This window comes from Moraxella bovoculi (genome assembly GCF_000988745.2).
In the GTDB taxonomy this organism is placed as follows: domain Bacteria; phylum Pseudomonadota; class Gammaproteobacteria; order Pseudomonadales; family Moraxellaceae; genus Moraxella; species Moraxella bovoculi.
In genome coordinates, this window is record NZ_CP011381.2 from 1,960,832 (window position 1) to 2,018,502 (window position 57,671).

Annotated in this window: 62 protein-coding genes (2 of these 62 running past the window's edge); 24 read left to right on the plus strand and 38 right to left on the minus strand. The window is 46.4% G+C overall.

The features are described 5' to 3' along the window. From ettA to AAX10_RS09115, 12 genes are all read right to left on the minus strand, one after another. A protein-coding gene (ettA, locus tag AAX10_RS09060) for an energy-dependent translational throttle protein EttA (protein ID WP_046700422.1) crosses the window boundary here: on the minus strand, positions 1-828 show its 5' portion. It extends 834 nt beyond the left edge of the window; the window shows 828 of its 1,662 coding nt (coding positions 1-828); the start codon lies at positions 826-828; its stop codon lies off the left edge, out of view. Between the two features lie 228 nt (positions 829-1,056). Then, positions 1,057-1,329, minus strand: coding sequence for a hypothetical protein (locus AAX10_RS09065; protein WP_046700423.1), 273 nt, complete (start codon positions 1,327-1,329; stop codon positions 1,057-1,059). A gap of 192 nt (positions 1,330-1,521) precedes the next feature. Continuing rightward, the gene (locus AAX10_RS09070; RefSeq protein ID WP_046700424.1) at positions 1,522-1,782 is read right to left on the minus strand and encodes a hypothetical protein; all 261 of its coding nucleotides are present in this window, start codon (positions 1,780-1,782) and stop codon (positions 1,522-1,524) included. Between the two features lie 208 nt (positions 1,783-1,990). Beyond that, complete coding sequence (locus tag AAX10_RS09075; RefSeq protein ID WP_046700425.1) at positions 1,991-3,169, minus strand: acetyl-CoA C-acetyltransferase; 1,179 nt, start codon at positions 3,167-3,169, stop codon at positions 1,991-1,993. 54 nt (positions 3,170-3,223) lie between these two features. Next, positions 3,224-3,853: a 3-oxoacid CoA-transferase subunit B gene (locus AAX10_RS09080; protein WP_036367118.1), complete on the minus strand. Its 630-nt coding sequence runs from the start codon at positions 3,851-3,853 to the stop codon at positions 3,224-3,226. Positions 3,854-3,866: 13 nt separating this feature from the next. Beyond that, the gene (locus AAX10_RS09085; protein ID WP_046700426.1) at positions 3,867-4,568 is read right to left on the minus strand and encodes a CoA transferase subunit A; all 702 of its coding nucleotides are present in this window, start codon (positions 4,566-4,568) and stop codon (positions 3,867-3,869) included. A gap of 25 nt (positions 4,569-4,593) precedes the next feature. Continuing rightward, positions 4,594-5,934 (minus strand): short-chain fatty acid transporter, encoded by a 1,341-nt coding sequence (locus tag AAX10_RS09090; RefSeq protein ID WP_046700427.1) that lies wholly within the window; start codon positions 5,932-5,934, stop codon positions 4,594-4,596. Between the two features lie 38 nt (positions 5,935-5,972). Then, positions 5,973-6,767 carry a 3-hydroxybutyrate dehydrogenase gene (locus AAX10_RS09095; protein ID WP_036367109.1) on the minus strand — a complete coding sequence of 265 codons (795 nt, stop codon included), beginning with the start codon at positions 6,765-6,767 and terminating at the stop codon, positions 5,973-5,975. 135 nt (positions 6,768-6,902) lie between these two features. Next, positions 6,903-8,288, minus strand: a complete 1,386-nt coding sequence (locus AAX10_RS09100; protein ID WP_046700428.1) for a GntP family permease — start codon at positions 8,286-8,288, stop codon at positions 6,903-6,905. A 184-nt stretch (positions 8,289-8,472) separates the two neighbouring features. Continuing rightward, positions 8,473-9,795, minus strand: a complete 1,323-nt coding sequence (locus tag AAX10_RS09105) for a TRAP transporter large permease (RefSeq protein WP_046700429.1) — start codon at positions 9,793-9,795, stop codon at positions 8,473-8,475. A 20-nt stretch (positions 9,796-9,815) separates the two neighbouring features. Next, positions 9,816-10,346 carry a TRAP transporter small permease gene (locus tag AAX10_RS09110; protein ID WP_036367097.1) on the minus strand — a complete coding sequence of 177 codons (531 nt, stop codon included), beginning with the start codon at positions 10,344-10,346 and terminating at the stop codon, positions 9,816-9,818. Positions 10,347-10,445: 99 nt separating this feature from the next. Beyond that, positions 10,446-11,498, minus strand: coding sequence for a TRAP transporter substrate-binding protein (locus AAX10_RS09115; protein WP_205527004.1), 1,053 nt, complete (start codon positions 11,496-11,498; stop codon positions 10,446-10,448). A 217-nt stretch (positions 11,499-11,715) separates the two neighbouring features. Here AAX10_RS09115 and AAX10_RS09120 point away from each other — a divergent pair, with 217 nt between their 5' ends. Beyond that, complete coding sequence (locus AAX10_RS09120) at positions 11,716-13,395, plus strand: arylsulfatase (RefSeq protein ID WP_080947153.1); 1,680 nt, start codon at positions 11,716-11,718, stop codon at positions 13,393-13,395. A 15-nt stretch (positions 13,396-13,410) separates the two neighbouring features. Continuing rightward, complete coding sequence (locus AAX10_RS09125; RefSeq protein WP_046700430.1) at positions 13,411-14,616, plus strand: anaerobic sulfatase maturase; 1,206 nt, start codon at positions 13,411-13,413, stop codon at positions 14,614-14,616. 8 nt (positions 14,617-14,624) lie between these two features. Here the strand turns inward: AAX10_RS09125 and maiA are convergent, their stop codons facing one another. Genes maiA through AAX10_RS09140 form a run of 3 tightly spaced genes read right to left on the minus strand, consistent with a single transcriptional unit; the run spans position 14,625 to position 16,903 of the window. Next, positions 14,625-15,260: a maleylacetoacetate isomerase gene (gene maiA, locus AAX10_RS09130; protein ID WP_046700431.1), complete on the minus strand. Its 636-nt coding sequence runs from the start codon at positions 15,258-15,260 to the stop codon at positions 14,625-14,627. A gap of 57 nt (positions 15,261-15,317) precedes the next feature. Then, complete coding sequence (locus AAX10_RS09135; protein ID WP_046700432.1) at positions 15,318-16,316, minus strand: fumarylacetoacetate hydrolase family protein; 999 nt, start codon at positions 16,314-16,316, stop codon at positions 15,318-15,320. A gap of 41 nt (positions 16,317-16,357) precedes the next feature. Further along, positions 16,358-16,903 carry a VOC family protein gene (locus AAX10_RS09140; protein WP_036367086.1) on the minus strand — a complete coding sequence of 182 codons (546 nt, stop codon included), beginning with the start codon at positions 16,901-16,903 and terminating at the stop codon, positions 16,358-16,360. A 153-nt stretch (positions 16,904-17,056) separates the two neighbouring features. Here AAX10_RS09140 and AAX10_RS09145 point away from each other — a divergent pair, with 153 nt between their 5' ends. Further along, a complete protein-coding gene (locus AAX10_RS09145) occupies positions 17,057-17,965 on the plus strand; it encodes a LysR family transcriptional regulator (protein ID WP_046700712.1) in 909 nt (302 codons plus the stop codon). Positions 17,966-17,996: 31 nt separating this feature from the next. Here AAX10_RS09145 and AAX10_RS09150 read toward each other — a convergent pair whose 3' ends face one another. Then, positions 17,997-19,547 carry a phospholipase D family protein gene (locus AAX10_RS09150; protein WP_226997770.1) on the minus strand — a complete coding sequence of 517 codons (1,551 nt, stop codon included), beginning with the start codon at positions 19,545-19,547 and terminating at the stop codon, positions 17,997-17,999. Between the two features lie 223 nt (positions 19,548-19,770). Here AAX10_RS09150 and phhA point away from each other — a divergent pair, with 223 nt between their 5' ends. Together phhA and AAX10_RS09160 are read left to right on the plus strand one after the other, a co-directional pair. Further along, positions 19,771-20,568, plus strand: coding sequence for a phenylalanine 4-monooxygenase (gene phhA / locus AAX10_RS09155; protein ID WP_046699047.1), 798 nt, complete (start codon positions 19,771-19,773; stop codon positions 20,566-20,568). Between the two features lie 42 nt (positions 20,569-20,610). Continuing rightward, positions 20,611-20,961: a 4a-hydroxytetrahydrobiopterin dehydratase gene (locus AAX10_RS09160; protein ID WP_036367080.1), complete on the plus strand. Its 351-nt coding sequence runs from the start codon at positions 20,611-20,613 to the stop codon at positions 20,959-20,961. A gap of 94 nt (positions 20,962-21,055) precedes the next feature. Here the strand turns inward: AAX10_RS09160 and AAX10_RS09165 are convergent, their stop codons facing one another. From AAX10_RS09165 to hppD, 3 genes are all read right to left on the minus strand, one after another. Further along, positions 21,056-22,447, minus strand: coding sequence for a Na+/H+ antiporter NhaC family protein (locus tag AAX10_RS09165; RefSeq protein ID WP_046698735.1), 1,392 nt, complete (start codon positions 22,445-22,447; stop codon positions 21,056-21,058). Positions 22,448-22,629: 182 nt separating this feature from the next. After that, positions 22,630-23,814 carry an MFS transporter gene (locus tag AAX10_RS09170; protein WP_080947154.1) on the minus strand — a complete coding sequence of 395 codons (1,185 nt, stop codon included), beginning with the start codon at positions 23,812-23,814 and terminating at the stop codon, positions 22,630-22,632. Positions 23,815-24,107: 293 nt separating this feature from the next. Then, positions 24,108-25,193 (minus strand): 4-hydroxyphenylpyruvate dioxygenase, encoded by a 1,086-nt coding sequence (hppD, locus tag AAX10_RS09175; protein ID WP_046700433.1) that lies wholly within the window; start codon positions 25,191-25,193, stop codon positions 24,108-24,110. Positions 25,194-25,351: 158 nt separating this feature from the next. Here hppD and AAX10_RS09180 point away from each other — a divergent pair, with 158 nt between their 5' ends. Beyond that, positions 25,352-26,266, plus strand: coding sequence for a LysR family transcriptional regulator (locus AAX10_RS09180; RefSeq protein WP_046700434.1), 915 nt, complete (start codon positions 25,352-25,354; stop codon positions 26,264-26,266). Here AAX10_RS09180 and AAX10_RS10135 read toward each other — a convergent pair. After that, entirely contained in the window at positions 26,258-26,398 is a 141-nt protein-coding gene (locus AAX10_RS10135; RefSeq protein ID WP_158580364.1) for a hypothetical protein, read from the minus strand. The genes AAX10_RS09180 and AAX10_RS10135 overlap by 9 nt on opposite strands. 66 nt (positions 26,399-26,464) lie before the next feature. Here AAX10_RS10135 and AAX10_RS09185 point away from each other — a divergent pair, with 66 nt between their 5' ends. From AAX10_RS09185 to parC, 6 genes are all read left to right on the plus strand, one after another. After that, positions 26,465-26,737 carry a GNAT family N-acetyltransferase gene (locus AAX10_RS09185; RefSeq protein ID WP_046698738.1) on the plus strand — a complete coding sequence of 91 codons (273 nt, stop codon included), beginning with the start codon at positions 26,465-26,467 and terminating at the stop codon, positions 26,735-26,737. Positions 26,738-26,887: 150 nt separating this feature from the next. Further along, entirely contained in the window at positions 26,888-28,690 is a 1,803-nt protein-coding gene (locus tag AAX10_RS09190; protein WP_046700435.1) for a DUF294 nucleotidyltransferase-like domain-containing protein, read from the plus strand. A 2-nt stretch (positions 28,691-28,692) separates the two neighbouring features. Continuing rightward, positions 28,693-29,331 carry a 3'-5' exonuclease gene (locus AAX10_RS09195; protein WP_080947155.1) on the plus strand — a complete coding sequence of 213 codons (639 nt, stop codon included), beginning with the start codon at positions 28,693-28,695 and terminating at the stop codon, positions 29,329-29,331. Between the two features lie 172 nt (positions 29,332-29,503). Further along, positions 29,504-29,794: a 4a-hydroxytetrahydrobiopterin dehydratase gene (locus AAX10_RS09200; protein ID WP_036367060.1), complete on the plus strand. Its 291-nt coding sequence runs from the start codon at positions 29,504-29,506 to the stop codon at positions 29,792-29,794. 58 nt (positions 29,795-29,852) lie between these two features. Continuing rightward, the gene (tenA, locus tag AAX10_RS09205; protein WP_036367058.1) at positions 29,853-30,533 is read left to right on the plus strand and encodes a thiaminase II; all 681 of its coding nucleotides are present in this window, start codon (positions 29,853-29,855) and stop codon (positions 30,531-30,533) included. A 93-nt stretch (positions 30,534-30,626) separates the two neighbouring features. After that, positions 30,627-32,870 carry a DNA topoisomerase IV subunit A gene (gene parC, locus AAX10_RS09210; RefSeq protein WP_046700437.1) on the plus strand — a complete coding sequence of 748 codons (2,244 nt, stop codon included), beginning with the start codon at positions 30,627-30,629 and terminating at the stop codon, positions 32,868-32,870. A gap of 212 nt (positions 32,871-33,082) precedes the next feature. On the opposite strand, the gene AAX10_RS09215 is transcribed toward parC, so the two are convergent. The 10 genes from AAX10_RS09215 to AAX10_RS09260 form a co-directional block, all read right to left on the minus strand. Then, complete coding sequence (locus AAX10_RS09215; RefSeq protein ID WP_036367326.1) at positions 33,083-34,396, minus strand: ABC transporter family protein; 1,314 nt, start codon at positions 34,394-34,396, stop codon at positions 33,083-33,085. 107 nt (positions 34,397-34,503) lie between these two features. Further along, positions 34,504-35,355, minus strand: a complete 852-nt coding sequence (locus AAX10_RS09220) for an aKG-HExxH-type peptide beta-hydroxylase (RefSeq protein ID WP_052585428.1) — start codon at positions 35,353-35,355, stop codon at positions 34,504-34,506. A 762-nt stretch (positions 35,356-36,117) separates the two neighbouring features. After that, complete coding sequence (purC, locus tag AAX10_RS09225; RefSeq protein WP_036367051.1) at positions 36,118-36,834, minus strand: phosphoribosylaminoimidazolesuccinocarboxamide synthase; 717 nt, start codon at positions 36,832-36,834, stop codon at positions 36,118-36,120. Positions 36,835-36,864: 30 nt separating this feature from the next. Then, complete coding sequence (locus tag AAX10_RS09230) at positions 36,865-37,143, minus strand: hypothetical protein (RefSeq protein ID WP_036367049.1); 279 nt, start codon at positions 37,141-37,143, stop codon at positions 36,865-36,867. 28 nt (positions 37,144-37,171) lie between these two features. Further along, entirely contained in the window at positions 37,172-38,074 is a 903-nt protein-coding gene (gene dapA, locus AAX10_RS09235) for a 4-hydroxy-tetrahydrodipicolinate synthase (RefSeq protein ID WP_036367044.1), read from the minus strand. Between the two features lie 84 nt (positions 38,075-38,158). Beyond that, positions 38,159-39,463, minus strand: coding sequence for a trypsin-like peptidase domain-containing protein (locus AAX10_RS09240; protein ID WP_476737670.1), 1,305 nt, complete (start codon positions 39,461-39,463; stop codon positions 38,159-38,161). 219 nt (positions 39,464-39,682) lie between these two features. Next, positions 39,683-40,327, minus strand: a complete 645-nt coding sequence (tmk, locus tag AAX10_RS09245) for a dTMP kinase (protein WP_046700438.1) — start codon at positions 40,325-40,327, stop codon at positions 39,683-39,685. 11 nt (positions 40,328-40,338) lie between these two features. Continuing rightward, positions 40,339-41,460, minus strand: a complete 1,122-nt coding sequence (mltG, locus tag AAX10_RS09250) for an endolytic transglycosylase MltG (protein ID WP_080947157.1) — start codon at positions 41,458-41,460, stop codon at positions 40,339-40,341. Between the two features lie 104 nt (positions 41,461-41,564). Further along, on the minus strand, positions 41,565-42,416 hold the full coding sequence (locus tag AAX10_RS09255; RefSeq protein ID WP_080947158.1) for an aminotransferase class IV: 852 nt from the start codon (positions 42,414-42,416) through the stop codon (positions 41,565-41,567). A 13-nt stretch (positions 42,417-42,429) separates the two neighbouring features. Beyond that, on the minus strand, positions 42,430-43,017 hold the full coding sequence (locus tag AAX10_RS09260) for a hypothetical protein (protein ID WP_149038888.1): 588 nt from the start codon (positions 43,015-43,017) through the stop codon (positions 42,430-42,432). Between the two features lie 116 nt (positions 43,018-43,133). On the opposite strand from AAX10_RS09260, the gene aroE reads away from it, so the two are divergent. The 3 genes from aroE (at position 43,134) to AAX10_RS09275 (ending at position 46,995) form a co-directional block, all read left to right on the plus strand. Beyond that, entirely contained in the window at positions 43,134-43,964 is an 831-nt protein-coding gene (aroE, locus tag AAX10_RS09265; protein WP_046700440.1) for a shikimate dehydrogenase, read from the plus strand. A 128-nt stretch (positions 43,965-44,092) separates the two neighbouring features. Then, complete coding sequence (locus AAX10_RS09270) at positions 44,093-45,913, plus strand: acyl-CoA dehydrogenase C-terminal domain-containing protein (protein WP_046700441.1); 1,821 nt, start codon at positions 44,093-44,095, stop codon at positions 45,911-45,913. A gap of 119 nt (positions 45,914-46,032) precedes the next feature. Then, entirely contained in the window at positions 46,033-46,995 is a 963-nt protein-coding gene (locus tag AAX10_RS09275) for an SEL1-like repeat protein (protein WP_046700442.1), read from the plus strand. A gap of 64 nt (positions 46,996-47,059) precedes the next feature. On the opposite strand, the gene AAX10_RS09280 is transcribed toward AAX10_RS09275, so the two are convergent. Further along, on the minus strand, positions 47,060-48,331 hold the full coding sequence (locus tag AAX10_RS09280; protein ID WP_046700443.1) for a glutamate-5-semialdehyde dehydrogenase: 1,272 nt from the start codon (positions 48,329-48,331) through the stop codon (positions 47,060-47,062). 256 nt (positions 48,332-48,587) lie between these two features. On the opposite strand from AAX10_RS09280, the gene AAX10_RS09285 reads away from it, so the two are divergent. The 6 genes from AAX10_RS09285 to AAX10_RS09310 all read left to right on the plus strand — a co-directional run bounded on the left by AAX10_RS09285 (position 48,588) and on the right by AAX10_RS09310 (position 53,411). After that, positions 48,588-49,361: an ABC transporter ATP-binding protein gene (locus tag AAX10_RS09285; RefSeq protein ID WP_036367024.1), complete on the plus strand. Its 774-nt coding sequence runs from the start codon at positions 48,588-48,590 to the stop codon at positions 49,359-49,361. Between the two features lie 22 nt (positions 49,362-49,383). After that, positions 49,384-50,163, plus strand: coding sequence for a transporter substrate-binding domain-containing protein (locus tag AAX10_RS09290; RefSeq protein WP_046698747.1), 780 nt, complete (start codon positions 49,384-49,386; stop codon positions 50,161-50,163). A 28-nt stretch (positions 50,164-50,191) separates the two neighbouring features. Next, positions 50,192-50,968: a transporter substrate-binding domain-containing protein gene (locus AAX10_RS09295; RefSeq protein WP_046700444.1), complete on the plus strand. Its 777-nt coding sequence runs from the start codon at positions 50,192-50,194 to the stop codon at positions 50,966-50,968. Between the two features lie 61 nt (positions 50,969-51,029). After that, a complete protein-coding gene (locus AAX10_RS09300) occupies positions 51,030-51,806 on the plus strand; it encodes a transporter substrate-binding domain-containing protein (protein WP_046700445.1) in 777 nt (258 codons plus the stop codon). A 178-nt stretch (positions 51,807-51,984) separates the two neighbouring features. Beyond that, positions 51,985-52,704 (plus strand): ABC transporter permease, encoded by a 720-nt coding sequence (locus AAX10_RS09305; protein WP_046698750.1) that lies wholly within the window; start codon positions 51,985-51,987, stop codon positions 52,702-52,704. Next, positions 52,701-53,411, plus strand: coding sequence for an ABC transporter permease (locus AAX10_RS09310; RefSeq protein ID WP_046700446.1), 711 nt, complete (start codon positions 52,701-52,703; stop codon positions 53,409-53,411). The genes AAX10_RS09305 and AAX10_RS09310 overlap by 4 nt, the downstream gene beginning before the upstream one ends. A 52-nt stretch (positions 53,412-53,463) precedes the next feature. Here the strand turns inward: AAX10_RS09310 and AAX10_RS10540 are convergent, their stop codons facing one another. Genes AAX10_RS10540 through AAX10_RS10545 form a run of 6 tightly spaced genes read right to left on the minus strand, consistent with a single transcriptional unit; the run spans position 53,464 to position 55,108 of the window. Beyond that, positions 53,464-53,595: a hypothetical protein gene (locus AAX10_RS10540; protein ID WP_267284326.1), complete on the minus strand. Its 132-nt coding sequence runs from the start codon at positions 53,593-53,595 to the stop codon at positions 53,464-53,466. Positions 53,596-53,628: 33 nt separating this feature from the next. After that, positions 53,629-53,820: a hypothetical protein gene (locus AAX10_RS09315; protein ID WP_046700447.1), complete on the minus strand. Its 192-nt coding sequence runs from the start codon at positions 53,818-53,820 to the stop codon at positions 53,629-53,631. 3 nt (positions 53,821-53,823) lie between these two features. After that, entirely contained in the window at positions 53,824-54,057 is a 234-nt protein-coding gene (locus AAX10_RS09320) for a hypothetical protein (RefSeq protein ID WP_046700448.1), read from the minus strand. Further along, positions 54,029-54,268: a hypothetical protein gene (locus AAX10_RS09325; protein WP_046700449.1), complete on the minus strand. Its 240-nt coding sequence runs from the start codon at positions 54,266-54,268 to the stop codon at positions 54,029-54,031. Before AAX10_RS09325 ends, AAX10_RS09320 begins: the two co-directional genes overlap by 29 nt. After that, entirely contained in the window at positions 54,265-54,855 is a 591-nt protein-coding gene (locus AAX10_RS09330) for an alpha/beta hydrolase fold domain-containing protein (RefSeq protein ID WP_267284327.1), read from the minus strand. Before AAX10_RS09330 ends, AAX10_RS09325 begins: the two co-directional genes overlap by 4 nt. Beyond that, the gene (locus AAX10_RS10545; RefSeq protein WP_267284328.1) at positions 54,830-55,108 is read right to left on the minus strand and encodes an alpha/beta hydrolase; all 279 of its coding nucleotides are present in this window, start codon (positions 55,106-55,108) and stop codon (positions 54,830-54,832) included. The genes AAX10_RS09330 and AAX10_RS10545 overlap by 26 nt, the downstream gene beginning before the upstream one ends. Positions 55,109-55,481: 373 nt before the next feature. Between AAX10_RS10545 and AAX10_RS09335 the strand changes: the two genes are divergently transcribed. Both AAX10_RS09335 and AAX10_RS09340 read left to right on the plus strand, forming a co-directional pair. Continuing rightward, positions 55,482-55,868, plus strand: a complete 387-nt coding sequence (locus AAX10_RS09335; RefSeq protein WP_080947159.1) for a TetR/AcrR family transcriptional regulator — start codon at positions 55,482-55,484, stop codon at positions 55,866-55,868. Beyond that, a complete protein-coding gene (locus AAX10_RS09340) occupies positions 55,852-56,043 on the plus strand; it encodes a hypothetical protein (protein ID WP_080947160.1) in 192 nt (63 codons plus the stop codon). The genes AAX10_RS09335 and AAX10_RS09340 overlap by 17 nt, the downstream gene beginning before the upstream one ends. 67 nt (positions 56,044-56,110) lie before the next feature. On the opposite strand, the gene hslO is transcribed toward AAX10_RS09340, so the two are convergent. Continuing rightward, positions 56,111-56,998: an Hsp33 family molecular chaperone HslO gene (gene hslO, locus AAX10_RS09345; RefSeq protein ID WP_046700450.1), complete on the minus strand. Its 888-nt coding sequence runs from the start codon at positions 56,996-56,998 to the stop codon at positions 56,111-56,113. Positions 56,999-57,250: 252 nt separating this feature from the next. On the opposite strand from hslO, the gene AAX10_RS09350 reads away from it, so the two are divergent. Next, on the plus strand, positions 57,251-57,671 hold the start of the coding sequence (locus AAX10_RS09350) for an acyl-CoA dehydrogenase family protein (protein ID WP_046700451.1). The gene runs 704 nt beyond the window's last position; only the first 421 of its 1,125 coding nucleotides appear in the window; the start codon lies at positions 57,251-57,253; its stop codon lies off the right edge, out of view.

The window sequence follows — 57,671 nt, forward strand, 5'->3', positions numbered from 1 at the left end:
AACCCACTCTAGCTCTTGCTTTAGGGCCTTGGCAAATGCCTCTTCTTGCTTTTGCTCTTGTTCTAGGCGTTTGTTCTTTTGTTCTAGCCATTCAGTGTAGTTGCCTTGATACGGGTAGCCATAGCCACGGTCAAGCTCCAAAATCCACTCAGCGACATTGTCAAGGAAATAACGGTCGTGGGTAATCGCCACAATCGTGCCAGAGTAGTCTTTTAAAAATCTCTCAAGCCACGCCACAGACTCTGCATCCAAGTGGTTGGTCGGCTCGTCAAGTAGGAGCATGTCAGGCTTGGATAGGAGCAGACGGCACAGGGCAACACGGCGTTTTTCGCCCCCTGACAGCTTAGACACGTCAGCGTCCCACGGTGGCAAGCGAAGTGCGTCCGCTGCTTTTTCAAGCTGGGTATTTAGGTTGTGAGCATCCCACGCCTGAATGATGTCTTCCATTTTGCCTTGCTCGGCGGCAAGTTTGTCAAAATCGGCATCAGGCTCGGCATATTCGGCATAGATTTGGTTAAGGCGTTCTAGGGCATCAAGGGCTTCACGCACGCCGTCTTCCACGTTGCCACGCACGTCTTTGGTGGGGTCAAGTTGGGGTTCTTGGGGCAAATAGCCCACTTTAATGCCTGCTTGCGGACGAGCTTCCCCGCTAAATTCGGTATCCACGCCCGCCATAATGCGTAGCAAGGTGGATTTACCAGCACCGTTTAGCCCCAGCACGCCAATTTTGGCACCCGGGAAGAAAGAAAGCGAAATGTCCTTTAAAATCTCCCGTTTTGGCGGAATGATTTTGGACACTTTGTTCATCGTATAGATATATTGAGCCATAGCTATCCTTTAATGAAAATCTTGAGTTGTCAAAATTAAGAATTTAAGAATTATTGAAAAAAATCAAATCTAACCCGTTATTATTGCACGCTTTGATGGTTTGGGCAAGGGTAAAAAATCAAACAAACAAAGACCACGCCCACATAAATACCAACAATAATACACAAAATATAATAGAACCAATATATAAAAACCAAACAATTTTTCCAAATTTATAAACAATTTTATCTATTTTTCGTTGTTTTTTGGATTTCTTGTAATTCTTGTTTGGTTAAATTCTATATATTTTCTAAATCCAACAACATAAGGTTTGTAGGGTGGTTCTGTTTCATAATAAATTGTATATTCTATTCTATCGCCAATATTTAGCTCTTCTAGACATTTATCGGTCTCTAAGAACATTAACTCGCCTTCAAATAAATAATCATCTTTTACCCAGCCTGTATTTGTTTGATTATCCCAAGACATCAAAATACCAGAACTTCCATCAGGAAATGCCATATCCACTCCTTTTTATGATTTTGGCAAAATAAATTTGGCTGAAATGGTGGATGACAGTCCCCCAATTAGGGACTTCGCTAAAACAATAAAAAATGCTGATAAAAATTCTAAAATTGCCTCATCATTAAATTGCCTAATCATTCCCAAAATACCAATCATTAGCAAATAAATAAAAGTGGCTCCAAACCCTATCTAAAATGCCTTAAAATAATCCATGACTTTAAGTATTTTTACTTTAAAATAAGCCAGCAGTATGCCCGTCAGTAATGCAAGGATAAATCCAATTACACAAATAAAAAATAAGATGATCAATGTACTCTCAATAGTTTTTGGGTCGTCTATTAACATAAGTAAACCGATAATGATGAGCGGCGATCCACCCACCAATCCACCCAATAATGGATAAAGCGTGATGACTTTTAAAGTTGGATACTTGTTTTCTTTATTATTCATAAAAGTATCCTTTTTATGAATTTAATGAAATCATCATTTTAACAATCATCACTCATTTTGCAAAAAGCAAATGCACATCGCACAGCTTAGCAGGTTATCAAGCACTTTGCCAAACAAGCTCAATTTACCCACTTATCAAGCCAAAAAACAAGGGCAGCTTAAAACTGCCCTTGATTTGTTTTTATTTTTAACCAATAAAGCCTAATCGCTACACCCGCTCGACCGCAATGGCAAGCCCCATGCCACCACCGACACACAAGGTGGCGATGCCTTTTTGTTTATTTTGGGCGATAAGCTCATGGATGAGTGTGACCAAGACGCGGCAGCCTGATGCGCCGATGGGGTGTCCTAGGGCGATTGCACCGCCATTGACATTGACTTTCTCGCCATCAAGCCCAAGCTCCTTGGCGACGCCCAAAGCTTGAGCAGAAAAGGCTTCGTTGGCCTCGATCAAATCGACATCTGCCAAAGACCAGCCCGCCTTATCCAGTACGCTCTTGACCGCGCCCACAGGACCAAGACCCATCACGGCAGGGTCGATGCCCGTCACCACATAAGCCACGATTTTTACCAATGGCGTCAGATTGTGCTTCTTGGCAGTGTCCGCTCCCATGAGCAGTACTGCCGCCGCTCCGTCGTTTAGCCCTGAGGCATTGCCAGCAGTTACCGTACCGTCTTTTTTGAAGGCGGGTTTGAGCTTGGCAAGCCCTTCTAGGGTAGTGTTTGGCTTGATGTATTCATCCTTATCCACGACCACAGGCTCGCCCTTTCGCTGTGGCACAGACACAGGGACGATTTGGCTGACGAATTTGCCATCGGCTTGGGCCTTGGCTGCTTTGGTCTGTGAATGTAGAGCAAATTCATCTTGGGCAGCGCGATCGATGTCTAATTTTTCGGCGACATTTTCGGCGGTGATGCCCATGTGATAGCCATTGTACACATCGGTCAAGCCGTCCGCCACCATCGAGTCGGTTAATGTGCCATTACCCATCTTGATGCCATCACGCAGATGCACAAAGTGTGGGCTTTGCGACATCGATTCTTGACCACCTGCGATGACGATGGTGGCATCGCCCGCTTTGATGGCTTGTGCACCCATGTGCACCGCTTTTAGACCAGAGCCGCAGACGACATTGACGGTGGTCGCTGGCGTTTCGACAGGAAAACCTGCCAAAATCGCCGCCTGACGAGCAGGATTTTGTCCCACGCCTGTGGTGAGTACATTGCCCATGATCACCTCGCTGACGAGCGACTTATCCAGTCCCACATCATCCATCAGCCCCTCAATGACGCTCGCCCCAAGCTTGGGCGCAGACACGCTTGCCAATGAGCCCAAAAACGAGCCAATGGCAGTGCGTTTGGCAGACACGATCGCAATATCAGTCATGATTTTTATCCTTATTTATCAATGCTTTATTCTATAAAATGACAAACTTGAGCATTACTGGCTGACAGTCACACCCGTCTTGTCCTGCAATTCCTCAAAGCTTACGCCATCGGCAAGCTCAACGAGTTTTAGTCCCGTATCAGTCACATCAAGCACCGCCAAATCGGTAATGATACGGTGTACGACTTTTTTACCTGTCAAAGGCAGATCGCAGTTTGGCTTGATTTTGAATGAGCCGTCTTTGGCGGTGTGCTCCATTAACACGATGACCCGCTGCACGCCTGCCACCAAGTCCATCGCACCGCCCATGCCCTTGACCATCTTACCTGGGATCATCCAGTTGGCAAGATCACCTTTTTCAGAAACTTCCATCGCCCCCAAAATCGCCAAATTGACCTTACCGCCACGAATCATCGCAAACGACTGCGATGAGCTAAAAAAGCTCGCCCCTGCTTTGGTCGTTACCGTCTGCTTGCCAGCGTTGATGAGATCAGGGTCAATGGTGTCTTCGGTCGGAAACTCGCCAATGCCCAAAAGTCCGTTTTCAGATTGCAAAAACACATCGACCCCGTCTGGGATATAATTGGCGACCAAAGTTGGCAAGCCAATGCCCAGATTGACATAAAAACCGTCCTGCAATTCTTTGGCAGCTCTTTGTGCCATTTGTTCTCTTGTCCAAGCCATTTTATTCTCCTTGTTAATTTGATTTAACGGTGCGCTGCTCAATGCGTTTTTCTGGATTGGCATTTACCACGATGCGGTGCACATAAATGCCAGGCAAATGAATGCTGTCAGGGTCAAGCTCGCCGATTTCCACCAGCTCTTCGACTTCCACCACGCAAATTTTGCCAGCGGTTGCCACATCGGGGTTAAAGTTGCGGGCGGTTTTGTTAAAAATCAAATTGCCCGCCTTATCCGCCTTATCCGCCTTGACAAGCGACACATCGGAAACAAGCGAGCGCTCTAACACATAATCTCGCCCATCAAAGTCACGGATTTCTTTACCTTCCGACACTTGTGTGCCCACGCCTGTGGCAGTAAAAAATGCAGGAATGCCAGCACCGCCCGCCCGAAGTTTTTCGGCAAGCGTGCCTTGTGGGGTCAGTTCTACTTCCAATTCGCCTGACAAAAACTGGCGTTCAAATTCTTTGTTTTCGCCGACATAGGACGCAATCATTTTTTTGATTTGGCGAGTTTGCAAAAGTAGCCCCAAACCAAAATCGTCCACGCCTGCGTTATTGCTAATGCAAGTCAAGCCCTTGACACCACTGTCTCGCAACGCAGCAATTAGGCTTTCTGGAATGCCGCACAAGCCAAAACCGCCCACGGCGATGGTTTGATTATCCGCCACGATGTCCGCCAATGCAGACTGGGCATTGTCAAATACTTTTGAAGTCATAAAACACTCCTATTAACTAAAAAATTTAAACAAAAAATAAAAATCCGCCCGTAATAATCGCGCCCGACACCACCAAAATCACAAGGCAGTAGCCCATAATCGCTCGGGCATCAAGCCCTGCGATGCCCAAAAGTGGCAACGCCCAAAACGGCTGAATCATATTTGTCCACGCATCACCCCATGCGATCGCCATTGCCGTAACAGACGGCTCAACGCCCAATTGTACGCCAGCAGGTATCATCACAGGCCCTTGCACGGCAAATTGCCCACCGCCTGACGGCACAAATACATTGACCAAGCCTGCACTCAAAAACGCCAGTACAGGGAAGGTCTCTTGGCTTGCGACGCTTACAAAAAACTCGCTGATTTGGGTGCCGATGGATACGTCGTCTGCATTGGCGCCCGTCATCAGACCCATAATACCGCCATAAAACGGGAACAAAATCACAATGCCCGTGATGCCATTAATACCGCCGTCCACCGCCCGATAATAGCGTTCTAGCGAGCCGTGAGCCAAAAGCCCCACAAACAAAAACAGCCCGATGACGATGTTCAGCCCCAGATTCACGCCATTCGCTCCAAATTCACCGACATAATACAGCGTCGCCATCACCAACAGCAGCAGCATGATGATGCGACTGTCGTCGAGTTTTTGGGCAGGGGTGGTGCGGGGTGGCAATTCGTAAGTTTCGTCCTGAATTAATTTTGGGTTAATCAAAGTGGGATTTTTTGGGTGCATAAAGCGGTTCAAAATCGGAATGCTGATGAGCAAAATCCCCACAATCAAAAGATTATACCCCGAAAACAGCGTTTGCGATACAGGAATGGCTTCATTTAAAACCCCGCCGGACAATGTTTTTAGCGTATCACCACCCGAGCTTAAAGTCAAAGGCACAGAGCCCGACAGTCCGCCGTGCCAAACCAAGAACCCTGAATATGCAGATGCAATCAGTAGTGGATAATCCACATCTTTGACCTGTTTGGCGACAGCTTTGGCAAACACCGCGCCCACCACCAAACCAAAGCCCCAGTTGAGCCAACACCCAATCAAAGCGACCAATGTCACGACAACAATTGCCATGCTGGGCGTTTTGATAAAACTTGCCAATTTGGTTAAGCCTTTTTGGATGATGGGCGCATTGGCAAGGGCATAGCCTGTCACCAAAATGAGCGCCATCTGCATGGCAAAACCGTGCAATGACCACAGCCCCTGACCCCAGTGCGTTGCCAGCTGGATGGGCGATTGCCCTGTTAACAAAAGCCCTGCCAAAAACGCAATAAAGGTAAGTACCACCGAAAACACAAAAGGCGATGGCAAATAACGATTGACCAGTTTGACACTGACATTGGTGATGGCTTGTAGCATAATAAAATCCTTTTTATTGATTTGATCGCCCTTTTAGATCACCGCATTCCCCAGCCGTGACTGGCGATAAATGATTGCCCTGTAAAAACATTGGTTGGGAACGCTGATAAAAATAACGCAAGATCGCTAATGTCGCCTGTGGTGGTAAACTCGCCATCCACCGTTTGCCCAAGCATGATTTTTTTGACCACTTCTTCTTCACTGATACCCTTTTCACGGGCTTGCTCGGGGATTTGTTTTTCTACCAAAGGTGTCTTAACAAAACCAGGGCAAATAGTATGGCTGCGTACACCGTATTCCGCCCCTTCTTTTGCCAGTACTTTGCACAAGCCAAGTAACCCGTGCTTGGCGGTCACATAGGGGGCTTTTAGTACAGATGCCTCGTGCGAATGCACCGAACCCATATAAATCACCGTACCGCTTTTGTTGGCGTACATATATTTTAAGGCGGCTTGTGTGGTCAAAAACGCCCCGTCCAGATGAATGGCGAGCATTTTTTTCCAATCGGCAAATTTTAACTTATCAATCGGGTCAATGATTTGCACGCCTGCATTGGAAATCAAAATATCCACTTTATTGTCAAAGGCTTGGGCAAATTTATCCACCCCTGCCACCACTTCATTCTCATCGGCGACATTCATCAAAATGGCAAGTGCTTGACCGCCATTTGCCACAATCTCATCGGCAACCGCGGTGGCATTGTCAAGATTAATATCTGCCACGCCAACAATCGCCCCAGCATTGGCAAACGCCACCGCCATTGCCTTGCCAAGTCCAGACCCTGCCCCTGTGATTAGGGCGGTTTTGCCTGTTAAATTATAAGAAATGCTCATCGATTTTTCCTTTTTTAAATCAAATTTAATATCAAAATGCGGTGCGTAAGGTGCGCGCAACGCACCGTTTTTGGGTTGATTTTTTAATGGTGCGTGATACGCACCTTACCAACGGCCAAATGGTTGATTAACCTATTAAAACGACCCAAACATCGTACCTAGCGCAATGACGCTAATCGTTGCCACCCACGGCACACCGATGGTTACCGCTGCAATGTTCATATAAGCTTGTTTGTGATTGAGATGACAAATGGATAATAGCGTAATCACCGCCCCACAATGCGGCAGCGTATCAAAACCACCGGCCGCCATCACCGCCACACGGTGCAACAGTTCTGGGTCAATGTTATTTTCTACCGCCATTCTCAGATAATCCTCACCCAAAGTCTGCAAGGCAATCGACAAACCGCCCGATGATGAGCCTGTAATCCCCGCCAATGCGGTCATCGCCACCGCTTCAGAAATGAGTGGGTTATTGGGTGCAATAGACAACACGCTGTCTCGTATCACCGCAAAGCCTGCCAGTGCCGCAATCACCGCGCCATAACCGACCTCGGATGCGGTATTAAAAATCGGCAGCATTGAGCCGTAGACGCCTGTATTGACAGTGCCCTGCAGGCCTTTTAAGCGTTTTAGATTCAGTACCACCAGTACCGCACACGCCACCACAAGCGCAATGATGATAGACCAAATGCCAAGCTGCCCTTTGACCGCCAAATCAGGGAATTTTTCGGTCAAAAAGCCAAAATCCATATTTGGGAACACCATATAAGTCAAAATCGCATTGATGGCAATCACCAAAAACAGCGGCAAAATCGCCAAGCCAAATGGCATATCGCTGGTTACTAAGGCGTCTTTTGTACCATCATCGTGATTGCCATAGCCCTCACCCTTACTGCCTGCGATTTTGGCTTGACGCTTGAGCCACCACATTCCAAGCCCAAACATAATACCCGCGCCAATCAAGCCAAGACCAGGTGCAGCAAAGGCATTGGTGCCATAAAACGGGATCGGAATGGCGTTTTGGATGGCAGGCGTACCAGGCAGAGCGGTCATCGTGAAGGTAAATGAGCCAAGTGCGATACTGGCAGGAATCAGCCGTTTTGGAATGTTCGCCTCGCTAAACAGGCGTTTGGCAATCGGATAAATGGCGAACGCCACCACAAACAGCGACACCCCACCATAAGTCAAGAGCGAGCAAACCAACACCACTACAAAGATGGCGTGCTTTGCGCCCAGTTTTTGGGTGATGCCACCCGCAATAGAAGTTGCCGCGCCTGAGTCCGCCATCAGCTGACCAAACAGCGCACCAAGTAAAAAGATGGGGAAGAATTTGATGAGATAATTGCCCACCGCCGTCATAAAAGTGTCGGTATAAAACGGCATCAATGCCACGCCATCGCCAGAGAGCAGCACCGCAAGCATCGCCATAAGCGGCGCAATGAGCAGCACCGTCCAGCCACGATAGGCAAAATACATTAATAAAATCAAAGAAATGATAATTGCAAGCGTTCCAAACATAAAAAATCCTTTGAGTAATTATATATCTTTTGGTCCCACTGACTTAAAACCATCATCGCCCAATCTGGTCGAAAACCCTCTTGGGCGATGACATCTTAGCATTGAGATTTTGTATAATCAATCATTTCCCGGTGTATTAACATCCTTTATCTCTGATTCGATTGCCAGTTCTATTGCATACTTATCAACTCAACACATGTACCAGCCATAGTGCTAGCGATGGCATAAACACCAGCGCCACGATCCGAATCAGATCCGAACACAGAAATGGTAGCACACCTTTATAAGTTTCTTTCATTGGCACATCCTTAGCAAGACTATTGATGACAAAGATGTTCATGCCCACAGGCGGTGTAATCAAACCAATCTCAACGACCATCAAGGCAAGCACCCCAAACCAAATCGCTTTATCCGTTGGGTTTAATCCCCAAAAATCCATACCCATAATGATGGGAAAAAACACAGGAATGGTCAATAAAATCATGGATAAGCTGTCCATCACACAGCCTAAGACGATATAAATCAAAATCATGGCAAACAGCACGGTCAATGGCGCCATACCACTGCCCAGCACCCATTCCGCCAACGCAGCTGGCATTTGTGATAAAGCAAAGAATGCATTTAGCACATCCGCACCGATTAAAATCAAGAAAATCATCGCTGTCGATGAAGCAGTATCAAGCAAGGCCTGCATGAAACCTTCTTTGTTCAACTCTTTGGTTAAAAAAGCCAAAAGCCCCACCGCCACCGCACCGATCGCTGCCGCTTCGGTAGGCGTGAAGATACCGCCATAAATACCGCCAATCACTGTAACAAACACCGCCACCACAGGCCAAACGCCTTTTAACAGCTGAAATCTATTTGGCCAGCTCATATAAGGCATGGCAGGTCCGCTGTTTGGTACGACACGCACATAAATGGCGATGGCGATCATATAGCCAAGCATGGCGATGATACCAGGGATTAACGCCGCCATAAACATCGAGGCGACATTTTGCTCAGTCAATACTGCGTAAATCACTAAGACCACGGATGGTGGAATCAAGATGCCCAGCGTACCACCTGCTGCCAAGGCCCCGGTAGAGAGTGCGTCAGAGTAGTTGGCGCGTTTTAATTCAGGTAAGGCGACTTGACCCATCGTCGCAGCCGTCGCAAGCGATGAACCACAAATCGCTCCAAACCCTGCGCACGCCCCCACCGCACTGATGGCAGCACCGCCACGATAATGCCCCAAAAAGGCATTAGTCGTCTGAAATAGACGCTTGGATAAGCCGCCACGAGACGCCAGATTGCCCATGAGCAAGAACAGCGGCACGACCGACAAGTCATACACTGAAAATCTGGCAAAGGGCATGCTTTTTAGGTAGTTGAGTAGGGGTATCCAACCTGCCAAGAGTCCATAACCCAGCGCCCCAGCCACCAGCATCGCCACGCCAATATGGATACGAAATACAAGTAAAAAGATGGTAAACGCACCCATCATCAAGCCAATAACCATTGAATCCATGATACTATCCTTTTTATCTATTACTTAGCTTCGTATCGCTTGAAAAATCGCCATGCCGTATAAAATGCCGTCAAAGCAAGCAAGAAAAATCCAGGCGCGATGGTGATGTGCGCCCACCATTCAGGCAATCCCAAAATCATGGTTTTTGTGCCATTTTTAAAAGCGGTGACAGCCCCAAAATAGCTTCGCCACATCAACACCAAAGCCACCATTGCGAGCAACACTGCCGCAAAAATATCCAAATATTTGCGCACCACGATGGGTGCTTTGATGGTAAAAAAATCGACAATGACATGGGCTTTTTTCATTTGAGCATATGGCAAAAAAGACGCAATCGCGAGTGCACAGCCAATCTGCACCAGCTCTACATCGCCTTTAATTGGCGTATTAAATACTGCCCGACCAACGACGCTGGCCGTAGAAAGCAAGCAAATACCCACCAATATTGCCACCCCGCCAAATGCCGAAAGCTTTGACCAGCCCCACAAAAACCGCCCGAGTGCATCAGCCGGTCTATCGTCTTTAATTTCTAATTCAAATGAATCTGCCATGTCCACTCCATTGTTTTAATTAAGCACTCTTTATAAATATCAAGATTCATCTTGCCATGATCATCACTCTTTGATCATGGCAAGTTCAGCTTAACCGGCTCAGTTGGCAGCAATCAGCTCTTTGGCGCGATTTACCATCGCTTGAGCATCATAGCCCTTACCATTCATTTCATTGATCCAGTCTGTATAGACTTTTTGAGAAGCATCCTGAATGCGCTTAGTCTCGTCCGAACTGATGGTATTGATGGCATTGCCAGCATCAACCGCCTGCTGACGAGCATGAACCACCTCATCATCCCATGCCTTGCCTAGGCTTGCTGAGAATTCAGCGCCAGAGTTATTGTCAATGACTTTTTTAAGGTCATCAGGCAGACTGTCATATTTTTGTTTGTTCATGATGATGCTAAACAAAGTACTGTACAAGACGGGATCTGGACTGTTAATTTCAGAATGGTACTTGGTCATTTCATGCAGTTTGAGCGTCGGCACCACTTCCCACGGTAGGATATAGCCATCGATGACACCCTTAGACATGGACTCTGAAAGGCTTGGCATCGGCACGCTGACAGGCGTTGCACCCAGTGCTTCCAAAGTTTTGTTGGTTAGGCGTGTTGGAGCGCGCATTTTTAGACCCTTGAAATCTTCAAGCTTAGTGATGGGACGCACATTGTTGTGAATCTGCCCGCGATCATGCACGTTGAAGGCAAGCGGCTTGACATTTTCAAAGTCTTTTTGACCAAATTCTTCATACATTTGCCATGCTACACGGCTGCTTTTTTCACCATCAACTGTCATAAATGGCAGCTCCATCACTTCCATGCTCGGGAAGCGCCCTGCGGTATAGCCCGGCAAAGTCCAGACGATATCTGCCACACCATCAGTCACTTGGTCAATGAGCTGCGCTGGCGTACCACCCAACTGCATCGCAGGATAAAACTGACAACTTAGCTTACCTGCTGACTCAGTGGCGATTTTTTCGCACCACGGCTCAAGCACTTTCTTTTGGCTCATCGCGGTCGCCGGCCAAAAATGTGCCACCTTCAAAACAACCTTGTCATCACCGCCGGCTGCCGGTGCAGAAGTGGCAATATCATCGGTGCAAGCGCTTAGAGCTAACATGGTCGCTGCCACTGCGGTCAATTTCATTTTCATGATTCTCTCCTTGTCATCAATAAAATTGGCAAATATACTTGTTCACGATTGAAGAATACAAAACAAACAAGTCGGTCTTGTTATTAAACGCATATTTACCCAAAAAATAAAATCGTTTTTTCCGAAGTATTTATACAAATTTACGATAAATTTTGCCAAATTTTATGATTAAAATTGAAAGTATTCAGTTTTAGTTTTAGCCATCAAGGAGTGATCAATGAAATCAATTTTTGTCAATAAAAACACCCTAGCCATCGCCGTAGGTGTGCTGTTATCAAACATTACCTTACAAGCCCAGGCCAACACAGCACCCAAACAGCCGAATATTTTGGTGATCATGGCGGACGACTTGGGCTGGTCGGACATCGAGCCTTATGGTTCGGAGATTCCCACCCCCTATCTGGACGAGCTTGCCAAACAAGGTGTAAGCTTTACCAACTTTTTTGTTTCGCCCTATTCGTCGCCAAGCCGCGCCATGTTTTTGACAGGCGTTGATCCACACCAAGTAGGGCTTGGCAATATTTATGAATTAAACACCCCAGATCAAGCCAAAGCCCCCAATTATGTTGGACATCTAACCGACAACAGCCTAACCATCGCCCAACGACTCAAACAGGCGGGTTACCACACCATATTATCTGGCAAATGGCACTTGGGTAAAAAGACGGAACATCAACCAAATGCATGGGGATTTAATGACTCTTTTGCCCTGCTCAACGGCGAGGCGAATAATTGGCGCTATCAAGACAAATTAGATTCGCCAGATGGGCGGGATTTGTACAGCCATAATGGGATTGATGCGCAGTTGCCAGAAGGCGAGTTTTCCACCGATTTTTATACCGATTATCTGCTAGAAAGCCTGAATAAAAAAGACGAATATCAGCCGTTTTTTGCCTTTTTATCATATACCGCACCGCATTCGCCCTTGCAGGCGCCTGATGAATATATCCAAAAATACGAAGGCAAATATATGAACGGTCCACAAGCGTTGGCAAATAACCGTCTAGAAAATTTAAAGTCGTTGGGCTTGATTAATGAAAATGTCAAACCGCACGAACTCGTCAATGCGCCCGACTGGGAAAGCCTGAGTGATGATGCCAAAAAAGTCGAAGCCAAGCGTATGCAGCTTTATGCAGCGATGATTGACAATATGGATCACAACATCGGTCGCGTCATCAATCATCTCAAACAAACAGGACAATATGACAACACCGTCATCTTATTCTTGTCGGACAATGGGGCGGCAGGAGCCTCTCGTGAAGCCTCCGCCAAATGGGGCGGCTGGATTAAAGAATCTCGCTTTAATGATTATGACAATCTGGGCAAAGCCAGCAGCTATGTCTCCACAGGTCCAATCTGGGCTCAGGCCTCTATGACCCCATTTGCCTTGTTCAAGGGCTATATGAGCGATGGCGCAATTCGTTCACCGCTCATCATCTCCGGCAAAGGCATCTCGCAAGGTCTGTCAGGAAAATACAGCACGATGGCGGATTTAGCCCCCACCATTTTGGACATAGCAGGAGTAACAAAAGCAACCGCACCAGACAAAACCCCGCTACAAGGCTCAAGTCTTGCAGATACCCTAACAAACCCAAGCAAAACAACGGTTCAGCCCATTAGCCCTGCTTCCTTTGAAATGCGTGGCGGACGACAGGTGCGAATGGGCAACTTTAAAGCGACCTTTTTGGGTACATTGCCCGCAGGCATCCCTCCTGCCAAGCTTCCTGTTGGCAAATGGCGGTTGTTTGATATTGCAACCGACCCTGCCGAAACCACTGACATTAGTGACAAACATCCAGAAGTACTTGCGCAGATGATTCATGCTTATGAAAAATACTCAGCCGATGTGGGTGTTGTTGAATTAAATCCCATTCGCCCACCTTCTGACGACAAGTAACATAAGATTAGTGACATGAACCCTAGCACCCAACCAAAGGCGAAAGACCCTTTCGCCTTTGCCTATCACGCCATGATCAAGCCGTCTGGCTCAGAATGTAACATTGACTGCGAGTATTGTTTTTATCTGCATAAACAAGCGCTATTGACCCAGCCCAAGCACCCACGCATGGATTTGACAACGCTTGAGACGCACATCAAGCAATACATTGAAGCCCAAACCAGTGAAGAGGTGGTGTTTACTTGGCAAGGCGGTGAGCCCACCATTATGGGGCTGGATTTTTTTAAACAAGCCATTACCCTACAAAAACGCTACGCCAAACCCAACCAACACATTGTCAATGACTTACAAACCAATGGCTTGTTAATCGATGACGCTTGGTGTGAGTTTTTAAAACAAGAAAACTTTTTGGTGGGCATCTCCATCGACGGCACCGCAGAATTGCACGACAAACTACGAAAAACCAAAAATCAAAAACCCACGCACGCCCTGGTCATGCGGGCGATTGACAAATTGCACGCTCATCAAGTCCCCTTTCACGCCTTGTGTGTGGTGAATAGTCACAATTCAAAAGAACCGCTCAAAGTTTATCGCTTTTTAAAAGATGTCGTTCGCCCCAGAATGATTCAATTTTTATCGGCAGTTGAGCCCACTCATTTCATCAAAAAACCCACCAATTATATTTTTAAATCCAGCACCCATTCTGATTCCATCGTTACCGATTGGTCGGTGTCGCCCCAACAGTGGGGAGAGTTTTTATGCGTGATTTGGCAAGAATGGCTTAAAAACGACTTTGGGCGAGTGTTTATCGATCAATTTGAAAACACCATCAGCCAAGCCTTAGGCTTAGGTGCTCAAAAATGCACTACTGCGCCGATTTGCGGCAAGGCAGTTGCGATTGAACACGATGGCAGTCTGTACAGCTGCGATCATTTTGTTTATCCGCAGTACAAGCTGGGCAACATTCACAAAACCCATCAAGGATCGCTGGTGTTTAGCAAACAGCAAGCCAGTTTTAGCTATGCCAAACATTTGAAATTACCGAGCGATTGCAAACAATGCGACCATCTAAAACTGTGTTGGGGTGAATGTCCCAAAAACCGCTTTATCAATGACAGCACGGGTGAAGCTGGGTTAAATTATTTGTGCCAAGGGCTGAAAAAATTTTATCGGCAAGTCATCCACGACTTATCGATAATTCGTACCAAGCTGAGCCATTAGCTTTAAAATCACTCAAAATCCACCTGCTTTTCAGGGCTTGCTTTGACAAATGCATCCAGTTGATGGCAATTTTCCACCACTTTTAAAATATTGGGAAAACCTGCCAAATCTACCTTAAAGCGCTTGGCATTATACACCTGCGGTATAAGACAAGCATCTGCCAAACTCAGCTCATCGCCAAAACAGTATTTTCCACCATGAATTTTTAATAAATTTTCCAAAGCGGTAAAATTAACCAAAATCCAATGAGCATACCAATTTTGTTTTTGCTCATCGCTGATTTTTAAATCATTTGCAAGATATTGCAACACCCTTAAATTGTTTAAAGGATGCGTATCACAAGCAATGATATTGCACATCGACAAGACAATCGCCCTATTCGCATTGTCTTTTGGCAATAATGGCACACTTGGATATTCATTTTCCAAATAATCCAAAATCGCCATGGATTGCGTGATGATGGTGCCATCATCAAGCTCCAAGGCAGGTATTAAACCGCTGGGGTTTTTATCTTTATAGCCATCTGACTTTTGTTCGCCTTTGACCAAATGAATGGGGATAATGTCATAAGGCAAGTTTTTCAGATTTAAAGCAATGCGCACTCGGTAACTTGCCGAACTTCTAAAATAAGAATAAAGCTTCATGGATTCTTCCTTTTAACAAAGAAAATAACCCCGTTAGCAAACAGGGTTATGCTTCAATCAAAAATCCGTCTTGACCGTATTGAAAATCTCCCCAAAGATGCTGTTGCCTTCTTTGTCGTTCATGTAGATTTTCACGGTGTCGCCCTGCTTCATAAAGTCGGTGATGGGCGCCCCATTTTCTATGGTTTCATACATGCGCACCTCAGCGATACAGCAGTAGCCAACGCCGCCTTGCGCCACCGATGAGCCGTACAGATTACCCTGCTTATTAGACACCGTGCCAGAGCCGACGATCGTTCCTGCCTCGATCTCACGAGTCTTGGCTAGGTGGCTGACCAGACGAGCAAAATTGAAAGTCATGTCCACGCCAGCGTTCGGACAGCCAAACAGCTCACCGTTAAGCTCCACATTGAGCGGCAGATGCACCTTGGTATCCGACCAAGCATCACCAAGCTCATCAGGGGTTACGAATACTGGACTAAATGCGGATGCAGGCTTTGATTGCAAGAAACCAAACCCTTTGGCAAGCTCAGCAGGGATAAGATTTCGTAGGGATACATCATTGACCAGACCGATGAGCGCTATCGCTTTGGCGGTTTGTTCTTCGGTCGCACCCAATGGCAAATCGGTCGTGATCACCACCACCTCAGCTTCCATATCAATGCCCCACGCCTCTTTGGCGATGATGTCATCTGTTGGCGCAATAAAGCTGTCCGAGCCGCCTTGATACATCAAAGGATCATCATAAAAAGACGCTGGCACCTCGCTATTGCGAGCTTTACGCACCAGCTCCACATGGTTCAGATACGCTGAACCATCCGCCCACTGATAGGCTCTTGGTAGCGGCGAATGGCAGTCATTTTGATTAAAAGGCTTGCCTATTTGTGATGTGTTGAGTTCGTCATAGAGCTTTTGTAGGGCAGGCTTGGCACTTTCCCAATTTTCCAAAGCAGACTGAAGCGTTAAAATCTCGGGTTCAAGATAACGGCTTAAATCACGGCTCACGACCACCAAGCGTCCATCACGGCTTTGCGATTTTAAACTGGCTAATTTCATTGGATTTTCCTTGTTTTGTTGATATTAAATAGCTATTAAAATTATACTTCTGGTGGTTCGCTGCCGTCATGCACCCAACGGGCGTGCTTTGGCGCTTTTTTGGTGAGCGCCCATTCGTTCAGCATGTCCCATTTGACTTTATCAAGCGCACGAGCCTGCTTGTCGGTGGTGACATCATAGGCAAGTTCGATGCGATGCCCATTTGGGTCAAAAAAGTAAATGGAATGAAACAGCGTATGATTAGTCGGACCCAGCACCTCAATGCCTTCGCTGATAAGCTTATCTTTGGTGGCGAGCAGCTTCTCCATGCTTTCTACTTTCAGTGCCAAGTGCTGCGTCCAGATGGGCGTGTTCGGGTCTCGTCCCATGGTCGGACGGGTAGGCAGCTCGAAAAATGCCAAAATATTCCCACCGCCTGCATCCAAAAAAATGTGCATATAAGGATCATCTTCGCCTGTCGATGGCACTTTATCTTCACCGATTGCCAAGACAAAATCCATCTGTAAATGTTTTTGATACCACTCGACCGTTTCTTTGGCATCTTTGCAGCGGTACGCCACATGATGCACGCCTTGGGTTATTGCCATTTTTCTCTCCTTTGGATTGGCGGTTGGATATTTTCTTTGAATGATGACATTTCATCAAAAAAAACCGTGAAAATAAAGCAGGAATTTCTTGATTATTTATCGTTATTTATGATAATTTTGCTCCATCATCACCAAAGCCATCAGAGAAATCGTATGAATCCAGCCAATGTCACGCTGCGCCAGCTGCGTGCCTTTAAAGCAGTCGCTGAGCTTGGTAGCTTTACCAAAGCCGCCGAACAGCTACACATCACCCAGTCTGCTTTGAGCGGCTTGATTAAAGAGTTTGAGACGACCTTGGATTTGCGGCTATTTGACCGCACGACACGCACCTTATCGCTGTCGGTGGCAGGACAGCACATCTATCCGATGGCGTTGCGTATTTTGTATGATTTGGAAAATATGGCAACGGAGGTCGGTCGATTAAAGGACTTAGAAAGCGGCTCTGTCAAAGTGGCGGTGAGTCAGCAGCTGGCGGCGTCGGTCATGCCCAAAGTGATGGCGCAATTTTCCGCCAAATACCCCAGCATCAAGGTCAGCATGGATGACTGCTCGGTTGATGCCGTCATTGAGTCGGTCAGCGCAGGCTTGGTGGATTTTGGTGTGGGTCCTGAGCGAGACATCGCCGACAGCTTGTCGAGTGAGATGCTGTTTGAGCTGCCTTTTTATGTGGTGATGCCGACCCATCATCCATTTAGCAAATTGGCACATGTGGATTGGGCAGACTTACATAACGAATCTTTAATTACATTATCAGGATCATTCAATCGCCTGCTGATAGAAGACCTACCAAAAGAACATACTGACATCATCAAAAATGCCGCACATCAGGTGAATTTTTTGACCACGGCTTTTAGCATGGTGGCGCAGAATCTTGGGCTGACTTTTTGTCTGCCTTATTCAAAAGATCGAGTCGCCCAGCATGGTCTTTGTATGCGACTTCTGACCGAACCACGCATCACTCGTCCTGCTTTTTTGTATCGCAAAAGAGGTCGTCCTTTGTCAGACGCCGCCCAAAAATTCTATGTCATGCTCTGTCAGTATGTCCAAAACAGCGATCAGTAAGCGGCTTTAATATAGTTACAATAGCACATGCTTAGAGCAACCACTCAATCGGCAGCTGGCTTGCGATCCACACCTGCACACGGCGAAACAGTGAGCTTTCTGGCTCATGCGTGCGCTGGATTGTCTCGCCGTCTTCGATGGTTGTCCAGATCATCTTGCCTTTGTCGTTCAGGCTCACCGCATAAGTGTGCTTTGGCAGATTCACCGACAGCTGATCCATCAGGTCTTTGGCAAGCTTTGGACTGTCGATGAGCAGCCCCATCTCGGTGTTGAGATTGGCAGAACGGGGATCCATATTAAAAGAGCCGACATACAAATACCGCCCATCGACCGCAAAAGTCTTGGCGTGCAGACTGGCGCCCTGCCCATCGTAGGCACTTCTGACGGCAGCTGGCTTGACGGTGGCATCGTCTTTAAGCTCGTACAGCTTGACGCCGCTTTGCAGCAGGTCTTTACGGTATTTGGCATAGCCTGAATGCACCACCGCCACATCGTTAGCAGCCAACGTATTGGTCAGCACTTGCACCGTTTTACCATTTTTGGCAAGCTTACTTAGCATCTCTTCGCCCTGTCTGGTCGGCACAAAATAAGGCGAGACGATCACAAGCTCATTTTGGGTGTTTTCCATCAAAGGCGAAATGTATCTGTCAAGGATATTTTCTTTTTCTTGTTTTTTGAGCACTTTATCAGGGTGGTCGCTGATAAATTGTGTTTTTGTCCACACCCAAGGCATCTGTCCGTCCGTCAGATAGTTGGCAAAGTTTGCCTGCATGAGCAGACTGAGATACTCTCGTGCCTCATCAGACACGCCCGAAAGGTCGGCAGGCTCGACATCGCCGATGATGACTTGGGCAGGATAGGCGGATTGATTGTTCCAATATCTGTCAAAATCCTCCGCCGTCTCGTGCGCCGCTTGCCCCACCACTGCCACATCTAGGTCGGCAAACATCATGCCACTTGTCGCATCAAAATACTCATCGCCAATGTTGCGCCCACCGACGATGCTCACGATGCTGTCGGCGGTCATGGATTTGTTGTGCATGCGGCGATTGAGACGAAAAAAGTCCGTCAAATACCCCAAAGGGCGAAAACGGCGCTGCATGTATGGATTAAAAAGGCGTACTTCGATGTTGTCATGGTCATCAAGCCTGCGAATCACGCCGTCCATCCCCGCCATCGTATGATCATCAAGCAGTAGCCGCACACGCACGCCACGGTCGGCAGCAGCGATGAGTCTTTGGCTAAGCAGTCTGCCTGAGATGTCGTCGTGGTAGATGTAGTACTGCAAATCAAGGCTCTGCTCTGCCATCTCGACCAAAGCCAGACGAGCCAAAAACGCATCACGGCTGTTTGCCAGTGTATAAATGCCACTTTCGCCCGAGTGCTCGGAAATCTCTGGCAGCAGGCGCTTGACGATATTACCATCTGGGCTTGGCATCAGGTGCGTGGAGACGGTCTTTTGGGCATTCTCTGGCAACGGACGATGGCTCAATACCGCCAGCAGCGCCACCGCAAGCACAAGCAGTAAAAGCCCAATCACCACGCCCCGCACCCAGCATGGCAAACTACGCCAAATCATCATAGCCAAAACCATCATTATTAAAGTTGGCGTATTATACCGCAAAAATTAGGGGAAAGTGCCGGTGGTTGTTTAGGTATTATTCATAAATATACTCACGAGCATTTATCGTGATTGCCAATATAAAAAGCAAATTTCCCATCAATCATGGCAAGTTTTTATTTTATAATGCATCGCATGGCTCTTTAAGCCATTTTAAATCAAGCCATAAAAAAAGGACATTTTTATGCAATCAAAAACCCTCTACACTGCCCACATGCCCGATTCGCACGGTCACATCGCATGGTCAGCGGATGAAAATGCCATCTGGCGTGACTTGCGCATCCGCCAACAAAAAAGCATCATCGGCAAGGCTTGCGATGAATACACCCAAGGCTTAAATACGCTCGATTTGCCAATCGATCACATTCCTAAGCTTGGCAATCTAGACACCACTTTGCAGCAGACGACAGGCTGGCAGACTGCCGCCGTGCCTGCACTCATCTCGTTTGGCAAGTTTTTTGAGCTGCTTGCGCATCAGCGATTTCCTGTGGCGACTTTCATTCGCACTCGTGATGATTTTGACTACATCCAAGAGCCTGACATCTTTCACGAAATCATCGGTCATTTGCCACTATTAACACATCCCGCCTTTGCCAATTTTACGCACACCTATGGCAAGCTGGGACTACAAGCCGATAAAAAGACACGAGTATTTCTGGCAAGACTTTATTGGTTTACGATGGAATTTGGTCTGATTAACACCAAAGACGGTCTTAGAATCTATGGCGGTGGTATTTTGTCATCTCCTGCTGAGACAGAGTATGCCGTCAGTGGTAAACCAGAGTACCGACCCTTTAATGTCAATGACATTTTAAGAACACCCTATCGCATTGATAAAATCCAACCCATCTATTATGTCATTGACAAACCAGAGCAGCTGTTTTCACTGACCGAAAAATCATTGATGGCTGAAGTGAACAAAGCCATGGAGCAGGGATTATTTGAGCCACATCCAAGCCTGCTTGATGATCAGACGGCATGACAAATAACCTACCCTAAAAACATCGTTAATAAGGAATCTTTTATGAGTGATTTAAAAAGTCAATTTTGTGAAGCTTGTCAAGCCGATGCCCCAAAAGTGACGGACGCTGAGCTTACAGAATTTATGAAACAGCTGCCAGACTGGGCGGTTGTGTCCGAGCAGGTGGGTGAGCAGTATGTACTGCAATTAAAACGCGTATTTAAATTCAAAAACTTCAAAAGCGCGTGGGCATTTGGCGAAAAGCTGATGCACCTTGCCGAATCAGAAGGGCATCATCCAGGCATCTTGGTGGAGTGGGGTAAGGTCACCGTCTGGTGGTGGTCGCACAGCATCAAAGGTCTGCACAAAAATGACTTCATCATGGCGGTCAAGACAGATGCGCTGTATGAATGAACAAATGACATCTTAATACCATCTTATGCGGTCAGACATGAAATCAGGGCGAGAGTTTCGCCCTGATTTTTTGGTTGGTGGCTGATGTATGCGATCAGTTGTGATTAGGTGTCAATTTAGAAATGGTAATGCCCGTAAAGCCAAAAATCAGCGTCAAAGCAAAGCACAGATAGCAGAAAAACGCAAACGGCACATAGCTGATCACAGGCATGCCAAACACACCCGTCAAAAATCCGCCATACACGCCCCATGGTACGAGCGGATTGATGACTGTGCCAGCATCTTCAATGGTGCGAGACAGATTTTTTGGATGCAATCCAAGTCTTTTATATTCTGGTAAAAAAGCATTGCCCGAAAGCAACAAGCTTAAATACTGCTCACCAACCAACACATTAATGCCAAAAGAAGTGAATGCCGCTGCTGCCACGCCACGACTTGCCTTTGTCAATAAATGACGCATGCCATCAAGCAGTGCTGGCAACACGCCAAGCCCTTGCAACAGCCCGCCAAGCGACAACGCCAAAATCACCAAAATCTGCGTGAAAAACATACTCTCCAAGCCGCCCCGAGAAACGAGCTCGCCTACCGCACCCAAATCCACACCTTCTGGCAAAGAATAGCCCTTAAAGAACCAACCGCCAATCTGGGCAAGGCTTGGGCTAGAATGCGTATAAGTCAAGGCAAGTGCCACGACAATGGTGGCAGCAATGGTATAAATCGCATTGATGCGCATCATCGCCATGGCAATCAGCACCACAAAAGGAATGAGCATGTAGCCTTGCACCAGTCCGCTCGCCAAAAGGTTCGCTTTTAGCTCCGCCACACCTGACAAATCGCCTGCTGCTGACGGCATGAACACAAAAATCACCGCCGTGATGAGCCACGCAGGAATGGTGGTGTACATCATATTTTTGATGTGATCAAACAAATCCACGCCCACAATCGAAGCAGCGATGCTTGTGGTGTCGGATAACGGCGACATCTTATCACCAAATAATGCTCCAGAAACTACCGCTCCTGCCACAATCGCAGGATTCGCCCCAAAGGCATTCGCCATGCCCAAAAACGCCACGCCTACCGTAGCACAAGTGGTAAATCCACTCCCCAAAGCCAGACCAATCACACTTGCCAATATGAAAGCTGACAGATAAAACCATTGTGATGACAGTATCTCAAAACCATAATAAATCAGCGTGGGAATCGCTCCACTCATCATGAGTGCTGACACAAGCAACCCAATGAGTGAAAATAAATAAATCGCCCCCATCCCCGTGGCGACACCGCCTATCATTCTATCTTGCATTGCCTCAAACTTGACGCCCTTACATAAGCCGAACATCATCAAGCCTAGAATGACAATCAATAAAGATAGCAACGGCACAAAACCAAGCTGAATCATCGTCAAAGCAAGTACCGCCACCACAATCATGGCAATCGGTAAAGCTTGTTTTGGGGTCGGGTGTAAAAGAGGGGCTTGTTTACTCATAAAGACTCCTTACTGTCTTATGATGACAACTCATCCGCCCTTGTCATCATTCAAACTTATTATAATAAAAAATAACCGCATGATTCAATGAAAATCATACAGCCATCAATAAGACTTGGCATGAGTTGATGAACTCTTAAAAATTACAGCACACTTCTTTTTTTCCTATGAACCACAAATCTTCACATTCTCCACTTACCTTGATCAACACCATGATTCATCCAAGCGCCCAACACACCACAAAGTATTACAACAAAACCAAACAAAAATAGACTGATAACAATCCATTCTGATTGAATCATAAAAGTGATGCCAAACCCAAACAAAACACAGCATTGTAGTGATAAAACATAGTGAGGCATTAACTGCTTGGTATGCTTTCCACAAAAATCAAGCATAAACTCACTCATCAATGTATTTTGCACCCCATTACCCACACCAACGAATAATCCAGACAAAAATAACATAAAAATCATTGAATAATTAGCCAACATACTTACCAAGCCAAATCCCATCATGCCAATACCCATTAATCCAGCCGCCAAATAAGCACCAGATACTTGACCTATTTTTTTAAAAAAATCACTAAATAAGATTGGGCTAATCAGCAATCCAAGACTCATCATGGACAAAGTTGTTCCATAAATAAATGGACTAAGAGCCAACTGATTATTGATATAAGGGATCATGATGATGTTTAGTGCAGAAGTCAAAGCGATGGTGATTGTAAAAAATACCAAAACCCTCTTTATGGTAGGGGTTTTAATAAACTGCCAATAAGAAACGACAGCATCATTGTCCAATAACTCATCTGCGTGTTGTTGGCTTTGAGAGTTCTTGTTATTCAACAATAACAAGAAAAAACAAGAAAAACTAATTACTGATAAAATGAACACCAAGTTTTTACCAACCATACCAAATGCAAATCCCGTTAAACTTGGAGCAAAAATAAATCCAGCATTTTTAATGGTCTGTACTATTTTATTGGCAAGAGGCAAATTATTAGCAAAATAATTTGGCAATACTGATAAAAAAATTGTCCACAATAATGAACCCAGATATCCTAATAAAAAACTTAGAACCAAAACCATCAATGCTAAATCAGCAAAAAAATAAAATGCAAGAATAACCAATCCTTGTAGAAAAAAAATGATAGGCAAAATAGTTTTTTCGCTAATTTTTGGCAAAATCACTGCACCGCTACGACTGGCAATAACACCGCCAATCATAGACAAAGCATATAGCAAGGTTAAATTTTTTGAATCCCCGTCAGCAAGCGTCAAAGCGAAGCTAACCAACATCGCTTCATCGGCAAAACTCCCTAATGCCAATACAATAATTGCAATCGCAACTAGTGAGTACTGCATACTAAACACCTCCATTGATGAAGTTTTTTAATGATGGTCAAAGCGTTTTTATAGGATTTGGTAGGTTTTAGTTAGGTTCTATATCAATGAAAGCGTCGCCCATTCAGCGATGATTTGAGTTGATTTGGAATCACAAACTCAATCTGGCATGATGCAAAAGAACAGTTGATGGCGTAACAGTCGGTCGCCGTATGTGCTTAAAGACTTTGCGATGGATTTTAATCGCACAGCAGTCTGATAAAAATGAGTACGACATGATTGCCATATCGTACTCGCACAAAGACCTGATTTAACTAATCTGTCGTTTCTAAAACCCCACGGCGAATTTGATCTCGCTCAATGGACTCAAACAACGCTTTAAAGTTCCCCTCACCAAAACCTTGGGCATAATCACCCTTCCTTTGAATGAATTCAAAAAATACAGGACCCATGAGCGTTTCAGAAAAAATTTGTAGTAGTAGGCGTGGCGTGCCATCTTCGGTGGTGCCATCCAGCAAAATGCCACGAGCTTGCAGCTCTGCCACAGGCTCGCCGTGATTTGGCAAGCGCTCTTCTAGCATTTCATAATAAGTGTCTTTGGGCGCGGTAGCAAGTGGCACGCCAGCAGCACGCAGCTTATCGATGCTTTCAAGCAAATTGTCCGACAAAAACGCAATGTGCTGGATGCCTTCGCCATTAAATTTCATCAAAAACTCTTCAATCTGTCCGCCGCCTTGCTTGGACTCTTCGTTCAAGGGAATGCGGATTTTGCCGTCTGGCGCAGTCAAGGCACGGCTGGTCAGACCTGTGTATTCGCCCTTGATGTCAAAATAGCGAATCTCTTGAAAATTAAAGATTTTTTGGTAAAAATGATACCAATAATCCATGCGACCACGATACAGATTATGGGTCAAATGATCGATCACTTTAAAGCCAAAGCCGACAGGATTTCTATCCACGCCTGCCAAAAACTCAAAATCAATGTCGTAAATCGTCTTACCTTCTTCATATCGGTCAATAAAATAAATCAATGAACCGCCGATGCCTTTGATGGCAGGCAAGCGAAGCTCCATCATGTCCGTTGGCACATCGACAGGTTCAGCACCCAGCTCGATGGCACGGTTGTAGGCAAATTGCGCATTTTTCACCCGAAAGCCCATCGCGCACGCGCCTGCGCCATGTTCTTGGGCAAAATAGTCGGCTTGGGTGCGCTTGGTGCGATTGATGATGATGTTGATGCCACCTTGGCGATACAGCGAGACATCTTTGGAGCGGTGGCGGGCGACTTCAATAAACCCCATTTTCTCAAACAGTGGCTCTAAAAAATTTGGCGTCGGGCTTGAAAATTCCAAAAATTCAAAACCGTCTAGTCCCATCGGATTGTCAAATAAATCTGCCATAATACTTCCTTGGTTGATGATATAAAAGTGCTTGAATACATTACAATGACTTCTTGTGGTGGTGTTTTCTTAGCTATTGCAAGTCATTTGCCGTTATCATAAAATAGTCGTCCATATTGCACAAATGGCTTTTTTAGTTTTATTTATCGGACTTATCCATGAATGTCACCCTACGCCAGCTGAACGCCTTCATCGCCGTATCTCGCCACAAAAGCTTTACCAAGGCGGCTGATGAGCTGTATCTGACCCAGTCGTCTTTGAGCGGACTGATTAAAGAGATGGAAAATCAGCTGGGCATCACGCTGTTTGACCGCACCACCCGACAGCTACATCTGTCAGAGGCGGGCGAGCGGCTCGTGCCTTATGCCCTGAAAGTCTTGGACGACATGCGCATGTTCACAGGCGAGATTCACGACATCAAAGACTACAATCAAGGCAAGGTGCGCATCGCCGCCAGCCAGCAGCTTGCCGCCACCATCATGCCCAGTCTCATCAAGGCGTTCAAACAAGCCTATCCAGACATTCAGGTGAGTCTCATCGACTGTGGCATCGGCGAGGTCATGGAGCGAGTGCAGCTCATCGACGCTGACATCGGCATCGGTCCTGAACATCCTTTTAGCAGCGACATCTTGGCAGAGACGCTATTTTCATCGAAGTTTTATCTGATTGTTAAACCCGATCACGCTTTGGCAGGGCGGTCTGAAGTCACATGGCAGGACATTCCAGCAGGCGAGCTCATCACGCTACAAGCCGCCTTTGCCGAGCAGATTCGAGCAGCACTGCCGATGGAGCTGACCAAGCGGCTGTTTCGGTCTGATTATGAGGTCAATTTTTTATCCACTGCGCTTGGCATGACGCAAATGGGGCTTGGCATCACACTGGCACTTAGCTACGCTAAAAACTGGATAGATCAGCATGATTTGACCATGATTCCCATCAAAGAGCCTAAGATTGACAGAAAATTTTTGCTGTATCAGCACAAACACCGCTCCCCCAGTGCGGCGGTGTTGGCGTTTGCCAATTTTTTAAAAACTTATGCAAAACACTGGCAAATTGACACGCAATCAAATTAGCACACCGCCAAATTGACACGCCATAAGCATTGAAAAACTCTCCAAAAATACCATCGCCAAGCCCCAAGATGACAAATAGACGGCAGGCTTGGCGAAATTTTCATCATCACTCACAAAATCATTTACAAGCATCGAAAAATTCTTTATGCTAAGATAATCCGTATGGTTTTTAAGGATTTTTGAAAAATTGGAGCTTTCATGACCGACATCACCCACAACACCAACCTACGCCGCTTTGAAACCACCATCGATGGCATCACCGCTTATCTGAGCTATCTGGATCACGGCGACACCCTCATCTACAATCACACCATCGTCCCAAGTGCGCTTGGTGGTCAGGGCATCGGCAAGGCGCTCACCAAGCACGCACTGGATTATGCACAAGCCGAAGGTAAGAAAGTGGCACCGACTTGCAGCTTTGTCGCCGCTTATATTCACAAAAACCCAGAATACAAAAACCTACTGGCGTAAAATGGCTCGCGCATTTGTTGGTAGATTTGTTGGCATAAGAAATGCTTTTTTGGCAAGATTTTTAGCAAGATTTTTGGCAAAAAGTTTTTAGTACAAAGTTTTTGTCATAAAGGCAGTTTTGGTAATTTTAAGCAATACAAGGAAAGTATGATGAATCCCGCCTTAAACCATCTATTCACACCGCCCTTTGATGCCCTGACAACCAGCGAACGCAAGAAACTTGCCGCCGTCAGCCAAATCATCTATCTGCCAGAACACACCGCCGTCAATGGCGATTGGCAAGGCGATTTGTTCATCGTCATCAAGGGCAAGCTCACGCAGCACCAGCATGGCGAGTTGGTGGCAGGCTTGAATGTGGGCGATTGGTTTTCTTTGGCGGACAAAGATGGGGTCGCCTTTGATGTCATCACCCAAGAACAAAGCTTGCTGTATCGGCTTGATGGCGACACCGTCCATGCCATCAGTCAGCACAACGAGCGACTGCGGACATTGCTGTTTGCCGATTTGACCACTCGCAAATCAGAGCAAGACGCCCAAAGTACCAAAAGCCAAAGCCAGCAACTACTCTACCGCCCTGTTGCCAGCATTGGCGAACACATACGCACGCCCAATTTTATTGACGAAAACGCCAGCCTTTATGAAGCGACTTGCCGTATGATGGCGGTAGATGCCAAGCACATTTTGGTCAGCTCGCCCAATGGCGTGGGCATATTTACCCAGACCGATGTCTGCCACGCCATCACAAAACAAGCAGATTTTGCCACCACTTGCGTCAAAGATTATAGCCGATTTAATCTCTACACCATTCACGAAAGCCACGATTTGAGCGAAGCGTTGATCACCATGATCAGCAAAAGCGTCCATCGTTTACCGATCGTCAATGATGCAGGCGAGATCACAGGCGTGATTGGACAAACCGAACTGCTCAACTACCTAACCAACCATTCACAGCTCATCACACAGCGGATTGACCAAGCCCAAAACCTAGACGAAGTTTTGGTGGGCGTGGAGATGATTGGCACATTCATTCGCCAACAAAACCAAAGTGGCATGAAAGTCCATGTCATCGGACGCATTGTCCAAAGTCTCAACATTCATGTCTTTACTAAGGTATGGCAACTCATCGCACCACCTGCCGTCATTGACAACACCTGCCTGATCGTCATGGGTTCTGAAGGTCGTGGCGAGCAAATCATGCGTACCGACCAAGACAATGCCCTAATCATTCGTGATGGCTTTGACGACCCAAATCTGCCCACCTACGCCCAAGCCTTTAATGATGCCCTGTTAAAACTTGGCTATCCTTATTGCGATGGCAACATCATGATTACAAGCCCTACTTGGCGAAAGTCGCTCACCGATTTTAAAGCCCAAGTCAGCACATGGATGGGGGCGACTGGTGGCGAGATGATGATTCACTTTGCCACGCTCATGGATGCTCACCCTGTGTGTGGCGATGTGGCGTTATTTTATGAATTAAAATCACACTGGCAACACGCCGTCCGCCACGCTCATGCCAATTTTATCAACCGCTTCGCCGCGCCGACAATTCAAGTCGCAACCACAGAAGGTTTTTGGCAAAAATTCACTGGCGGAAAAGACAGCGACATTGACCTAAAAAAAGCTGGCATTTTCCCCATCGTGCATGGCGTGCGAGCATTGGCACTTGAATACGGCATTGATGAGACCAGCACTCGCCTTCGTCTGCGTCAATTAGCCAGTCAAAAAGTCATTGACGAAAAAATCGCCCAAAACATTACCGAAGCTTTGGAATTTTTCCTATCAAAACGCCTTGCCGTCTCGCTCACCACCGATGACAAATCCGCCCGCAAGGTCAATCCAAATACGCTATCAGCACTCGAGCGCGACCTACTCAAAGAAAGCCTTGCGGTGGTGAAATATTTCAAAGGATTCATCACGCGTCATTATCGCCTTGATGTGTTCGTGGGGTGATGATGTTTGATTTTATAAAAGATCTTTTTAATAAGAACCAGCAAGCCAAGCTCACCGACGCCAAGTACAGCTACCTATTCGAGCCGGCACCTCCTGATGAATGGGCGTGCCTTGATCTAGAATTAACAGGGCTAGATCCCAAGACCGACCACATTCTAAGCATAGGCGCGGTCAAGATCACAAAAGACGCCACGGGCTACATCATCGACACCGCAAACCCCCTGTCTATCGTATGCCGCCCACCCATCATGCCTGATAAGGACAGCATCGTCATTCACGGACTACGCCCCATGGACCTTGAGAATGGCACAAGCTATAGCGACATGCTAGATCAGCTGCTGCCATTCATCGGTTCACGCCCTGTGGTTGGGTTCTATTTAAGCATGGATATTGCATTCTTAAATACACTCATCAAACCAAAAATCGGCACTAAGCTACCTAACACGCTTATCGATGTATCCACACTTGATGTCAAGCTACGCCAAAAAACCAATAAAAACAGCGACATCCCCATAGACAAGCGCCATCTAAGCGAGCTGTTAGGCGCTTATGACATCCCCATATTGCCGGCGCACGACTCGATGAATGATGCGTTGATGACGGCGATGTTATTTTGCCATCTCAAGCATCAGCTAGGCTAGACCCATGCTTTGGCATCCACTAATAATTAAACGCACAACCTACCCAAGATGGTTATCATAAAAGACAGTACAACAAGCACAATGCCATGACAAAAATTATCACATAAAAATCGCTAGTATTTAATAATAGATATGCTAAACTAGCCAATATTTTGATATCAAAAGGACAACCATGAGCAGTCTTACTCCTGAACAAACCGCCCTGCAATTAGACGGCCTACCGGCTTGGCAGCAGGATGGCAGCAGCCTAGTGCGCACTTACGAATTTAATGACTTTGGGTCTGTGGTGGCATTTTTGGTTAAGGCATCATTCTATGCCCAAGAGCTTGAGCATTATCCAGAATGGCAGAGCCATTATACGACCGTCAATGTTCGCATCGGTAAGATAGAACGCGGCGCGGTACGTCACCGTGATGTGCAGCTTGCCAAGCGCCTAGAGGCCGCTTTTGAAGCCCAAAATTAACCCCCAAGCCAAGTTGTCTTGGCTTGTTACCCGATTAACAGTGAATTAAGGATTGATGATGAGCAAGTTTAGTCAGATTCTGTGGCAAGAAAATCAAAAACTCTACGAAGCCACCTTAAACCTACCATTTAATCAAGAGCTAGCAGCAGGCACGCTGTCCAAAGACGCCTTTACCCATTATGTCATCCAAGATGCGCATTATCTGCTGGCCTATGGGCGTGCCTTGGCGATCTGCGCTGCTAAGGCATATGATGCTGACGACGTGATTTTATTTACCGAAGCCGCCAAAGTTGCCATTGTCGTAGAGCGCTCGCTGCATGATGGATTTATGCAAGAGTTTGGCATCAGCCAAGCTGACTTCATGGAGACACCGCTAACCCTAGCATGCCATCATTACACCTCTTATCTGCTGGCCAGCGCCTATGTTGACAGCTACCCTGTGGTATTGGCAAGTCTGCTGCCGTGCTTTTGGATTTATGCCAAAGTCGGTCAAGACATCTATGATAAGTCCGTCCCGAACAACCCTTACCAAGCATGGATCGACACCTATGCTGGCGAAGAGTTTCACACCGCCGTCCAAAAAGTCATCGACGTCGTGGATAAAGTTGCCAAGCGTGCCGATCAAGATACGCTAGATAGAATGCGCGAAGCTTATACTTATGCCGCCAAGTTAGAATGGCTGTTCTGGGAAAGCGCGCACCGTCAGGATAAATGGCGTGGGCTTGATGGCATCTGTTAATCAAATCTAAAAGTTTCATGTTCGACTACAGCAAATTGCGATAAATTTTGGTAAAATGGCGGTTATTTAAATTTTGATGACCGCTATTTTATTATGACAGATAACCCACAGTCTTCTTTTGACACCCGCTCGATCGCTGAATTTACCGAATCGGCATATCTTAATTATGCCATGTACGTCATCATGGATCGAGCCCTGCCACACATCGCAGACGGTCTAAAGCCGGTTCAGCGCCGCATCGTCTACGCCATGAGCGAGCTTGGTCTTAAGCACTCCGCCAAACCCAAAAAATCCGCCCGTACCGTAGGTGATGTACTGGGTAAATATCACCCGCATGGCGATTCTGCCTGTTATGAGGCGATGGTACTGATGGCGCAGCCTTTTAGCTATCGCTATCCACTTATCTTTGGTCAGGGCAACTGGGGCTCGCCTGATGACCCAAAATCCTTCGCCGCGATGCGATACACCGAAGCCAAGATGAGCAATTATGCCAATACATTGCTTGCCGAGCTTGAACAAGGCACTGTGGACTGGGTGGATAACTTCGATGGCTCATTAAAAGAACCTGCCACCCTGCCCGCACGTCTGCCGAACATCCTGCTAAATGGCACCACAGGCATCGCGGTTGGTATGGCGACCGACATCCCACCGCACAACCTCATCGAGACGGTCAAAGCGTGCATCAAGCTACTCAAAAACCCAGCCATATCCGTACGCGAGCTATGCAAGACCTTGCCTGCGCCAGACCTACCCACCAAGGCTGAGATCATCACCCCTCAAGATGAACTCATCAATATGTACGAGACTGGCCGCGGCAGCTACAAGATGCGCGCCACCTATCATCTGGATAAAAATGACAAAAACACCGTCATCATCGATGCACTGCCCTATCAAGTATCTGGCAATAAAGTCATCGAGCAGATCGCCAAGCTCATGCTTGACAAAAAACTGCCTTGGCTTAACGACATCAACGATGAATCCGACCATGAGAACGCCTGTCGCATCGTACTAGAATTCAAAAAAGGCAAATTAGATCTTGATAAAATCATGAATCATCTGTTCGCCATGACCGACCTTGAGACGTCATATCGCGTGAACATGAACATGATTGGCATGAATGGCAAACCACAGGTCAAAAACCTAAAAGAAATCTTGTCAGAGTGGCTAGACAGTCGCCGCGGCGTGGTCATTCGCCGTTTGCAGCATCGTCTGGACAAGATCGATAAACGCTTGCACATCTTGGCAGGTTTGCTCGTTGCCTACCTAAATATCGATGAAGTCATCGCCATCATCAGAAATGAAGACGATCCCAAACTTGAGCTGATGAGCCGATTTGGGCTGACGGACATTCAAGCCGATGCCATTCTTGACATTAAGTTACGCCAATTGGCAAAACTTGAAGAAATCGAATTAAATGCCGAACGAGATGCGCTAGAAGCTGAACGCGCCACCATCGCTGAACGCCTTACCAATCCTGACAGCCTAACCGCCCTGCTGATCGATGAGCTGACCGCCGACATGAAAGCTCATGGCGATGAACGCATGTCACCTGTGGTCGTGCGTGATGAAGCCGCCGCCATCAAAGCATCGGATTTGGTACCTAGTGAAGCGGTAACTGTCGTGCTATCAAAGGCGGGCTGGATCCGCATGGCAAAAGGTCATGACGTGGATGCTGCCGCACTCAATTACCGATCGGGCGATGAATATTTGGCACATGCTCAAGGCAAATCCAACGACAAGCTGATCCTACTGGACAACAGAGGTCGAAGCTATGCCTTAGACCCCATCAACCTACCATCTGCTCGCGGACAAGGCGAACCGATTACCAGCATGTTAAACCCGCCCGCAGGCGCAAAAATAGAGCAGGTCTTATTCGGCGATAAGGATGGTAAAGTACTGCTGGCAAGCTCTTCTGGTTATGGCTTCGTGGGTCAATATGCCAACTTTGAGACCAATCAAAAAGCGGGTAAAGCCATCATCAATCTCAACGATTCTGCGTTTTTGCCTGTTGATACGGTTGGCAGTGACGATACTTTAGTCGCTGCCTTGACAGATGCAGGGTATTTATTGGTGTTTGAATTGTCTGATCTGCCAAGCCTGAACAAAGGCAAAGGCAATAAAATCATCAGCCTAAAAGATAAAGACGGCGAAACACTGATTAGTCTAGTCAGCCTTACAGCGTCTGACAGCTTAGCCATCAGTGCGGGCAAACGCACACTCACTCTTAAACCTGCCGACATCGCCACCTACATGGGTAAGCGCGCCAGTCGTGGTACAAGGCTGCCGAAGGGTTATTGGAATGTGGTGGATATGCAAAGGGTTGAGGTGGAGAGCTAAGTCCGATTGCCAAGTCGTAGGTTGCCGCTTCGTAAAGCGAAAGCCAACAACTTCAATAAGTTTATATCATCAATGCTTAGGCTGCACTATTGCCAACCTAAGCCTGTAAGCTGATGGCTAGTCAAAATGAATGGGTCATCTTTCACAAATCCAAGCATGACAAAGATTGAGTTATATTTATCTATTGAGAGTTGTAAGGACTTTGGAAATTTTTAGTGCCTCACCTCTATGATCAACCTCTCCGTTGCCAATTCATTTATCAGCCCATCAAGATGATGTTTGTTTGCTTGATCTAAATTTGCATCCCATTCATCTAGAATAATCACATCAACATCGCTTGCGTAGTTTCTAATTTCCATTAACTGCGATGATAATTTTTGCCCTGTTGATTTTTTATTATTCTGATGAAAACATAAATCATGGCTGACAGGTAGATAAAAAGCCCTGTTTGATAACAATGTTTTTAAATATAATAAAAAGCTACTTTTACCCACTCCATTACGCCCTTTAATCGTCAGCCTACCTGTTTTCGGCAAGTCATCCAAATCAAAGTCGCTTAGTCGGATGTTGTTGATAAAAATCTCTTGAAAGTTAATCCTGCTTAATATATCAATACTTGGTATGCGCAAGGAATGTTGCAATCCGATAAATCTAGCTTTGATGCTAGAAAAATTGGTTTGATGAAAGACAAGTGCTTGCCCCATTTGCAATAACTGAATTTGTCTTGGCAATGTTGCCACCAATAATGCTAAAAATACATAATCATTTTGATGCTGAATAAAGAGGTGTACAATCAAGCCCAGTACAGGCAGCATAAACAAAACCATGCCAAAGCTTGAAATCAATTGATTCAATGATTGGCTGAGAATATGATATTTTTTTGAGCGGGCGAAATTGTTACCATAAATATGATTTAAAATGCCCATATTGTACTTGTTGAAAATGACGATATTGTCCCAAGTTTTATTTAAAATGGCAATGAAAGATACTCGGGACTTTTGCGATATTTTTGACGCTTTAGATATTTTGCGTTGATAAGAAAAAATAAAAAATTCTACCAACAAAAACCCAATGATGTAGGCTATTAGTAGAGTATAGTCAAGAAAAAAACCTAAAATTAAGATATTAATCACTAAATTTAAGATTAACGCCACACCATCAAAAGCAAAATCCAACATATCATCTATGACTGATTTACTTTCTTGAGCGATAAAAACCATGCTTTGTTCTTTTAGCTCTTTATTGTTTAGCAAAAAAGTTTTACCAGAAAAAACATGATTAAATTTTTCTACATAATTATTAAGCAGTTCAAATTTTGAATTTTCCAAGTAAATGGTTGCAAAATAAGCAGGAATATACACGACAACCAATGATATGACAAAACCGCTTAAGTTTATCAAAAAATTCTTATTTTGAGCGATGTCTATCGCAAGGTTTGCAATGAAGTATGTAGACAAACCAACGATTGCTTGTTGTATGATTAAAAAAGCAAATGAGGCATATAATGATGGAGTGATAATTTTCATGATAAAGAATAGTAAAGCCACTTACCAATGCTTCCGTTCATCGTATGTGGCTCATCAAAATATAAGCAGTTAATACATAGCCAATGATCGATTATAACGACTTATTCCTAAGTCAGTTCTTTTATTATTGCTTGCGATTGATCCAAAATCCAGCGACCTCTCTCCGTTACCAATTCCTTATAATTTGACATACCTGTAATGGACCGATAGGCATCTAACGCTTGTTTTATCATAGTGCTAGAATCTGGGTGTACCATAGGGGTTTTTGGCTCTCCTAGACAATTTTTTCGAAATTGCAAAACTTCTGCGGCAACCACAATGCTGTGAAGTACTTTATCTAATGGTCTTTTTGTGTGCAAAATAGCCGATTGAGCAAAATTTTCTGGTTGTAATAACTTATGGTAGTCATGGAAGTGTAAAAATCTAAGTTCATCTATAAATAATGCGTTATGCGTTAATTCATGAACAAGCAATTCCATTAGATCGGTAATTGCCCAAGAATCACGGTTATTTATCCAGACTACGCCAATCGCATTTGAAGTTGAACCACCGCCAGAATCATTTGCATACCTTAAGAAAATAGAATCAATAATTAACTGCAACATCAAATAAAGCTCAGAATTAACTTTTGACAGCTCATTCAATGCACTTTGTAGTTTTTGAACCCTTACTTCCCTATCATTGTCATTTAAGCCCTCGCCAATCACACATGATTGATTTTTGTCGTTTAAGAAAGAGTCGGTAGCAAACAGATTAGTTAATGACGATTCCCAATCTTTATCATCAACAATATTTACGCCCAACTTATCACTTCTTGTAACTTTGGGTTGATATTGACTCAAAAACTTATGGAAATTTATTTCCAATTCCTTAAAATCTTTTGGTAGATTGGAGTTATCCCTACTGGATAACAAGGCTAATGTCTTTGCCATCTCTTGAACACCAATCAAATAAAACACAATATCGCTCCTTGAAATATTTTCTTGAAAAATAGATAAAAAGCATACACCATGATAGTGTATGCTTTTTTGAATTACGACTGTGTTTTTGTGCGTTTGTTATCGTACGCAATCATTCTCATCGGAGCGGACAATGCACCGTTTTCATCATTTTTCATAATGGCACAATTTTTTTTGTGCATCACAAAAATCTTGATTTTGTAGACCAGAAAGAATTTGAGAAAGATTTAAAGTGTCCATAATTTACTCCTTAAATAGCTGAACAACTAAAATTATCATACAGCCAACCAATCATTTAAAATCGCTGTTGGCTGTATGCACGCACAACCTTGTTCTTACAAGGTAGTAATACAATAACATTTTTATAAAATAAGTCAAGAAAAAAATGATAAAAAATCCACTCGCAAGATCTTTGAGTGGATTTTTATTCAATGATTGGGTAAATTGCAATTCGTCCCAGTCCGCAGATTTTCGCTTCACTGACAAAACTTAGGTCTTTTAAGGCACAACTTATTGAATTTGCTAAGTTTTATACCAATCGAACCTAAATTTTACTACGATCAGGTAGGGGTGAAAAATGTTTCGCCCCTATGGGTAATATGCTAAAAGAACTTACAAAACGATACATGGGTTATTCGTTCATCCGTAGGGGCGAATTGCAATTCGACCCCACAAGCGTGTATCAAATTGATGGTTCAGTGGTCATAAGATACACCGAACCACCTCAATAAAAACCCAAGACATCGCTTGGGTTTTTGAGTCTTAGCCTTCTAAAGGCACGCCGATACGCAGTGCAACTTCTTCATAACCTTCAACCACATCGCCCAAGCCTTGGCGGAAACGGTCTTTGTCCAGTTTTTTCTTGGTTTCTTTGTCCCACAGACGGCAGCCATCTGGAGAGAATTCATCACCAAGAACGATGCGGCCGTGGAACAGACCAAATTCTAACTTAAAGTCAACTAACATCAAACCTGCATCATCAAAGATCTTAGATAGAACTTCGTTTACTTTATAGGTTAGCACTTTCATCTGCTCAAGCTCGTCAGCCGTGGCATAGCCTAGGGCGATGGCGGTTGATTCAGACAGCATCGGATCGCCAAGCTTGTCGTCTTTATAGAACAACTCATAAGTTGGCGGAAGTAGCGGCAGACCCTCAGCCAAGCCAAGGCGCTTCATCAGACCACCTGCAGCATAGTTACGCACCACACATTCAACAGGAATCATTTTTAGGCGTTTTACCAGCACTTCATCGTCAGACAGCTGACGCTCAAAATGCGTCTCAATGCCCGCTTCGCTCAACTTTTGCATGATGAACGCATTGAAGCGGTTATTTACTTTACCTTTACGATCGAGCTGCGCCATCTTCTCGCCATTGAAAGCTGATGCGTCATTGCGAAAATGCAATACCAAATAATCTTCATGCTCAGTCTCATAAACAGACTTGGCTTTACCAGTATAAAGTAGGGCTTGTTTTTCCATGATATTTCTCAAAAAGTTGCAATAAAAAAATTAATGGGCTGCAGTTGGCGGCTTTGGCAGCTCGTACTGCTTGCCAGAATCATTGGTCAAGTTAATTGGACTTGCGCCAAGATTTGGCGTTTGATACAACGGAGTAAATTCAGCGGTCGCTTGATTGGCAGGCAGCTTAATGGGATCGATTTTTTGGCTTTGTTGGTAGTCTAGGCTGCCATTATTACGCTTGCCAAGCCAGTTTTTGGTGGTGCTACAGCCCGTTAAGGCAATACTAAGCGCAACCAAGGCTACACCAATTTTTGTCATGTAATTCATATATTATCCTTGCAAATTGACCGAACGATTAAGCCAATTGAGCTTTTGTTAATGCTGCATCAACCACAGGCTGATTCTGCTCTGATAGCCATACCAATGGCAGACGAATGCCTTTGCCGATTTTACCCATTTTATATAGAGCATATTTGGCAGGTTGCGGGCTTGATTCACAAAATAGATCATTGTGAAGATGCTTAACCGTGTCATGGATTTTTCTTGCCTTATCAAAATCGCCCGCCAAAGCCAGCTCAAATACTTGGCTCATCGCCTTAGGCGCGATGTTAGAGGTCACAGAAATATTACCACGAGCACCAAGCTTGATGAATTCAAGTGCCGTTGGGTCATCGCCTGACAGCACAACCATGTGATTGCCAACTGCTTTTATCAATGCTGCGCCACGCTCTAGATCACCTGTCGCGTCCTTGATGGCGACGATGTTCGGCAGATTCATCAAGCGTTCAACCGTCTCTTGGCTAATATCGACAATGGTACGCCCTGGCACATTATATAGCATCTGCGGCATGTCAACCGCTTCACTGATCGCCTTGTAGTGCTGATAGATACCCTCTTGAGTTGGCTTATTATAATAAGGCGCAACCAAAAGCGCACAGTCCGCGCCTGCTTCTTTGGCAGCTTGGGTAAGCTCAATCGCCTCCAAGGTGTTGTTCGCCCCCGTCCCTGCGATCACAGGCACACGTCCTGCCACATACTTCACAAAAAAACGAATCACATCAATGTGCTCATCCATTGACAAAGTCGCCGATTCGCCAGACGTTCCTACCGCCACAAGTGCGTGCGTACCTTCGGCAATCTGCCAATCAATCAACTTACCCAATGCGTCATAATCCACTGCGCCATCGTCCTTCATGGGCGTGACCAACGCGGTGATTGAGCCTTTTAGCTTAGATTTAATGTCTTGATAATCTGTCATAATAAAGCCGCTGATATGTATTAAATTAGCTTAGTTTATCATAATTAATTTGGGTTTTGATGGATTTTATGAAATTTATTTTGGTCATTCAATGCGCATTCCGATGATGGCGGGCGTACCTTGGCGGATCAGCTGCACAGGAACGACGCCCTCGCGGGGCAGGCTTTTTACAGCGACCGCCATCTCATCGGCGCTTCTGGTTGGGTAGCTATTAAGCCCAAGGATTACATCGCCCACTTGAATGCCTGTACGTGCCGCAAGCCCCATAGGACTAACCGAAGTGATCATCACGCCACCATTTACCCCAAAGCTGGCAAGCGCTTGCGCCTCGGCAGAAGACAGCTCTTTAAGGCGCAAGCCTAGGCGAAGTCCATTATTGCTCTGATGCTGACCACCTGCTGACACATCACTAGGTGCTTCAGCGAAGGTGCCTTGAGCGACGTATTTTTGATTGCCTCGTTGGTAGGTTAGATTAAAACTGTCGTTGGGCTTGGCACGGTTAAGCAGATTTAACATCTCGGCAGCGCGCGTGATGGCATGGCCGTTGAAATTTAGCACCAGATCGCCAGGTCGAAGTCCGGCTCGATCAGCAGGTGAATCAACTGCCACGCGGGTCAATAGCGCGCCTTGTGGGCGTGACAGCCCATATACCTCAGCCAGATTTCTATCGACATCCTGTACCACAAGCCCCATCGCAGCTCGGCGCACTCTGCCTGTCGTCTTGATCTGCTCATAGATGTGCAAGGCGGTATCAATCGGGATTGAGAACGACAGCCCCATGTATCCGCCCGTGTCGCTAAAGATGTGCGAGTTCACGCCGACGACCTCGCCTCGCTTATTAAATAGCGGTCCACCTGAATTACCTTGATTCAAAGCCACGTCTGATTGAATGAACGGTACAGTCGCCTCGGGGGTCATGCTTCGTGATTTGGCAGATACGATGCCTGCCGATGCCGAATAATCAAAGCCAAAAGGCGAACCGATGGCAAGCACAGGCTCGCCCACACGCAGCTCATTTCTAGACATGGTCAGCGCCGGGAAGTTTATCCCCTCTACCTTTAGAACAGCGATGTCAGACGCTTCGTCAGAACCGACGAGTATGGCATCCATTTCGGTGCGATCGTTTAGAGTTACTGTGATGCGGTCTGAATCTTTGACGACGTGATGGTTGGTTAAGACATAACCATCCTTAGTGATAAAAAACCCCGTGCCAAATCCATGCTCAATGGTTGGCGCATTGCCCGCATGCTCACCCAAATATTCACGCAGCAGCTGTGAAGTTTGGGCGTTACGGCTTAGCATCTCCTCACTGATGGGCTTGGTGGTTGAGATGCGCACAACCCCACTGGACACACGCTCCACCAAATCAGCAAAATCCACCTGAACCATCGCATGCGCCGATGTGGCAGGACTGGGAAAAATGACTGATGCAGACAAGGCGGCCGCCAAAATAGCGGGTCTAAATAGATACTTGCTTAACGAAGTGTGGTTTAACATGATTAGGAATTTTAAAATAAGTAGTGGGTTAGTATCTTAAAAATCATCCGAGCCGTCAAGTAAGACTTCTTAGTAAAAACTTACCAAAGTCTTAACAAGCTTAGACGTTTCTCACACGCCTACCGCACCAATGATGCGTGCCAACACCTCATCAGTCTCCCCAATGGCATCGATACGGCGAATGCGCGTGGGTGCGTGATTGAATTGATGTAAAAGCCCTTGATACACTCGATCAAAAAAACTCGTGTCCAGCGATTCAAATCGGTCAGCCTGACTGCGCTTGGCGGCACGAGCCATGCCTGTCGCCACATCCAAATCCAGCCACAGCGTCACATCAGGTAGCCTAGGGACAAAATTGGCAATCAACAGTTCAATCTTATGAAGTGCCGCCGCATCACCATCAAACCGTCCAAACCCTTGATAGGCGACCGTACTGTCGATGAATCTGTCGCACACCACCCATTTGCCCGCCGCTAAAGCAGGCAAGATGGTCTTATGCAGATGATCAGCGCGTGCAGCGAACATGAGTAACAGCTCAGTATCATCGTGTAATGTGTTGTTTTTATTTAATAAAATCTCACGAACAACTTCCGCTACATCAGCACCACCTGGCTCGCGCGTACGCACATGCTCGATGCCCTGAGACGTCAAGTATCGACAAAACCCATCAATGGCGGTCGTCTTGCCCACACCTTCTGTGCCTTCAAAGCTGATGAACTTAGGCGTCTGAGATTGAGCTTTGGCTGATGTATTCATGAGGTGCTGCCTTATTGATTCTTGGAATTCATGACCGCGCGATACTCTGCCACTGCCTTGTTATGCTCATCCAAAGTGCGGCTAAACTTATGCCCGCCGTTGCCTGTCGCCACAAAGAAAATAACGTCTGTATCTTCAGGATGCATGGCGGCCTCGATGGCGGCCTTTGATGGCAATGCGATCGGCGTAGGCGGCAGACCGTCAATCTGATAGGTGTTGTAGTCAGTCTTCTCATTGATGTTAGAGCGATAAATCTTGCCATCATAACGATCAAACAGCCCATAAATGATGGTCGGATCCGTCTGTAGGCGCATGTTCTTACGTATGCGGTTGATGAACACCGCTGCGACCTTGTGACGCTCTTCTGCCAGTCCGGTTTCTTTTTCAATGATACTTGCCATGATGAGCGCCTCGTAGCTGTTCTTATAAGGCAAGTCTGGCACGCGGCTCTCCCATGCATTCGCCAAAGTGGTCTGCTGATCATCATAGAGTCTTTTTAGAATTTGGCGATCGGTCGTTCCATGATCGAAAATATAAGTATTCGGTGCAAACTGCCCTTCTAAATTCCCATTCACGGTGGTAATGCCAAGCGCCTTTGATACAGCTTCATTGTCGCGGGCAACATCCGCCCATGAATAACCATCAGCGCGTGGAGTCAGGATTTCAAGGGTTACACCATCGGTATTTTTTAGGGTGTTGTATAAGTCCTTGACTGTCTTACCCTCGATGATCTGCACCTTAATCATGCGGACTTCGGCGCCTTGCGATAAGATATCAATGACCTGTTTTAGGCTAGCATTGGCAGGTATCTGATAGACGCCTTCTTGAAGTGGCGTGCGTGCGTGGACTTTTAGGTATAGCTTAGTTGCCGCACTTGATACCAATGGGGATGTTTGCCATTTATCTTTGACCAACAGGCTGTGATAGGTATCACCTTTCTTGACTTCCAGCGTCTGCGCCTGTCGATCCGTCTTGGCAAAGATGGTGCTGTACACGATGACGCACCATAACAAGATAGCCGCCAATATTCCAAGCCAAATTAGCTTTGAAACGGCGCTTTTCTTTGGGGTGTTATTACGCCTTTGGTTGGGTCTGGCGGTGGTTTTTTGGGTGGTTTTTTTTGGATTTGGCATGGCTTGTGGCTGTGTCAACAAAAATAAAAATTACTGTATTGTATCATGTTTTTGAAATGGCGCATCAGGCATTTTGGTTAAGGCAATTTACATGATAAGTCGGCCTAATGACTGTTTGATGGCAAGATATGGATGTGCTGACTTAGTTGTAGAATGTCGCCATCAATAATTAGTGCATCGATCGGCATGATGCCACGCACCGCATTACAAAAGAACATACCGCTGATGCGCTTTAGATCATCGTCTGTCAGCCCACGAACTTTAATGCTAAACTTTAACATCAAGGTTCGGCGCATCACGCCATCCACACCCGCATCCGTGATGGGCGGCGTATACCACACGCCATCGATGCAGTAGCAGACATTGCCCGTCGTGCCACCGACCCAGTCGCCTGATGCGCTCTTGATCAGCCCTTCTACGATGCCAGAATTAGATTCTTGATGATCCAATAAAGCTCTATGAATAAAAACTTGTTCATGGCTACTAATGAGCTTAAGTCCAATAAATCTGGACGTGCGCAATGACACCTTCTCATCAAGGCAAACAGCCCTACCTACTTTCTGACAAGGTACACCCGATACGAATTCCACACCATCATAAATGCGTGATGCTGTTGACTTGATAAAAACTTGCGCACACTGATTGAGATAGCCATAGCCACGCACTTCTTGGGGTGCGCGAGTGACGATGATTTTTAGTATGCCTTCTTGGATGTCTTTCGCTAGGCGATATAAATCCGCCATCACACCATCTACGTCGAATGATAATTCTAGCCGCTCTGCTGATCTGACCAGTCGCTCTCGATGACCCTCAGCGAATAGCACACGCCCATCATGAGCGCCAATGGTGCTAAAGAATCCATCCCCATAAGCCAAGCCGCGCTCATCCATGATGCCATCGCACTTGGTAAACTCCTGCCGATCAGACTCTCTAAGAAGATAATAAGTTGTCGTCATGGTGTGTGCCGAGTTATTTTTGAAGGATGATACGACATTGATAATTCATGCAGTCAGCCGTGACCACGCCTGCAACCTTTTCACCTTTGTCGGTGGTTGCATGTGGCTTATTGGAGTTTTGCAGGATGGTTCTGACCAGATTTTCGCCTTTTTTGCCATCATAAGCGCCCATTAGCGAATGAATGCGCTTGGCATAATCTAAGCTTGCACGTTTTTGGTCGTCGTTATCCTTAGGTGCGGCATAATACCAAGCAACCTCAAGCACCTCATCTGACTCCACGACATAGAGCGGTGGTTCATGGCGTGCGCTGAATCGATATTTGGTGGCGTGATTGCCATAATAATCCAAACCGCTCTCTTGGGTGGCGGTCGTGCCGATTTTTGCCTTTAACTGCTCTATGCCCATGCCTTGCTTGGGTGTGCTTGCCCAATTTTCCACATCATAGACCACCGGCTCATAGACGCGTGTCTCGCCATCATCTTGGACGACTTTTTCTTGGGGTGCAACAGGGCGAGAAGTCATAAAAAGCACAATCGCCAGCGCGATAAGCACCCCAATGAGCAAGAAAGGCAGCTTAGATTTGGAGGGTTTGGTGGTCATATCAATCATCCAAGTAAAGTTCGTTGTATTTTACCTAAGTTTTAAAAAACTTGCTATTTTTTCTATAATGCAGTAAAAAATACCCCAACATTAGCTCTTATTATTTTGGATCATTCATGCAGCATTTTATCGTCATTGGCAACCCCATCACCCACTCAAAAAGCCCCGAACTTCATCACGCATTCGCTGACAGTGCCGGGCTTGATATCAGCTATCGTCGTCAGCTTTGCCCTGATAATAAAGACAGCTTTAATGCGGTGGTTGAAGCATTCTTTAATGGCGGCGGCGTGGGCGCGAACGTGACCTTACCATTCAAAGAGATCGCCTTTGAGCTGTGTAGTCAGATGGGCAGCCTAAGCGAATACGCCACGACCGCTAAAGCAGTCAATACCCTAGCCCTACGAGACGGCAAGCTCTTCGGAGATAACACCGACGGGCGCGGATTGGTGTCGGATCTATTGGATAAAGGTGTCACTCTACAAGGTGCGCACATCGCCATCATCGGCGCAGGCGGTGCGACACGCGGGGCGATTCTGCCGCTCATCGAACAAGGCGCGCGCCTGACCATCTTTAACCGGACATTAGCGCGCGCCGAAGCCTTAAAGGCAGACTTTGAAGCATTTGGCAGCATTGACATTAATGAATTGTACACCCTAAAGTCAGATGATTTTTATGCTGATGTCATCATCAATGCCACGAGTGCCACCACCACAGGGCAGATGCTGGAGCTGTCCTGTGGTGTACGCGCAGGCTTCGCCTACGACATGATGTATGGTAAGCCATCAGAGTTCTTGGCACACTTTGAGCATCAAGGCGTGCGCTGCTGTGATGGCTATGGCATGCTCATTCAACAGGCCAAACTTGCCTTTGAACTGTGGACAGGTAAGCGCGTCGATCTGGATAAAGTGGATTGGGATAAGCACATTAATAATAAAATAAATTCATAATAAATATAGTTTATTATGAAAATAAGTTATTATTGGCAGAAATTTTAAGTCATTTTAATAAATCTATTGTATAGTGAATGGGCATGGCAACATCATGCCCAGTTTTTTTAGCCAACCAAGGATTGATTATGCTGACTTATAAAGCTCCCTTACGCGACATCAAATTTTTGATGAATGAAGTGCTTGACTATCAAGGCCACTACCAAACTCTAGACAATGGCAAGAATGCTGATGCTGAGACGGTAGATATGATTCTACAAGGCTTTGCTGACTTTGCTGAAACCATGCTCGCGCCTGTCTATCAAGCAGCCGACCAAGAAGGCTGTCATTTCAAAGATGGCGAGGTGACCACGCCAAAAGGCTTTAAAGAAGCCTATCAAGCTTTCATGGAAGGCGGCTGGCAAGGCATCTCTTATCCAGAAGAATTCGGTGGCATGAACCTGCCGATGTCACTTAATCTCATCAAATCTGAGATGATGGGCACCGCCAACTGGCCATGGTCAATGTACCCAGGCCTGTCTATCGGCGCGGTAAACACCATCTTACAATATGGTGACGAGGACCAAAAAAACACTTATCTACCCAAGCTAATCAGCGGTGAATGGTCAGGTACGATGTGTCTTACCGAATCTCAGGCAGGTACCGACCTAAACCAAATGAAAACTCGCGCCACACCCAATGACGACGGCAGTTATGCCATTACGGGCACTAAGATTTTCATCAGCGCTGGTGAACACGACCTAACCGACAACATCGTACATATTGTCTTAGCTCGCCTGCCGGATGCGCCTGCTGGCACCAAAGGCATCTCGCTGTTCATCGTGCCAAAATTCCTTGTAAACGCTGATGGCGAGATGGGTGAGCGCAATGCGGTGACTTGTGGCTCGATTGAGCATAAGATGGGCATCTCATCTAGCGCAACCTGCGTCCTAAACTTCGACAGCGCGACAGGTTATCTTATTGGTGAGCCCAACAAAGGCCTAAAAGCCATGTTCACCTATATGAACACCGCGCGTATCGGCACAGGCATCCAAGGTCTGTCGCACATGGAACTGGCTTTCCAGAACTCATTGCCATACGCCAAAGAACGTCGCTCGATGCGCGCCCTGTCAGGCACCAAAGAACCTGATCAAGCTGGCGATGCCATCATTCATCACGCTGATGTGCGTCGTATGCTTCTGATCCAAAAAGCCTTCTGTGAAGGTGGTCGCTCGATGACTTATCACTCAGCACGCTACGCCGACCATCTGGCGAATGCGGTGGCTCGTGGCGATGAAGACGCCATCAAAAAATGGGATGACAAGCTAGGATTCTATACACCCATCCTAAAAGGCTTCTTAACCGAGCTTGGTATTGAGTGCGCCAAACACGGACAACAAATCTACGGTGGGCATGGCTACATCAAAGAAACTGGCATGGAGCTCATCGCTCGTGATGCCCGCATCGCCACCTTATACGAAGGAACCACAGGCGTACAGGCACTTGACCTACTGGGTCGTAAAGTCCTACTAAACGGTGCTGGTAAGATCGTGCGTGACTATACCGCGGGCATCATGAAGTGGTGTAGCGAATACGCCCTTGATAAAGAAATGCGCCAATACGTCTGGGCGCTGACCAAGCTGTGCGCTGAATGGAACATGCTGACCGCACGCCTACTCATCGCCGCACGCAAAGACCGCGAAATCGTCTCTGCGGCTTCTGATGACTACCTAATGTACTCAGGCTATGTGATGATGGCATATCACTGGGCGCGCATGGCAGCAGTTGCCTTCGACAAGATGAAAAACGGCGGCGAACAGCCTTATGAATTTTATCTGGCGAAGACTCAGACCGCTGAATTCTACTTCGAGAAAATCCTACCAAGAAGCGACGCGCATGCCAACGCCATGACCACACCTAGCGAAGTCATGACCAAGATGGATATTGAACATTTTGCATTTTTGGATTGATGATGGTCTAACACACCCCAAAAAAGGACGGAAAATTTGCCGTCCTTTTTTATTGTCAAAGATTGCCAAAGTAGGCAAAATCCCCTATCATTTCTACACAGACTTTCTTGGAGAATCTCATGAAAACACCCGCTCTATCCGCCCTACTATTAGCACTAAGCCTAAGTGTGGCAACGCCTGCGATGGCGAATGACTTTGACATTGCCATGTCTTATATGGATAATCAAAATTACAGCCAAGCCTTCCCCATCTTTAAACGCTTAGCCGAACAGGGGAATGCAAGTGCTCAAAATAATTTGGGCTTGATGTATGATAATGGATACGGCGTGAAGCAAGACTACGTACAGGCGGTGTATTGGTATAAAAAAGCAGCTGAGCAGGGGAATGCAAAGGCTCAAAATAATTTGGGTGTGATGTATTATAATGGATACGGCGTGAAGCAAGACTACGCACAGGCGGTATCTTGGTTTAAAAAGGCGGCTGAACAGGGGAATGCATGGGCTCAATATCATTTGGGCTTGATGTATTATAATGGACGAGGCGTGAAACAAGACTACGTACAGGCGGTATCTTGGTATAAAAAGGCGGCTGAACAGGGGAATGCAAAGGCTCAAAATAATTTGGGTGTGATGTATTATAATGGATACGGCGTGAAGCAAGACTACGCACAGGCGGTATCTTGGTTTAAAAAGGCGGCTGAGCAGGGGTATGCATGGGCTCAATATCATTTGGGCTTGATGTATTATAATGGATACGGCGTGAAGCAAGACTACGTACAGGCGGTGTATTGGTATAAAAAAGCAGCTGAACAGGGGGATGCAGGGGCTCAAAATAATTTAGGCAATATGTATAGCGATGGATACGGCGTACGCCAAAACTACACCGAAGCCATCGCATGGTATCAAAAAGCCTACGCCCAAGGCAATGCACAAGCCGCCCGTAATATCGGGCTACGCTATTATAACGGCGAGGGCGTACGCCAAAACTACGCCACCGCCAAAGAATGGTTTGGCAGAGCCTGTGATTTGGGATATCAAAAGGGCTGTGATGAATACAAAATACTCAACCAACGAGGCTACTGACCATCCGCCATACCCAAAAAAAGCGTGTCATGCACGCTTTTTTCTTAGATAGACCATTTACCGTCTAAAGGCGAATCTCCCCATGCCCGAACACCACCCATTTTTGGGAAGTCAGTCCATGCAGACCTACAGGACCTCGGGCGTGAATCTTATCGGTTGAGATGCCAATCTCAGCACCCAACCCATATTCAAACCCATCAGCAAAACGGCTCGATGCATTGACCATCACACTTGATGAATCCACCTCGCGGATGAACTTTTGCATGTTGGCATAGTCATTGGTGATGATAACATCGGTGTGGTGGCTGCCGTAGTGGTTGATGTGCGTGATGGCATCATCCAGCTCATCTACGATTTTAACGGCAAGCTTAGGCGCAAGATATTCTTGATACCAGTCATCTTCGGTGGCAGCTTGGATATTTAGGTGCGTGTCTTTTAGAGCTTTCATCGTCTCAGCACACACGAAGAACTGCATATTATTATCAACGTCATGCATTGCAGTTAGAATCTTGATCAGTGCATCAGTGCGACTCTTATGAACAAGCAGCGTCTCCATGACGTTACACGGGGCATAGCGTGAAGTCTTGGCATTGACACAGACTTTGACCGCCATCTCAATGTCACACGACTCATCCACATAGGTGTGGCAGTTACCATCTAGATGCTTGATGACAGGCACGCGCGCGCCATTCGCGATGCGCTCGATCAGACCCTTACCGCCTCTAGGGATCACCACATCCACAAACTGCGTCATCGTAATCAGGCTATCCACCGCCGCGCGATCCGTGGTCTCTAGTACTTGAACCGCTTCGCCTGGCAGTCCTGCTGCATCCAATCCTGCACGCACACAGGCTGCGATTGCCTGATTTGAATGATATGCCTCAGAGCCGCCACGCAGGATGATGGCATTGCCTGATTTGATGGCAAGACTTGCCGCCTCAACCGTGACATTCGGACGGCTCTCATAGATCATGCCAATCACCCCAAGCGGCACACGCATCTTGCCCAGCTGAATGCCCGATGGACGATACACCATGTCATCAATCTCACCAATCGGATCGGGCAGGTCAATCACATCATCCAAGGACGCCAGCATCGCATCAAATCGTGACTCATTAATCACCAAACGATCCAGCAACGCCTCATCCAGCCCATTGTGTTTGCCGTTCGTGACATCTTTGGCATTCTCGCTTAAGATGCTGTTTTTATTGGCGATCATCGCTTCTTTGATGGCATTAAGTGCTGCATTCTTGGTGCGTGTATTCGCCGCTGCCAACGCACGCGACGTCGCTTGAGCCTTTTTGCCGACGCTCATCATGTATTCTTGGATATTCATCCTCACTCCTAACTGCTTAAAAGTTGCCCTATCATAACAACCAAACCTCAATTATTCCATTCAAAAATGACAATAATAACCACGCTTGATTAAAATTTACCAATTTATACAAAAAAATTCACCCAAAACGTGAAAAACATTTGCCTTTTAGTGCGCTTTTGGCGAAAATATCTAATTCATCTTTTATATTTCAAGAACTTATACTTTTGTTCTTTATTTTGACTGCTTCATTACCCTTATTTTAAAAAGAATCATCATGACCGACACTCCCCCCATCGCTCTAGATTTACAAGACATTCATAAGAATTACGGCTCTTTGCAAGTCCTAAAAGGCGTCTCTTTAACCGCGCACGACGGTGATGTCATCAGCATCCTAGGCTCATCAGGCTCGGGCAAATCCACCCTACTTCGCTGCATCAACCTACTAGAAAATCCAAGCAGCGGCAAGATCATCATCGGCAATGAAGAGCTGATCTTGACTGACAAAAAAGGCGAACTGGTCGCCAAAAACCCAAAACAACTCGAACAATTACGCTCAAAAATCGGCTTTGTTTTCCAAAGCTTCAACCTTTGGCCGCACAAAACCATCCTCCAAAACATCATCGAAGGCCCAACCCAAGTCCTAAAGCAATCCAAGGCAGAAGCCATCGCAGAAGCCGAACGCCTACTGGATAAGGTCGGCTTATTAGATAAAAAAAACGCCTATCCAGACAACCTATCAGGCGGTCAGCGCCAGCGTGTTGCCATCGCACGCGCCTTGGCGATGAAGCCGCAGGTGCTGCTATTCGACGAACCGACATCGGCGCTTGACCCTGAGCTTGTGAACGAAGTGCTGTCAGTGATGCGCGAGCTGGCTGCCGAAGGACGCACCATGCTGATCGTTACGCACGAGATGCGATTTGCGCGTGAAGTATCAGATAAGATCGTCTTTTTGCACCAAGGTCGCATCGAAGAGATTGGCACTCCCGATGAAGTATTTGACAACCCAAAATCTGAACGCGTGCGTGAATTCATGGCATCGCACCGCTGATTTATTGTTTTAAGGAACGTTTATGAACATCACCAAAATCGGTAGCATCGCTGCCATCGCCCTAGCTTTGACAGCATGCAATCAAAACAAGCCTGCAGACAATACAGATGCTACCAAAGCTGACGCACCTACTGCTCGCGACCTAAAAATCGCCACGGAAGCTGCCTATCCTCCATTCAACGATACTGCGCCAGATGGCAAAATCATCGGTTTTGACGTAGATGTGATTAACGCGGTCTGCGCCGAAATCAATGCCAAATGTGAAATCGTCGCTCAAGATTGGGAAGGTCTAATCCCAGGCCTAAACGCCAATAAATACGATGCCATCATCGCAGGCATGTCGATCACGCCTGAGCGTCTAGAGCAAGTTGACTTCTCTGAGCCATATTTCTCAAACACCATCGTATGGCTATCAAAAACCAGTGGCAGCTTTGATCCAAATAACATCAAAAACACCATCCTAGGTGGTCAGCGTTCAACCACTGGCGCCGCCTACATCGCCGAAAAATATGATGGCAAAGACGGCAACACCGTGCAGCTGTACGACACCTACATGAACGCCTATCTTGACCTAAAGGCTGGTCGTAACGCGGCAGTCATGGCAGAGAAAGTCTCTGCGGCAGAATGGCTAAAACAAGGTCAAGAAGGCTTTGGTCTGGTTGGTGAAGAGATCGACAACAACGACAACCTAGGCATCGCTGTTCGTAAAGGCGACGCCCTAAAAGAAGACATCAACGCCGCACTTGCCAAGCTAAAAGAATCTGGCAAATTGGCTGAGCTTGAAGCAGCGAATTTCAAATAATCGCAACAACCACCCAAAGGAGAGAACAATGAAACTAAAATTATTGAGCGCACTTGCGCTAACTGCTCTGGTAAGTGCTTGTGGTGGCGATAAAGCACCTGCAGAATCTGCTTTGCCTAGCGACAGCACCAAGCAAATCCGCATCGCTACCGAATCTAGCTTCAAGCCATTTAGCTACCTAGATAACAGCGGTAACTTGGTGGGCTTTGAGATTGATCTTGCCAATGCACTGTGCGAAGAAATGAAAGCCCAATGCGACATCCAAAGCCAAGACTGGGAAGGTCTGATCCCAGGTCTAAACGCCAAGAAATTTGACGCTGTGATGGCTGGCATGTCTGCCACCGAAGAGCGTGCCAAAGTGGTTGATTTTAGTGATGCGTACTTTAACAATACCTTGGTACTGCTTGGCAAAAAAGGCGTTGATCTGAACGTAAACGCCCTTGATGGCAAGAACATCGCCGCTCAGCAAGCCACCGTATCAGCTGATTATGTCGCTGCCAATCATCCCAACGCTGTCGTAAAAACCTACGACAAACAAGACAACGCTTACCTTGATCTAAGCGCAGGCCGCGTTGATGGCATGATGTCTGACATCGTTCCTGGTCTAGATTGGCTAAAAACCGAGCAAGGTACTGAATTTGAAGTCAAAGGCGAGCCGATTGACATCAATGATACCGTTGCCATCGCCTTCCGTAAGGATGACGCATTAAAAGACGAATTCAACGCTGCACTTGCCAAGCTAAAAGAATCTGGCAAATATGATGAGCTTGTCGGCAAATACTTTGATCAAGACATCGTAAAATAATACTTAGGGCGTGTCATAAGATACGCCCTATTTGTCCATACCAATTTATAAGGACATGAACATGAAGCTAAAATTATTAAGCACACTTGCGCTAACTGCTCTGGTAAGTGCTTGTGGCGGCGATAAAGAAGCCGCGCCAACCAACTCTAATCAAATTCGCATCGCCACCGAAGGTGCGTATGCCCCATTTAACTACACCAACACCGACGGTTCACTTGGTGGTTTTGACGTAGACATCGCAAACGCACTGTGCGCCAAAATGGCAGCCGAATGCACCATCGAAGCCCAAGACTGGGATGGCATCATTCCTGCGCTAAAAGCCGGCAAATTCGACGCCATCGTCTCATCGATGTCAGTTACGCCTGAGCGCATCGAACAAGTTGATTTTACCGAACCGTACTTTGCCAACACCCTAGTATTCTTGGCAAAAAAAGACAGCGCATTTAACCCTGCCAACGCCAGCGAGATCGAAGCTGCTAAGATCACCGCTCAAGGCTCAACCATCTCAAGTCAATGGCTATCACAAGCCCACCCAAGCATCACACCACAGCTGCACGGCAGTCTAGACGGTGCCTTCATGGATCTGGGCAATGGTCGCGTGGATGTCATGATCTCTGATAAGCTGCCCGCCCTAACATGGCTAAAAAGCGATCTGGGTAAGAACTTTGAAATCAAAGGCGACGACATCGACATCAACGACAAGTTTGCCATTGCAGTTAATAAAGGCGATGCTGAGCTTGCTGGCAAGTTCAACAAAGCACTGGCTGACATCAAGGCTGACGGCACTTACGATGAGATCGTCGTGAAGCACTTCGGACAAGAGATGCTGACAAAATAACCCAAGCAAGTCAGGTTGAGCCCTGCTTTTGGATGGATTTAAAAATAAGCATTTCATGATAAGTGAAATTTTGTTAAAATAGACGGTTTGGGCTTGGCAAATCTCTTTGTCATCGTCCAAGCCGTTTTTATGGATTTTTGTTCGTCTTTTCTTGATAAGGCATTTATAAGGCAGTAACGTGTTTGACCTACAAGGCTACGGCCCAATTTTAATGAAAGGCACATGGCTCACCATTCAGTTAGGCTTCGTTAGTCTGATTTTTGGTCTCATTCTTGGCTTACTGGGTGCAGCCGCCAAGCTATCAGGTATATGGCTACTCCAACGCATCGCAGACATTTATACCACTGTCGTGCGCGGCGTACCTGAGCTGCTCATGGTATTTTTCATTTTCTTTGGCGGTGATGCCATCATACAGCTTGTCGCTGCTCAGATTGGCTACACAGGTCGGGTGGACATGAGCCGCTTTTGGGCGGGTGTGGCTGCCTTATCCATCATGTTCGGCGCGTATGCCACCGAAGTGTTCCGCATGGCGGTTCAAGACATCCCAAAAGGTCAATGGGAAGCTGCCCAGAGTCTTGGCATGACGCCTGCGCAGACTGTCAGACGCATCATTCTGCCACAGATGTGGCTTGTGGCTCTGCCTGGTATCGGCAATCTAACCTTGGTGCTACTAAAAGACACCGCACTGGTATCACTTATCGGACTTCAAGATCTCATGTATTACTCAGGTCGCGCCGCCCAAACCACCCAAATGCCTTTTACATTCTACATCACAGCCGCGCTCATCTATCTGGCACTGACCACCATTGTCACGCTGTTTATGACACATTTTGAATGGCGCGCCAACCCTGCCGCTCGCTATGCCAAATCACTGTTAAAACAAGGAGATAAGGCATGAATCTACAATGGCAAGCCGTCATCGAGCATCTCCCCACCATGCTAAAAGCATCGGTGACCACCATCGAACTTGTGGTGCTGTCTTGTGTACTGGGCTTAATCCTTGGGGTTGTGTTGGGGCTTCTGCGCTCATCTAAGCACCTTTGGGTCAAAGCCCTACCTTTTTTGTATATCTTTTTCTTTCGTGGTACGCCACTATTGATTCAGATTTTCTTGATTTATCAAGGACTTGGGCAGTTTGATTTTATCAAAGACAGCTTTCTTTGGGAGCCGGTATTTAAGCAGGCATACTGGTGTGCCATCATCGCATTTACACTAAATACTGCCGCCTATATCGCAGAGATCGTGCGTGGCGCCATCGCTGCCATTCCTAAAGGCGAGCTTGAAGCTGCCGATGCCATCGGGATGTCAAAGTTCCAAAAAATCCGCCGAGTCATGCTACCGCGCGCTTTTGGCATCATGATTCCTGCTTATAGCAACGAGGTGATATTTATCCTAAAAGGTAGCGCTCTGGCAGCGTCGATCACGATCACGGAGCTGACCTTGACCGCCAAGAACCTTGCAGCTAAGAACTACCTGCACATCGAGATGTACGCTGCCGCTGGTGTGATTTATTTGATTTTGGCGTGGATCGTCATGTTTGGCTTTAAGCTATTCGAAAGCCATATCAATAAGCACAAACACTACGTGCCGCCAACCACTGCCTAATTAATAAAAAACACCAGCCAAGTGACTGGTGTTTTTTTGTTTATTCTAATGCTTATTCTAAGCTTTTTTTGATTTGATCATCGCTGAGTTGGTGATGCTCGTCATTCCAAACCAATACTCGACCGCAGGTGGTCTTGATGTGCTTTAGATTAAATTCGCCTCGATTCACCCTAACGTAGAACATAACACGCTCACTTTTGTAATATTTGACTTCTGATCATTTAAATAGATTGGCTTTATGATAGGCAGGGTATTTTTTTTCATCCTTTGAGGTTGATGGTTTGTCGGTTAATAGCGATTTACCATAATGCCAACAGATCAGCCAAGCACCCACATAAACCAATAGCTCACTATTTTCTTCTAGGATAATGCCCATATCGCCAAGACCGAAGCTGCCACGCTCGCCCACATATTAAAACCCAATCAATAGCAACCAAGCCAATATCGGCAGCACTGGCAAGGCTTGATAGCGCAGCCATCGCCATGCTCGGCCACGGATTAAGCACGTCAGCGCAAATATCGCCATAGCCCCCACCAAAGTTCGGCCGTACAAGCGATTATGAACACCAAACCATATCGCATCAGCATCATACAGCACACCGCGCATCGTGTTGGTCTCACGAACAACGAACACCAAAAATGCCATCGCCAAGCCATACCCAGCGAGCCGTCTGCGCTTGCATTCGTGTGTAGCCGTACAGACAGCCAAACGCTGCTAAGCCTAATAGTGCACATTGCAGATTCCCCATCAGCCCATGTTTGACATACCAAGCCATTGGTAAATACGGCGTCAAAAATGGCATGATCAATACCACCAGCACAAAGATCCAAAGCGCAGGATAACGAGACACACTCATGGGTTTAACGTTCTTTTGATCGCCTCAGTACGCGTGGCATGATAGGCCTTAGTCTGCGGTGATGTTGGGTTTACCTTTTCAAAGGCATGATACACACCATTGATGACTTGTAGATCGGTTGCCACACCTGCTTTTATTAAGCGGTTGGCATAATCAATGTCTTCATTCACGAACAGATCTAAACCACCGACCATGATATAAGTTCTTGGCAGACCTTTTAGCTCCTTTGCCATGCTCGCAGAATAATAGGGTAAATCACCATCACTAATGTCCCAACCACCCTTTAACAGCCCCCAGTCCAAGCGGTTGTATTCAGGTTTCCACACAAATTTGCACGCATAATCATTAGCATAAGGCGACTCTGCTGTACCTGTACTATGATCAAGTATCGGACAAATAAGCACCTGACCGGCAGGCTGATACTCGCCTAGATCGCGCACTTTTGGGGCGAGTCGTGCCGCTAGACCACCGCCAGCACTCTCGCCCATGATGATTTTATCCTCATCAAAGCCCAAACTCTCTACGTTATCAAACACATAAGACAAGGCATGATAAGCGTCATTAGTATCCGCCGGGGGGGGGCGCATCGCCCGCCTGACGATACTCCACATTAACAACCACCGCACCCACCTGCTCGGCAGGCTCGAACAGCTCAGCGTTCTGCTGTACGGCACTACCCACCAAATAACCACCGCCATGAATAAAATAAATCACCGGCGACTTGTCAGCCCGAACCTTAGGTTCAAAGACATACATGTCCACAGCAGTTTGGTCACCTGCCTTCGGGGCGGTCAATTTACTTGTCGCTTGGGGCGCTGTGGCTAGGTTCTGCTTTAGCAAGTCAGCGTTGATTATTTGTAATATGGCACGCGTCTGATCAGGGTTAGCCAGATCCGCCTAAGCGATCACTGCATCTAAATTACCCAAGGCTGTCAATGCTGACAAATCCTGATATTCAGGCGCAAGTAAATTTGCCGGCTTGGATTGGGCTGGCTCTGACGCTGAAGCACTTAATGCAAAAGCAAAGATGAATGCGGCAATCAGAAGTTTTTTTCACAATAAAATTCCGATAAAATTCTGAGTATTGTTAATTTTAAATAACTCATGACCCCAGCTTAACCACCGATATTTTTAAAAGCATGTACTTTCATTAACAAAAATATAAAAATATTGTATGATCCAACGATAATTATTAAATTGTCGGAACATCGCCATGACCACCGATTTGCGTCCCAAACGCACCCAAAAAGCCATCAAAGAAGCCTTCGTTGACCTATTGCACGAACGAGATTACGATAAGATCAGCGTGCAAGACATCGTCACACGAGCGATGATTACTCGCTCCACCTTTTATCAGTATTACTTTAATAAAAACGACCTAACAGGCAAGCTCATCGCCGAGATACGCTGCGGCTATGAGCAGTTTTTGTTTTTAAGATTTGGCAAGAACCCTCAAGAGAGCATTAAAGCTCGCGAATCATTGACCCATCAAGACAGACGTCTCGCCCTGGCGTTACTAAAAATTCAGACGCCCACACACAATTTTTCGCTGCGAGATGCATACACTGGTCAAGAATCGATTTTTGGCGTATGCCAGTGACCAAGACCCGAACTTAGATTGGGATTTTCATGCGGACAGCTATGCTGCGATGGCGCTACATGCAGGCGAATATTACCTAAAAAAAGGGCGAGATCTCAACGAAATAGAGACCTTGAAGGATTGGCAAAAAGTGATGGATATTCTACAGATTGGATTGATGGATGATGATGGGTAATTTTCGTGTCAGGTATGATGATTTAGCACATAAAAAAGAGGGCTAGGCCCTCTTTTTGTGGTTTTATTTATACAAATAACGCATCGACATCGGAGTGGTTAAATTCATACGACTGTCCACAGAATCCACAGTCCAATGACAGCTTGCCGCCATGAGCATCTAGCGCGTGTAGTGCCTCTTCATGGCCTAGTTGCAAGATTGCGCCCTCGCTTTTTTCTTTAGAGCAGGTGCAGCCAAATTCAAGCTCGCTTGGCTCTGGGATCACCACATCTTCTTCGTGATATAAGCGATACAAAATCTCATCCGCCGCCAGATCAGTCAGCTCTTCATCCTTAATGGTGATGGTCAGGGCGCTCATGCGCTCCCACAGATCAGGGTCGTTCTCACGATCCTCTTGTGTTTGTGGTAATAGCTGCACCAGAATACCACCTACACTTTCATCGCTCGTGGCGAGTTTCAACAGAGTTGGGATCTGAGCGGATTGTTTTTGGTAATGCGCCAAGCACTCCGCCAAATCATCACTCACTCGCTCAACGATACCTTGATACGCTTCTCCACGCTCTGGATGGATGCTGATGAACAGCACGCCTTGTCCCAGCTTAGCAAAGGCGCTCTGGCTGGTGGTATTCTGCTGCCATTCATCACTGTCGTGAAACCCCGCCAAAGCACGCACTTGCCCTGTGTGATCGCATTCTGCCATCGCCCAAGACAACAGGCTGTTCTCATCAGATGATTGTAATTGCACTGACAGTCTGCCATTAATCTTCAGCGTGCCGATTAATAGGCTGGCAGCCACGAGCATCTCACCCAAGAGCGCCTTGATGGCCGCAGGATAAGGTTTTTTATTGATGACATTTTGATACGCCTCATCAAGACGCACGACATCGCCGCGCACAGGCGACCCCTCAATAAAAAAACGTTGGCGATACTGGGTAGATTGATTCACATCATTCATGATTTACTTCTTAACTGGTAGAATTTACAGATAAATGGGGGTGGGTTGCCAAATTGCAAATCAGTGAACGATTTTTGGCAAAACTTTTCATATTCCTGATTTTTTTGAACATATTCCAAAATAGAAAATGCGCGCTCAACCAAGCTGACTTATAATACATTGCTAGATTTTTAGGGTAATTTAGTTCATTTTAGAATAAGCAAGTTTATTTTTAAACCACTAAGACAACAAACCGCCAAAAAAGAGATCGCCATGAGTTTTAATTTTAATAATCAGCAGGATTTTTTGGACAACGTCCAAAGCCTAGCCAACATTCATCTTAGTCCAAAAGTCATCGACATCGACAAAGGCTACTACCCACTGGCGGAGATGAGCGTACTGGGCAAGGCAGGATTGTTCGCGCCACACCTTAATGAGTACGGCAACCGCCTTGATTTAGCGATTCTGGCGAATGCTCAGGTGGGTCGTGTCTGTGGCACAACAGGCTTTTTGACATGGTGTCATCAGGTGATGGGGTTATACCTTGACCAATCGGACAACAGCGCACTAAAACAGCGCATTCTACCTGACCATGTCATCGCCAATACCTTTGGCGGTACGGCACTATCTAACCCCATGAAAACTTGGGCGAACATCGAAAGCATGCGACTTGTCGCCAAAAAAGACGGTCAAG

Coding starts and splice junctions, on each gene's coding strand:
- AAX10_RS09065 (WP_046700423.1), bottom strand. CDS start 1,329: ATGGCATTTCCTGATGGAAGTTCTGGTATTTTGATGTCTTGGGATAAT.
- AAX10_RS09070 (WP_046700424.1), bottom strand. CDS start 1,782: ATGAATAATAAAGAAAACAAGTATCCAACTTTAAAAGTCATCACGCTT.
- AAX10_RS09075 (WP_046700425.1), bottom strand. CDS start 3,169: ATGACTGATATTGCGATCGTGTCTGCCAAACGCACTGCCATTGGCTCG.
- AAX10_RS09080 (WP_036367118.1), bottom strand. CDS start 3,853: ATGGCTTGGACAAGAGAACAAATGGCACAAAGAGCTGCCAAAGAATTG.
- AAX10_RS09085 (WP_046700426.1), bottom strand. CDS start 4,568: ATGACTTCAAAAGTATTTGACAATGCCCAGTCTGCATTGGCGGACATC.
- AAX10_RS09090 (WP_046700427.1), bottom strand. CDS start 5,934: ATGCTACAAGCCATCACCAATGTCAGTGTCAAACTGGTCAATCGTTAT.
- AAX10_RS09095 (WP_036367109.1), bottom strand. CDS start 6,767: ATGAGCATTTCTTATAATTTAACAGGCAAAACCGCCCTAATCACAGGG.
- AAX10_RS09100 (WP_046700428.1), bottom strand. CDS start 8,288: ATGTTTGGAACGCTTGCAATTATCATTTCTTTGATTTTATTAATGTAT.
- AAX10_RS09105 (WP_046700429.1), bottom strand. CDS start 9,795: ATGGATTCAATGGTTATTGGCTTGATGATGGGTGCGTTTACCATCTTT.
- AAX10_RS09110 (WP_036367097.1), bottom strand. CDS start 10,346: ATGGCAGATTCATTTGAATTAGAAATTAAAGACGATAGACCGGCTGAT.
- AAX10_RS09115 (WP_205527004.1), bottom strand. CDS start 11,498: ATGAAAATGAAATTGACCGCAGTGGCAGCGACCATGTTAGCTCTAAGC.
- AAX10_RS09120 (WP_080947153.1), top strand. CDS start 11,716: ATGAAATCAATTTTTGTCAATAAAAACACCCTAGCCATCGCCGTAGGT.
- AAX10_RS09125 (WP_046700430.1), top strand. CDS start 13,411: ATGAACCCTAGCACCCAACCAAAGGCGAAAGACCCTTTCGCCTTTGCC.
- maiA (WP_046700431.1), bottom strand. CDS start 15,260: ATGAAGCTTTATTCTTATTTTAGAAGTTCGGCAAGTTACCGAGTGCGC.
- AAX10_RS09135 (WP_046700432.1), bottom strand. CDS start 16,316: ATGAAATTAGCCAGTTTAAAATCGCAAAGCCGTGATGGACGCTTGGTG.
- AAX10_RS09140 (WP_036367086.1), bottom strand. CDS start 16,903: ATGGCAATAACCCAAGGCGTGCATCATGTGGCGTACCGCTGCAAAGAT.
- AAX10_RS09145 (WP_046700712.1), top strand. CDS start 17,057: ATGAATCCAGCCAATGTCACGCTGCGCCAGCTGCGTGCCTTTAAAGCA.
- AAX10_RS09150 (WP_226997770.1), bottom strand. CDS start 19,547: ATGATGATTTGGCGTAGTTTGCCATGCTGGGTGCGGGGCGTGGTGATT.
- phhA (WP_046699047.1), top strand. CDS start 19,771: ATGCAATCAAAAACCCTCTACACTGCCCACATGCCCGATTCGCACGGT.
- AAX10_RS09160 (WP_036367080.1), top strand. CDS start 20,611: ATGAGTGATTTAAAAAGTCAATTTTGTGAAGCTTGTCAAGCCGATGCC.
- AAX10_RS09165 (WP_046698735.1), bottom strand. CDS start 22,447: ATGAGTAAACAAGCCCCTCTTTTACACCCGACCCCAAAACAAGCTTTA.
- AAX10_RS09170 (WP_080947154.1), bottom strand. CDS start 23,814: ATGCAGTACTCACTAGTTGCGATTGCAATTATTGTATTGGCATTAGGG.
- hppD (WP_046700433.1), bottom strand. CDS start 25,193: ATGGCAGATTTATTTGACAATCCGATGGGACTAGACGGTTTTGAATTT.
- AAX10_RS09180 (WP_046700434.1), top strand. CDS start 25,352: ATGAATGTCACCCTACGCCAGCTGAACGCCTTCATCGCCGTATCTCGC.
- AAX10_RS10135 (WP_158580364.1), bottom strand. CDS start 26,398: ATGCTTGTAAATGATTTTGTGAGTGATGATGAAAATTTCGCCAAGCCT.
- AAX10_RS09185 (WP_046698738.1), top strand. CDS start 26,465: ATGACCGACATCACCCACAACACCAACCTACGCCGCTTTGAAACCACC.
- AAX10_RS09190 (WP_046700435.1), top strand. CDS start 26,888: ATGAATCCCGCCTTAAACCATCTATTCACACCGCCCTTTGATGCCCTG.
- AAX10_RS09195 (WP_080947155.1), top strand. CDS start 28,693: ATGTTTGATTTTATAAAAGATCTTTTTAATAAGAACCAGCAAGCCAAG.
- AAX10_RS09200 (WP_036367060.1), top strand. CDS start 29,504: ATGAGCAGTCTTACTCCTGAACAAACCGCCCTGCAATTAGACGGCCTA.
- tenA (WP_036367058.1), top strand. CDS start 29,853: ATGAGCAAGTTTAGTCAGATTCTGTGGCAAGAAAATCAAAAACTCTAC.
- parC (WP_046700437.1), top strand. CDS start 30,627: ATGACAGATAACCCACAGTCTTCTTTTGACACCCGCTCGATCGCTGAA.
- AAX10_RS09215 (WP_036367326.1), bottom strand. CDS start 34,396: ATGAAAATTATCACTCCATCATTATATGCCTCATTTGCTTTTTTAATC.
- purC (WP_036367051.1), bottom strand. CDS start 36,834: ATGGAAAAACAAGCCCTACTTTATACTGGTAAAGCCAAGTCTGTTTAT.
- AAX10_RS09230 (WP_036367049.1), bottom strand. CDS start 37,143: ATGAATTACATGACAAAAATTGGTGTAGCCTTGGTTGCGCTTAGTATT.
- dapA (WP_036367044.1), bottom strand. CDS start 38,074: ATGACAGATTATCAAGACATTAAATCTAAGCTAAAAGGCTCAATCACC.
- AAX10_RS09240 (WP_476737670.1), bottom strand. CDS start 39,463: ATGGTTCAGGTGGATTTTGCTGATTTGGTGGAGCGTGTGTCCAGTGGG.
- tmk (WP_046700438.1), bottom strand. CDS start 40,327: ATGAATACATCAGCCAAAGCTCAATCTCAGACGCCTAAGTTCATCAGC.
- mltG (WP_080947157.1), bottom strand. CDS start 41,460: ATGCCAAATCCAAAAAAAACCACCCAAAAAACCACCGCCAGACCCAAC.
- AAX10_RS09255 (WP_080947158.1), bottom strand. CDS start 42,416: ATGACGACAACTTATTATCTTCTTAGAGAGTCTGATCGGCAGGAGTTT.
- AAX10_RS09260 (WP_149038888.1), bottom strand. CDS start 43,017: ATGACCACCAAACCCTCCAAATCTAAGCTGCCTTTCTTGCTCATTGGG.
- aroE (WP_046700440.1), top strand. CDS start 43,134: ATGCAGCATTTTATCGTCATTGGCAACCCCATCACCCACTCAAAAAGC.
- AAX10_RS09270 (WP_046700441.1), top strand. CDS start 44,093: ATGCTGACTTATAAAGCTCCCTTACGCGACATCAAATTTTTGATGAAT.
- AAX10_RS09275 (WP_046700442.1), top strand. CDS start 46,033: ATGAAAACACCCGCTCTATCCGCCCTACTATTAGCACTAAGCCTAAGT.
- AAX10_RS09280 (WP_046700443.1), bottom strand. CDS start 48,331: ATGAATATCCAAGAATACATGATGAGCGTCGGCAAAAAGGCTCAAGCG.
- AAX10_RS09285 (WP_036367024.1), top strand. CDS start 48,588: ATGACCGACACTCCCCCCATCGCTCTAGATTTACAAGACATTCATAAG.
- AAX10_RS09290 (WP_046698747.1), top strand. CDS start 49,384: ATGAACATCACCAAAATCGGTAGCATCGCTGCCATCGCCCTAGCTTTG.
- AAX10_RS09295 (WP_046700444.1), top strand. CDS start 50,192: ATGAAACTAAAATTATTGAGCGCACTTGCGCTAACTGCTCTGGTAAGT.
- AAX10_RS09300 (WP_046700445.1), top strand. CDS start 51,030: ATGAAGCTAAAATTATTAAGCACACTTGCGCTAACTGCTCTGGTAAGT.
- AAX10_RS09310 (WP_046700446.1), top strand. CDS start 52,701: ATGAATCTACAATGGCAAGCCGTCATCGAGCATCTCCCCACCATGCTA.
- AAX10_RS10540 (WP_267284326.1), bottom strand. CDS start 53,595: ATGTTCTACGTTAGGGTGAATCGAGGCGAATTTAATCTAAAGCACATC.
- AAX10_RS09320 (WP_046700448.1), bottom strand. CDS start 54,057: ATGGCATTTTTGGTGTTCGTTGTTCGTGAGACCAACACGATGCGCGGT.
- AAX10_RS09325 (WP_046700449.1), bottom strand. CDS start 54,268: ATGAGTGTGTCTCGTTATCCTGCGCTTTGGATCTTTGTGCTGGTGGTA.
- AAX10_RS09330 (WP_267284327.1), bottom strand. CDS start 54,855: ATGCGCCCCCCCCCGGCGGATACTAATGACGCTTATCATGCCTTGTCT.
- AAX10_RS09335 (WP_080947159.1), top strand. CDS start 55,482: ATGACCACCGATTTGCGTCCCAAACGCACCCAAAAAGCCATCAAAGAA.
- hslO (WP_046700450.1), bottom strand. CDS start 56,998: ATGAATGATGTGAATCAATCTACCCAGTATCGCCAACGTTTTTTTATT.